Here is a 56,102-nt window from a genome sequence, read left to right on the forward strand (position 1 = left end):
TAACGGGACGACCCCCCGTACGCCGACGCCCCCTCATGACGCGCAAACCCGCCACGCTCCGCAAACCCGCCACGCTCCGGCACACCACCGCGCTCCGGCACACCACCGCGCTGAGCCGGCAGCGCCTCGCCGGCGATGATCCGCCCGAATCGCTGCGCCGCCGCCACCCCGACCGCCTCGGCCAGGGCGGCCTTGCTGGGGAAATGGAAGTGCAGCGCACCGTTGCTGACCCCCGCCCTGGCGCTGATCGTCGACAGCGAGACCACTTCGTAGCCGTGCCGGGCGAAGAGCGCGGCGGCGGACTCGATCAAGGCGTTGCGCGTGCGGATCGCGCGTTCCTGTCTGACCTGCTTGACCATCGGGCGCTCCGTTGCTGATGGGGGTCCAGCAACTTTAACAAACCGCTTGTGCGGTTTTCTCGCGCATCAGTGCGGCCGCAGGACGACCGGCAGGGAGCCGTACCCGTTGACGATGAAGGACCGTACGGGCTCGAGCTCTTCCGTCGGCTGAACGGACGTCAGGTCCGGGAAGCGCGTGAAGAGCGCCGACAGCGCGGTGGTCGCCTCCAGGCGTGCCAGCGGAGCGCCCAGGCAGCGGTGCACCCCGTATCCGAAGGCCAGGTCGTCGCGGCGGCCGGGCCGCAGTACGTCGAAGACGGCCGCGTCCGCCCCGTACGGCTCGGGGTCCGCCGCGGCGGCGGCGAAGGAGACCAGGATCGGATCGCCCTTCTTGATGTGCACGCCGTCCAGCTCGATGTCGTCGATGGCGAACCGCATCGGCGAGTACGCGGCGGGACCGTGCGTGCGCAGGGTCTCGCCGACCACGTCCGCCCAGTCGGCGCGCCCCTCCCGCACGTGCGAGAGCTGGTCGGGGTGGGCGCACAGGGCGGCGACGGCGTTGGTGATGAGCGTGCAGGTGGTCTCCTGGCCCGCGGCGATCATCAGATAGAGGGTGCCGAGGAGTTCCTGCTCGGTCAGGCGGCTGTCGTCGCCGTCCCTGGCCTCGATCAGCGCGGAGGTCAGATCGCCGCCGGGGCGCTCCCGCTTCTCGGCGACCAGTTCCGCCAGCATCCCGAAGACCTTCACCTGGGCCGCGGCCATCTCGTCGGCCGGGACCGCCGTACCGAACACCAGCTCCAGTGCCGTGCACAGAGGTTCACGGTTCGCCTCGGCGATGCCGAACAGCTCGCAGATGACGCGCATGGGCAGCAGCTTGGCGAACTCGGCGCGCAGGTCGACCTGTTCACCGGCGGGTCGGTCCGCCAGCCCGTCGAGCAGGGCGGCGGTGATCTCCTCGACGCGGGGGCGCAGGGCTTCGGTGCGGCGGGCGGTGAAGGCGGCCGCGTTCAGCCGGCGCAGCCGGGCGTGCCGGTCCCCGTGGGCGAAGAGCATGTTCTCGTTCGCCACCCAGGGATACAGCGGCCACGCCTCGTCTATCTGCCCCGAGACGAACGCGGGCCAGTGCTGTCGCGCGTCCTTCGACACCCGTGCGTCCATGAGGAGTTGCTTCACGTACTTCTGCCGTACGACGGCCCAGGCGGCCACACCGCCCGGCAGCTCCACCTCCACGGCGGGCCCCCGCGTCCGCAGCTGCGCGGTCTCGCCCGCCAGATCGCGCCCGGTCACGTCCAGGGCGTAGGGGCACTGGTTCATCCCGGTGACGCCGGCTGCTCCGACTCCCTCTGCCACCCTGTTGGTTCCGTTCGTCTCGGGCGCCTCGGCCGTCTCCGCTGTCCTGGGCGCCTCGGCCGTCCCGGACACCTCAGCGGTCTCGGGCGCCTCGGCCGTCCCGGGCGCCTCAGCCGTCCCGGGCGCCTCGGCCGTCCCGGGCGCCTCGGCCGTCTCCGCCATGTCGGTCATGTCCATCCGTGCGCTCCGTTCGGTCGGTGGTTCCGTTCGGGTCCGGCTGGCCGGGGCGGCGGGACGCGCACGCCGGACAGTCACTCCAACGTCCGTGCCGCGTCCGTCGTACTCGCTGCCGCCGACTCCCGCTGCTTCATGGCGGCTTCGTACACCCGCGAGCCCCGCTCCGGGGAGAAGTCCAGGCGGACCAGGATCCCCGGCATGGCGAAGGACGGCATCAGATGGCGGTAGAGGTCGGCCACCCGCTCCGCCAGGTCCGCGCGCCCGGTCATGATCCTCGAGAGGACCTGCACGCCGGTGAACGCGCCCACGAACAGCTTGGCGAGCGCTTCCACATCGGCGTGGGGCAGGATCTCGCCCTTGGCCCTGGCCTCTTCGAAGAGGGACTGCGTGTGCTCGGTCCAGGCCTGCATCGGGACCCGCCGGTTGAGATGGTCCCTGGGCGAGCCCTGGTCCACGGTCAGCCGCACACTGCCCTGGACGATCGGATCGCCGGTGCCTTCCCTGAGCAGATGGGCGAGCAGCAGCGCCTCGTCCAGCGACTGCTGGAGCTTCAGCTCCTGCTCGGGGACGCGCGGAAGGGAGGCGACCTGCTCGGCCAGCACGGCCTGGGCCAGCTCCTGCTTCGACGTGAAGTGGAAGTAGAGGGCCCCCTTGGTGACCCCCGAGCGCTTCAGCACGTCGGAGATGGTTGCCGCCTCGTATCCCACCTCGTCGAACACCTCGGCCGCGGCGACCAGAATCGTCTGCCGCGTCCGAATGGCTCGCTCCTGCCGCGCCACACGCACCCTCCGCACCAGCCCGACCAGCGGGACACCGTCCCGACCAGTGGGACACCGTCCGGATCGCGGGACACCGTCCCGACCAGCGGGAAAAGACCAAGCGGTTCGCACCCTAACAGCGACGATCCTCCACTCCACCGCCGAAGACAGGCCCGGTCCTGACCGGGACGATAAAACCAGCTGAACGGTTTTTCAATGCTCCCCTCGCCCTCTCACAAACCACTCAAAAACACATATCTCACCCCCAACTCCCTTGTAAGGGATGACCCTTGACCGCAAGAGGGACTTGAAGACAAAACCGTCTAGTACGTATCTTTGACCTCCAGCTCTTCCGCAGCTCTTCCGCAGCTCCTCCGCAGCTCTTCCGCAGCTCTCCAGCCCTTCCTCAGCCCTTCTCGGGTCCCGTGGTTCACGTCAGCCCGTCCCAAGCCAGGGAGAAGCTCGATGATCGCTACGACGTTCGAGGCCGGCCCGGTCGCCACGGGACACCCGGTCGCCGACCACCTGGCACACCTGCTCTTCGAGGGGACCGGCCGCGAGCGGACGCACGGCACCTGGCGCAGGCTGATCTCCGGCCGGGAGTTCTCGTACCGGCCCGGCCTGGCCCCCGCCGAGCGCACCGCACTCTCGTACGACCGGCTGCGGCTGCTCAACGACACCGTCGACGACCCGGTGCGGCTCGCCGCCGACCCGCACCGGCTGGCCGCGCTGCACGAGTGGATCGGGCCGGTCGACGGGGGCCTGACCACGTTGGCGAGCATCCACTACAACCTGTTCCTCGGCAGCCTCGTGGACCACGACGACAACGGGCGCGACCTGTCCGCCTTCACCACCCTCCAGCAGGTCGGAACGTTTCTCTGCACCGAACTGGAGCACGGCAACGACGTGGCGGCCATGGAGACCGTGGCGGTCTTCGACCGCGCGAGCGGCGGCTTCCATCTGCACACACCGACGCCGGGCGCGCAGAAGTTCATGCCCAACACGAGCACGACGGGCGGCCCCAAGAGCGCGGTGGTCGCCGCCCGGCTCGTCGTCGACGGCCGGGACGAGGGCGTCTTCCTCTTCCTGACCCCGCTCGGCGACCGGTCCGGCCTCCTGCCGGGCGTACGGGTCCGCCCGCTGCCGGAGCGCACGGGCACCCCGGTGGACCACGCCCTCACCGCCTTCGACCACAAGTGGCTGCCGCGCGAGGCGCTTCTGGAGGCCGCCCACGGACGACTCGCCCCCGACGGCACCCTGACCAGCACCCTCGGCAACAGGCGCAAACGCCTCCTGCGCTCCATCAACCGCGTCACCATGGGAAAGCTGTGCATGAGCGCCGGCACCCTGGGCATGGCGCGCGCCGCGCTGACCATCGCGGTCCGCTACGCCCACAGCCGCCTCGTGACGGGCCCGCGGGCCGGGGAGCGGATACCGGTCGCCGCCCACCGCAGCCACCATGGCCGGCTGCTCGACGCGCTGGCGACGGCGTACGCGATGACCTTCCTGCACCGCACGGTGGTGGACCGTTTCGCGGCACGCACCGAGGAGGACCGGGAGGAGGTCGAGCGGCTGACGGCGGTCGCCAAGGGGTGGATCACCTGGCAGGCGCGGGCGATCACCACCGAGTGCCGCGAACGCTGCGGCGCCCAGGGCCTGTTCCCGGCCAACGGCATCTCCGACCTGGCGTCGAACATCGAGGGCGGCATCACCGCCGAGGGCGACAACCTGGTGATCTGGGTGAAGGCGGCGGCGGAGATGGTCTTCGGCCACGACACGACGGCCCGCACCCGGGCCGGGGCCCCCGCCGCACCCAACAGCTCCGCCGCACTCTCCGCGCCCAACCGCCCCGCCGCGCCCGCCACTCCCTCCGCACCCGGCGCACCCGCCACTCCCGGCGCTCCCGGCGCTCCCGGCGCTCCCGGCGCTCCCGGCGCTCCCGGCGCTCCCGGCGCTCCCGGCGCTCCCGGCGCCACGCTCGCCGACCCGGCCTTCCTGCGCGGTCTGCTCGCCGAGGCGGAGGCGATCTGGCAGGCACGGGCCCGCGCCGACCTGCGTGACGGCCCGGCGGGCGATCCGGTCGGCCGGTGGAACGGCACGTCGACCGCCGCCCTCGAAATGGTCTCCGCGCACGCCCGTCTCCAGGCCGCCGACGCGCTCATCGCCGCGGCCGAGCGGGCGACGGACCCCACGGCGCGCTTCCTGCTGCGCTCCCTGTGCCGGCTGTTCCTGCTCCGCCGGCTCCGCGACCACACCGGTGACCTGCTCGCCGAGGGCCATCTGACGGCGGACCACGTACGGGCGCTGCCGAGGGCCCTCGACAGCGTGTACGACGACCTGGCCCCGCACCTGATGACGCTGGTCGACGCGTTCGACTTCCCGGCCGAGATGCTCTCCGCGATCCCCATCGCCAGCGGCGGCACGATCGTCCGCACGCTGGAGCAGTCGGCGGAGGAATGGCCACTGGTCTCGCCGGCCTCCCCCTGAGCTGCGACCCCGGGCACGCGCCCGCAGCGGCCGAAGCGAACAGGAGCCTGAAGCAGCCCACCCGACAGCCCGCCCGCCCCCGAGCCATGCCCGCCGCTCACTCTTCGTGCCGTTCGGTGTGGCGGTGCCGTGACCTGCACGGCAGGCTTGTGGGGGGCGTGACACGCCCCGGAACACCACTCCCCGGCTGACCGCTGCCTGCCACGCGGCGAGCCCGTTCAGCAGGCTGGGCGGCGCGTGACGGTGCGTGCCGGTGCGTGCCCCCTTGGGCGCGGGCGCACCCGCGCGGGATCCGCCCGGCCCGGAGCAGCAGCGCCGGCACCAGCCCGCCGGGCAACACCAAGCCCGCTCCCGCTGAGGCTGCCGGCCGACGAGAGGCGGAGAGGAAGAGCGCATGCGCACCACGCCGGGCCGGAAAGGGCCGCCCGAGGTCGGCGTCGTCGGCCTGGGGACGCAGGGGCATGGCGCCCTGCCCGCGCCGGAGGGGGGCCGCTGCTGAAGCACCGAGGCAGTGCAGCACAGACACACCCGCCACTCCGTATCAGCAACAGCGATCGGAAGAACCTCATGCGAGCAACACTGATTTACGGTGCCGGGGACGTGCGCGTGGAAGACGTGCCGGACCCGAAGATCCAGCAGCCCACCGACGCCGTCGTACGCGTACTGCGTTCCTGCATCTGCGGCAGCGACCTGTGGCCCTACAAGTCGCGGCCGGCCACCGAGCAGGGCGAGCGCATCGGCCACGAGTTCCTCGGCGTCGTCGAGGACGTCGGCTCTGACGTGTCCGGACTGAAGAACGGGGACCTGGTGGTCGCGCCGTTCGTCTGGTCGGACAACACCTGCGACTTCTGCGCCGAGGGCCTGCACACCAGCTGCCGGCACGGTGGCTGGTGGGCCGCCGACGGTGTGGACGGCGGCCAGGGCGAGGCCGTACGGGTCCCGCAGGCGCAGGGCACGCTGGTCAAGTTGCCCGTCGCCGAGGACTCCGCCCTGCTGCCCTCATTGCTCACCCTGTCGGACGTGTTCTGCACCGGCCACCACAGCGCCGTGACGGCCGGAGTCGACCCCCGCACCACCGTGACGGTGGTCGGTGACGGCGCGGTCGGCCTGTCGGCGGTACTGGCCGCCAGACGGCTCGGCGCCGAGCGGATCATCCTCATGGGCCGGCACAAGGACCGCACCGACCTGGGCCGGGACTTCGGTGCCACCGATGTCGTACCGGAACGCGGCGAAGAAGGCATCGAGCGCGTCCGCGAACTGACCGGCGGCGACGGCACCCACACCGTGCTGGAGTGCGTCGGCACGCTGCCCGCCCTTCAGATGTCGCTCGGCGTGGTCCGCGCGGGCGGCACGGTCAGCCGGGTCGGCGCACCGCAGTACGACGACGTTCCGCTGGGCTTCCAGGAGTTCATGAACAACATCACCCTCACGGGCGGCGTGGCACCGGCCCGCGCCTACATCGACGAACTCCTGCCCGACGTCCTCGAGGGAAAGGTCGAGCCGGGCCGGGTCTTCGACCGCACCGTCGGCCTCGACGACGTCCCGGCCGGCTACCGCGCCATGGACGACCGCGAGGCACTCAAGGTACTCATCCGCCCCTGAGGCAACCGCAGCACCCCCAACCCCCTGCCCGCCCCCTGGGCAGGGGCTTCCCTCGCCACCTACGCGACCGGATACGCGCCACTCACCGCGCCACCCCCGTCCCATGAACCATGAACCACGGACAACGGACAACGGACAACGGGCCAAGATCGACCGACGTTCTGGCACATCACCGAAGATCTCGATACCTGACCGTACGGACGCCCCCGCGGTCTCGCCGCTGTGAACGAAGCCCGCCCCACCACGACCCACCGCTCGTGCCATCGATTTCGGGTCAGCCGTGGCTCCGGCACGACAGACGCCCGAGCGCCACCCGCTACACTGTCGGCGGTGGCACAGCCGTACGCCGACCGCGCCACCACACCACTGCCGGGACCCACCTGGACCAATCCCAGAAACGGTTTCGACAGATCCCCGCCTTCGTAGCTCAGGGGATAGAGCACCGCTCTCCTAAAGCGGGTGTCGCAGGTTCGAATCCTGCCGGGGGCACCAGGCCAAAGGCCCCGGACCGATCATGGTCCGGGGCCTTTTGACGGCACTCTTTGACGGCAGTCGTCTCAGTCTCAGTCTCCGCCCGGAGCACATCCGGATCCTCTGTAGCGCGCACTACCAATCGCTCGTACGCGGTCGCCTCCGCTCAGGTCACGCGATCGCTTACGCCAGCCGCCGAAGCACTTCCCTACGCTTGGCAGCGGACACGCCTGGCATCCATACCACGCGTCACAAGCGCTCAAGCGACAGGAAGCCCTAGTTTTTGCGAGTGGTGAGTAACCTCGCAAATCGCCGGTTCCGTTGGCAATTTCAGGCACCCGCTCGCCAAGATTCAGCTATCTCGAACAGAGAGCCCGCCGGGCTTCCTACGGCATCCGGCGGGCTCTTCTCGGGCCACGAGTCAGTTCTCAGAGACGGGACCCTTCCATGCACCGTACACAGCAAGCGATTGATCGCGGGCTGGTTCACCGGGCGATGCACCTCACACTGCTCGCCCTCGGCGCTGTTATCGCCGGGCTTGTCACCGGGATCTTTGCTGCGCGTGCGGGCGACTTCACCTTCTATGGCGCGACCGGCGCCGGAGCAGCGGCGGCCGTAGTCGTCTTCACGCTCGGGATCAAGGCCCTGGAGTATCTCCTCCGGGAGTGATCAGGGCGAACGCTCCCGGGATTTGAGCCCCCGCCGGTGTCCGAGGCGGGGGCTTTTCCGTTAAGGAAACTCTATTGATCCAGCTCCGCCGCTCAGGCTGGTGGGCAGACGACGCTTGAGCAACCGGTCCATGTGACTGATCGCCTCCCGCTGGGTGTCATGCACGACGTGCGTGTACACGTCCATCGTGATGCTGATCTGGCTGTGCCCGAGGATTTCCATGATGACCCGCGGCGCGACGCCGGCCGCGGTCAGTAGCGTGGCGCAGCCGTGCCGCGCGTCGTGCAGCCGGACCACCCTCAGCCCTGCGTCAGCCGCGACCCGCGTGAAAGACCGGTACACGTTCCGCGGCTCGACCGGCCGGCCGTTCCGCGTGGCGAAGACGTAGCCGGCCTCGCACCAGGCAACGCCCGTGCGCGCGAACGTCTCCCGCTGTCGCAGCCGGTGCCACCGCAGCGGTGCGATGCACAGCGCGGGCATCGGCACGACGCGGATGCGGCGGCTCTTGGGATCGTCGTCGTACAGCGTTCCCCTGCGACGCTGCGTCTGTTGACGGACGTGCACGACGCGGTTGTCCAGGTCCACATCCGACCAGCGCAGGCCCCCCAGCTCGCCGCGCCGAAGCCCCATGGCAATGGCCAGCACGAATGCCGCGTACAGCGGATCGCTCCGCGCGGCTTCAAGGAAGCTCAGCGTCTCCTCCAGCGACCAGGGGCGGATCTCCCGCTGCTTGACGCGCGGCGGCTCGACCAGCGACGCAACGTTCCGCGTGATCAGTTCCTCGCGCACAGCCGCCGTGAGCGCCGTACGCAGCACTCGATGCGACTCCTTCGCGGTCGCGGCCGTGTGTGCGTTCTGCACGCGGGTGATGAAGCGGCGCACGTCTGCCACGCTCAACGACTCCAGCCGCCTCGTGCCCAGCAGGGGCACCAGGTAGAGCCGGACCTGCACCTCATACTTGTCGTACGTGCTGAGCTTGCGGCGCGGTTCGACGTAGTGCTTCAGCCAATACGGAAGCCACTCGGAGAGCTTGGCGGACCTTGTGGGCGTCGGAATGCCCTGGCGATCGCGCAGGACCAGTTCCTGGCGCTTGGTGTCGCACTCTTCCCACGTGGTGCCGTAGACAGTCTTGCGCTTGCGGGTGCCGTCAGGCTGGGGGACGTAGACGCGCGCCTCGTAACGCCCGTCCTTGCGCTGCCAGATGCTGCCGGAGCCGTTGGGGTTTCTCTTGCGGGGGGCCATCAGGCTGCGTTCTCCTCAAGTCGGTCCTGCATGTAGTGGCGTACGGCGTCGACCGGGACGCGGCGGGCACGGCCGGAGGTGTAGCTCGGGAGCTGCTTGGAGCGGATCAGGTCGTAGACCTTGCTGCGGCTAAGCCTCAGAGCGGTCATGACCTCCGGAACGGTGAGGGCTTGGGGTTCGCTCGTGACGACGGTCAGCACGTTGGGATCTCCCGGAGAGGGCGGAGCCTGCGAGTGGAGTCGGATTCAGGGGCTTCTCAGGAGCCCGCATGTGTCCGAGGTGCGGATTTCTGCGTCATTGCGTCATCAGCGTCATTCAGGCTTCTGAGCTGCGGTTTTGTGTGACGCAGCGGCTCGGAGGTGCGTCATCGGCACGTCACCCGCGACGCATCCCATGACGCAGATGACGCAGATGACGCAGACTCCGCCGTCTGCGTCATGGACGTTTTCGCAGTTCAGGTGCCGTTTTCCGGCCTCCATGACGCAGATGACGCAGCGTCTTCCCTCTTAGGACAAAAGAGGGGGTGTCTGTTGTGGTGCGGTGCGGGTCAGAGCATGAGGAAGGAGCCGCTGCGCGGCGCGCCCCTTGGGCGTCGCGTGCGCCGAACAGCAAGAGGAGCACGCCCGGCCGGTGGTGCTCCTCTTGCTTGTCCGGGCGAAACGGGCGCGGGTCAGTGCATCCGCTGCTGCTGATGTGGGGGTACGGGGGCCGTCCGGGTCATTTCGAGGTAGCGGCCCTCGCTGGTGCGGCCCGTGTCGATGAGGACGCCCCGGGCGGCCAGGGTCGGTTGGAGGCGTTTGAGACGGTCGGAGAGGACCTTGCCCGTCGTCGGCCACCCCTTGGGCAAGGCACGAAGATCTTCGCCGCTGTAGAGGCGACTGAGACAGTGCAGCCACTCCGTGGACGTCATCCGCTGCGCCCCGCCCGGCTCGATGGTGTCGGCATGCCGAAGAACGGTCTGTGCGAGGAGATCTCCCTCGATCACGTCGTCGTTCAGGTCGTCCAGACTGGCCCGGTACGCGGCGAGCGCTCCCAGGCCGGTTGCCGCATCGAACTGCGCGCACAGGTGCGCGAAATCCGCCATCCGCAGATCGGTCGGGGTCTCCGCTGCGACCGCGCGGACCTTCACGGTGAGATCCAGCAGCGAGCCGAGGACGACGGGCAGAACTTCCGCATACTCCGACCACAGTTCGGCCTCGGTGCGCCGGACGCGGGGCCGCTCCAACCGCAGCGGCAGGAGCCTTTCAGCAAGGTCGGGCCGGATGACGCCCACGTCGATACCGGTCAGGAGCAGGGGCCGGCGGTAACCGACGCGGAACACGTCCCCGTCGGTGAACAGCGCACGCTTGACGCTCTCGGCGCCAGTCACGATGCAGCACATGGCGTCAGACAGATCCGGCGTCATGTGGGAGAGGTTGTCCAGCGCGGTGACCCACCCTGCGGCGACCGCTGCGATCAGGTTCTCCTCGTCCTTCGGAGCCCGGCGCAGGTCACCGCTCATCCCCTCAACGATCCGCACGAGCATCCGCCCACCGGTCGACTTGCCCGCACCCTGCGGGCCGGTGAGGAACGGCGCGGGCACGGGCACCGATGGCCCGAGACAGCCGATCAGCCACACAATGGCCAGGCACTCGGTCTCAGCGTTGGCGAAGTTGCACAACCGCATCAAGAGGTCGATGCCCTTGCCGCCCGTGTCCTTGGCCGGCAGGGGCAGTTCCCCGGTGAGTTGCGTGCGCCGCCAGCAGACTTCTCGCGGGTCGGGGGTGAGGATGTCCCAGCCGGTAGGGTGGATGCGGACGGATTGCCCATCGTCGCGGCCCAGGTCCAGCCACGTCGCCCCGTCGAATCCAGGGGCGACACGGATGTGGACGGGTTGGACGTCCTCGTACAGGGCCAGTGCTTCGATCAGGTCCAACGCCTCCTTGAGGGCGGATCCGTTGAACACGCCGCGCCCGTCCCTGAACAGGCCGACCATGAGTTCCTGCCGGTGGCTGCCCGTGGTGCCCTGGGAGCGGATCGGGCGGGCCACGGGGTGGCCGTTCCGCTGCGCGTACACGGTGCCGTCAGCGGTGCGGAAGTACCGGAAGTGCGCTTGCGCGTAGTCGGTGATGACCTTGCGGGCGGGGTTCGTCTCGTCGTCGGCCATGCTCACAGTCCCAACCTGGTACGGGCGTTGGTCCATGCGTCGGTGCAATGCCGGGCCGATTCGCCCTTTGCCTGAGCGGCGGCGAACAGCCGCGCCATGTGGGTGTCGGTGAGGCAGCCGCATCGACCGTGCGTGGACAGCACGGCGAGGAACGTCCGGTAGACGGTGGCGTGCACCGCACTGGAAGCCGCGGTGATGCGCTGCTCTGCCATGGCGATGCCACGCTCGAGGTAGGTGGGCGTGCGGTGCCGGCACTCCCCACCCCCGGCCAGGGCGGGCACGGTGATGGCCTGGGGCGCGGGCCGGGCCGTGGTGGGGTTCTTCACGGTCAGCGCGCGTACGGCGTCCGGCAGGGCCGCCATGCGGCCGGTGCCGGGGCCGAGGTAGCGGGCGTAGGCCATCGTGGATTTGATGTCGACGCCGGGCCGGACCGCGTTGGTGGACTGCATCGGCCCGAGGTAGATCCAGTGCTCACCGCGGGTGGTGGGCACGGTCTGTGTGGCTGGCAGGGTTTCGCGTGCCCACGTCACGGCCTCGGCGTTGTCGAGGTCCACGACTGTCAGCCAGGCTCCGCCGGGGTGGTAGGCGACCGCGCTCGCCCGCATCCATGCGCGCCGCCAGACGCCGGACTGGATGACGTCCGGGTCCGTGGTCGCGGCCGCCCATGCGTGGCAGGGGCCGGGGCAGGCGCACGGCCCGGCGTTCTTCATGTTGGGCCGGCCCCCGCATGCGTTGTCTGTGCAGCGGTGGCAGTTGCCGAAGGGCACCTTCCCTGCTCGCAGCGGCAGGACCGGGATGCCGGAGGCTGCCAGGGAGAGAGCAGTAGCCAGGTGCTCTGTCCGAATGTCGGTGGGTTGGGTCATGCTGGGTGTCTCCAGTCCTGTTGCAGGGTGCTGGTGAGGAGGGCGGCCCCGTGTTCTTGGTCGGATGGGGGGTCGCCCTTTTGCCTGCATCCCGGGAAATGGGGCGGCAGGGTGTCAGTGGGGGTGGTTAGGGTCGCGGCATGACGACGACCGTTGATCTTGTGCCGGGTTGGGTGACGACGCGCGATGTGATCGCTGCGACCTACGGCTGTGGGACGTTCCAGGGGATCGAGCCGGCCGATGCTGCGGGCAAGGTGTTCGTGTACTCCGACCCGTCCGCGGGTGAGGAGTACGGGTACACCTTCGATGGCCGTGCGGAAGACGACGAGTTCGGGCCGCTGTACCTGTACACGGGTGCCGGCGCCAACGGTGACCAGAAGCCTTCCGGCCGCAACGGCTCGCTGCTCAGCCACGTCGAAAAGGGCCGTGAGGTGCATCTGTTCGTCGCGCACGGCCGGCTGCCGGGCAGTGGAGCGATGCGGCAGCGCTACATCGGTCAGATGGTGTTGGACCCGGTGAAGCCGTACGACGTTCGGCGCGGGCCGGGCAAGGACGGCGTGATGCGCGATGTGCTGGTGTTCCGGTTCCGGCCGGCTGAGGGAACGACGCCGGCGTGGACGGAGGCGGACCGGATGCCGGCCGCCGCGCAGACTGCGTTCGAGATCGTTGATCCCGCGGTAGCGGTGGCGCAGCCGGTGGTGCTGCCGGAGCAGAGCGGCGCGAAGGTCAAGAAGACCGAGCAGCACAGCACTGTTGAGACGATGGCGGACATTCCTGCCGGGCAGCGCAAGGTGCTGCGCCGCGAGGGCGAGTTGGTGAAGGCGTTCGTGGCGCATCTGGCCGCGGCGGGCCACGAGACCCACAGTTTTCAGATCACCATCAAGGGCGAGCCCGGGGCGCTGACTCCCGACCTGTACGACGCGACGGATCACGCGCTGTATGAGGCGAAGGGGCAGACGACGCGGGCCAATGTGCGGATGGCGATCGGGCAGTTGGCTGACTACCGCCGGCACATCCCGGGCCGCAAGGACCTGCTTCGGGTGGTTGTTCTGCTGCCCAGCGAGCCCACCGAGGACGTGAAGGATCTTCTCGGTGAGGAGTACGTGGAGTTGGTCTGGCAGACCGAGGACGGCGGTTTCGCCGGCTGGCCGCTCGCCTACAACCAGCCCTAGCCGGCCGGAGGCGGGACTCGCGTGCCGCTAGCCGTGGAAGTGACTGCGCTTGATCACGGCCTTACGGATGTTGATCGTGGTTCCGCCCCGGCCGGTGTGCCGGGTGCCGCCGAGGATCTGTACGGCGATCCATCCGCCGAAGATGACCGCGGCGAGGGTGATGAGCTGGCTGATGAACGTGGTCAGGGCTGCGATGAACGTGGTGAGCAGGACCAGCCCGCCGCACACTGCGGCGAACCCGACGCCCCCGAGGGCGACGTTGACCGCTGTGCGCGAGACGGCCGGCCGCGCGTCGACGGGGGCCAGGGCGGGTGCGGGGGTGAGGGTGTAGCCGGTGACGACGCGGCCGTCGGGCAACACGATGCTCTGCACGGCCGGCGTCGGGCCCGGCTGGACGGTCACGAGGGGTGCGACGGTCGGGTGGACGGCGAGCGGCTGCGGGTGGTGCACCTCGAGGGCGGCCGGCCGGTGGGTGTGCGTCATGGAACGTGCCTCCCGTGATGAGCCGCGGGCTCGCGCCGTGGTGGCGCGAGCCCGCGGGGTTCGGGTGTCAGGTGTGGTGTCAGGGAGTGTCAGGCAGGGGTGTCACGGGTTTCTGACAGCGGGTTTGCCTAGGGGTTTGGGTGTCAGGGGCCCGTGACGGTGTCAGGTGTCAGGCGGCCGTCAGGACGGGGACGATGCGCCACCGGCCGGTGGTGTTCGTCGCCTCCAGACGGCCGTCCATGGCGGCCTCCTTCAACCGCTCGGAGACCCACGGGCGCGAGAGGTTGTGACGGTCGCACCAGTCCATGAAGTCCTTCGGCCCGACGACCATCTGCCCGGCCGCCTCGAAGTCGGCGAGCGCCTCGGCGAAGAACCGCCGTGCCTCCTCCGGGGACGGCTTACGCCCGGTCTCCTGCCCGAAGATCGGGGCGTCGTCGCCGTCCTCGGCCTCGGGGAGTTCGGCGTCCGCGTCGATGCCGGCGTCTTCGAGGTCGACCAGCAGCCCGCCGCCGTACTCGGTCATGTCATCCCCTTCCTGGACGGCCCGCAGCGCGGCTGGCTGCGCGGTCGGCGAGTCGCTCGAGCGGCCGGCGTATGCCTGCCCGGCCACGCCAGCGGCGGCGCCGGCGGTGATCGGGTCGGCGTGCGCGCCGTTGTGCTGCGCCCACGTGGCGAGCTGCTGCATGACAGGTACGGCGCGCAGCGTGAAGCGGCGGGTGCGGCCCGGGGAGGGGTAGCGGTCCTCGGGGATGCCCGGGGAGACGGTGTAGCAGTATCCGGGGCGCCGGTTTCCCCATGCTCCGGGGTGGGCGCCGGCGTCCAGCACGGTGTCGGGGAGGCAGAACCCTTCGTCGCGGGGGTCGCAGCCGAGGGCGATCACGGACGGCAGCGATGCCCGCGTGCTGGTGGACATCTGGTCGTAGGAGGGACGCTGAAGCGACACGATCAGCGAGATTCCTGCCGATCGGGCTTCCTGTGCGATGCCGGTGAACGCGTCGTCTCCGAGGGCGCGCAGGGTGTTGGCGGCCTCCTCGAACCAGGCGACCAGGAACGGCATCCCGGCGCAGCCGCACGCCCTAGCGCTCTGGCAGGAGTGGGCGGGGTCGTTCTGCTGCTGGGCTGCGGCCGGTACCCACTGGCGGTAGCCGTGGGCGCCCAGCCAGCGGGTGCGGGCGGGGATGACGGCCTTGACCGCCTCGACCATGACCTCGGTGTCGGTGCCGCCCTCGGCTGCCCAGTCCAGGCCGGGGCGGAGCGGGGCGAAGTCCTGGAAGGCTTTCGGGTCGGAGAACCACACGATCACGTCCCGCCGCGAGAGAACCTCGGTCAGCAGGTTCAAGGCGGCGTCGCCCTTGCCGGATCCGGTGCCGCCGGCGACCAGGACGTGGGTGGAGTTGCGTTCCGCGTCGGGGTCGCCCGGCAGCCACACGACGAGTGGGGCGCCGTCGTCGTAGCGGCCGATGACCAGCGGTTCGGCGATCGAACCCCCGAGGTTCGACGGCCCTTCCCACTCCACGACGTCGGCCAGCATGTCTTCGGGGACGATGACGAGTTCGCCGCGGCGGGAGGATCCGGCGTCGGGGGTGTAGCGGACGGCGGAGGTCGGCAGGTCCAGCGCGGAGGCGATCCGGGCCAGTGCCTTGGTGACGTCGTCGTTGGTCTGCTCACCGGCCACCACGGCGAGTGGCGCGGTGACCCGGTTCGGCTCCACCTTCGCCGCACCGATCTGCGCCCGGGCCAGGCCCACCTTCTCCAGCAGCCCGCCGTCAGAGCTCCCGTTCACGGCGCCCTCGGGGTTGTGGCGCAGCATCATGCGCACGTTCCACGACAGGGCCACGACCGGCCCGCCCATCAGGAACATGTCGTCGATAGAGCCGGCCGTGGGGCCGGCCAGGCAGGCGGCGGTGACCCATGCGGAGCCGGCGGCGACGGTGACGGCGGAGTGCAGCCGGCGCTGTTGGCTGGTCGACTTCCCCGCCCACCACGTTGCCCCGGTGAGGGCGACGGAGGCGAGGGTGAGGCCGACGCCGGCGCCGGCGCTGCCCTCCCACCGCCAGTTCCCCAGCGCGCCGGCGATACCGGTGCCGGCGAGGCCGATCCACGGGGGAAGGTGGGGCTTGGCCCGGTGCAGCAGGTACGCACCCACGCCCCCGCCCGACGAACCGTGCATGTCGGGGACGGTGTAGGTGGCCATGGTCCGCCCGTCGTCCAGATAATCGGTGACGTTGCGGCGATTGTTCCTGGTCATGTGGCTGCCTCTCCTACTGCTGGTGCCAGTTCATGACCGGCTGCTGCGGCTTGCGGGCACGGTGACGGACGCGGTTGATCTCCTCCTCGAACTCCTGCTGAAAGGTCGAGTAGCAGGCCGCGGCGTTCTTCGCCGCGTCACGCAGGGCGTCGGCGGAGCGCTGCATCTTGCGCGCCACCTTCGCGGCCCGGACACGGGAGCCGAAGGTGCGGCCCTGCGGGTCGGGAACCGCGGCCAGGACGCCTTTCATGATTTCGGCGCCCATGGCCACCTCGATCGAGAGCGTCACGGCGGCGGCGCGCAGGGTGTTGCAGTACTGCCGCACCTGCGCCGGCGAACCGAACTCCGGCGACGGCAGCAGCGACTCGGAGTGCGGCCGGCTGCCGCCCCCGGTGCGGGCGGTCTGCTTGCTGTTGTTGACGGTGACGTTGATCGGCGGGACGAACGAGCCACCGAGGGCGCCGACGAACCCGCCGGCGGCGGCGCCGGCGTTGGCGAACTTGTTGCCCTTGCCGTCACCGTTGGTGTTGCGCGGTCGGCTGGTGGTCTGTGCCCGCCGGTGGGCGGAAGCCTGGTCTGCCATGGGGCGATCTCCCTTGAGGTCAGTGCGAGCGGCGGACGAAGAGCCACGCGGTCTGAGCGGCGATCCACATCAGCAGCCAGACCAGATCCAGCGGGCCGGCGAGCGGCCCAAAGCCGGCTGCGAGCGCGGCCCATGCGGCGGTGAACGTGGCGAGCAGGGCCAGGCCGGCCCGCCACAGCACGACCGCGCCGCGGCCGGGCCGGCGTACCTGCATGACCGCCAGCCACACCAGCGGGCCCGCGGCCAGGGGCGCGAGGATCAGGGACGACCACCAGGCCATGACGTGCAGCAGGCCGGTCACGGCGAACGCGAGCAGGGCGAGCGCGGTCGGGGCGAGCGCGCGGCGGCCCTTCCACAGCGCGCGGCCGATGAAGCCGAGTGCCTCGCGAGTCAGCGAGGGCGACTCAGGGAAGACGATCACGAACGGCTGGGCCCGGCGGCGCCCGCGCTGACGCGGGATCGAAACTGTGTGGACGCCGGCAGCCCTCTTGGAGCCGCGGGCACGGGTACGACTTGACACAGCGAAACTCCCAGAATGGTGGAGGGGTTCAGGCGGCGCGCTGTTCGTCGGTGCTGGTGAAGGTGGCGAACTGGGCGTCGGTGATCAGGCCGGACTCACGCCATTCGGCGAGCAGGTCGGCTTGTCCCTCGATGCCGTCGCATTTGGTGCACAGCCGCCCGGCCGAGCGACGCGAGCGCGGGCCGGGCGGGCGCTGCCCCCACTTGCACGCGGGCAACCCAGCGGCTTCCGCCTCGCGCTCCAGCTCCCGGTGGGGCTTGGTGGCCTGGGGGTAGAAGTACTCGATCTCATCGAGTTCGCCGGGCCTGGCGAATGCTCCGCACAGGCACTCGCCGGACATGTGCAGGTGAACGGTGACCTCGTTCAGCGGCAGCGCATCCGGCGTGCACAGGTGGTGTTCGGCGTGCTCGTGCGGGAGGGTGCAGCGGTGCCGGGCCCGGTATTCGCGCATGTGCGCATCGGTCCAGTGCACGATGGGAGACACCCAGATCAGGGCGCCTTCCCGGTCGACTTCTTCGGCGTTGCGGAACCTGCGGTCGGTTTCTGCCCAGCGCATGCCGCCCAGGTAGACCACGTTGCGGGACCGCCCGCGCTTGCCGATGATCTGCCCGCGCAGGCGTTGCAGCGGTTCGTCTTTGAGGCGGCGGTACATCACGGAGTGGCCGGCCGGGCCGGGGAAGCCCTTCCAGACGGGTCGGCCGATGTTCTTGCCGCGGGTGGCGAGCACGTTGCCGAGCACGAGATCCCGGTAGGAGTGTCGGGGGTGCAGCTCATGCAGGCGCAGGCCCCATGCGGCGACCACGTCCCGCACGTGCTGAGTGGTCTCCGGGATTCCGGTCCCCGTGTTGACGTGCGCGATCGCGTCCACGCGGTGGCGGAAGAGGTGGTTGACGACCACGGAGTCGTTGCCACCGGAGAACAAACCGACCGTGGCCACCACCGGGAAGACGGCAAGCACGCGGTCATAGATGGCGAACGAGCGGGCGATGGCTTCATCCAGCGTCATCGCTTCCGGCTCGCTCTCGGCTTTCGGTGGGCGGCCGGTGATGCGGTCGGCCATGCCGGGGAACATGTCCCCGGCCGGCTGACGCCGCTTGCTCCGGGCGCTCACGCTTGGCTCACGATCGCGAGTTGCGCGCCACCGTCACCGGGGTCGCGGTACTCGGCGTAGCGGGCGGACACCCAGCCGACCGACCAGCCGCACAGATCGGCCGCGCGCCGCACCGATACGCCCTCGGCCACGGCAGCGGCGACGATCCGCCGCGCGTGGTCCTCGGGCAGCTTGCTGTTCACGGGCGGACCATCCAGCAGCGCGGCGTGTTCACGGCGGGCGGCTTCCGCACGCTCCCCGGCCTCCTTCGCTACCCGTTCGGCGGCCTCGCGTTCAGCGTGTTCACGATCGCGCTCGCGCTGTTCACGCTCGCGTTCACGGCGTTCACGCCCTTCGCGTTCGGCAGCCTCGCGGGCGGCGCGGTCCTCGCGCTCCTCCCGCCGCCGGCGTTCCTCGCGCTCCGCTGCTTCTGCGGCGAGGCGGGCTTCGTGTTCACGCTGTTCACGCGCCAGCATCGCGGCGTGCTCGCGCTCCTCGCGCGCCTCCCGCCGGGCGGCTTCCTGCCGCTCGCGGGCGGCCCGCTGGGCTGCTTCGCGTTCGGCCCGCTGCCGCGCCTCCAGCGCCGTGACGGCGGCGGTGATGGCGCGGCGGTAGGCAAGTCCGGTCTCCGCCGTGACGATCAGCAGCAGCGGCGCCACGGAATGGACCGCGACTCCGACCAGGTCTTTCTGTAAGGCGGAGTCGGCGGTGTTGAGGGCGAGGGTCATGGTGCCGGTCATCCACCGCAGCACGATGGGCCAGCGTCCGCCGTGCCCGCCCAGGCGGGCAAGGACGGAGTCGAGACGGACCACGATGACCACCGCGGCGTCCACGACGAGCGGCAGGATCGGCGCCGTCCACCCCCACTTGGCGGGGGTGTGAGCGGACATCAGGGGGGTGACCGTGAGGATCGAATACAGCATGGCGCCGCACACGATCAGCCACGTCCCCACGTTCAGCGCGCGCTCCGCTGAACGGATATGAACACCGTTCACGCCGCAGCCTCCTGCCGTGAACGCACCAGCACGGAGGCGAGCAGCCACACCGGCGAGGCGGGGTCGGCGGGATCCGTGCTGAACTCCGTCCACTCCCACTCAGCAGCCGGCGCCTGAACGAACCCCAGCGCCGTGAGCGCCCGCGCCCGCTCCGTGAACGTCAGCAACCGATCACCCGGGCCGAAGCAGTGCTCAAGCCACGGCTCGACCGAGCCGCGCACCACCACGTAGAGCCGCCAGCCGCCCCGACTCGCGGACAGCTGCGCCCGCAGCTCCCGCGCCATCACGCCACCGCACCCGAGACGGCGCGGTTGGCGAGCGTTGCCCGCTCCGACAGCACCCGGCGCCGGCCGCGGCGGGCGCGCCGCTCGTCCAGCTCTGTGGGCGCCTGGTCGAGCAGGGCGATCTGTACGTCCAGCGCCTCGACGTCCGCGAGGATCCGCGGCATCTCAGCTTCGATCGCGTCCAGCTCGCCGTCCGTCGGCTCCATCCAGTCCGCGAATGCGGTAACAGCTTCCTGAACAGTCACGATGTGTTCCATTGGGTCGTGTTCTCCCTGGTAGGTGGAACGGCCCGAACGCGGCTCCCGGGTTGCCCCCCGGGAGCCGCTCGCCGTTGTTGTTGGTCTGCTCGGCCGAGCAGCCACGGCCCATGACGCCCCGTAGAGAGGCGTCAAGGACCGTGAGCACTCGGGCTCACTTCGCGATCCATCGACCGCCCGTGAACAGGCGGCTGGATCAGCACTCTGTTGAGTTCTCAATCAATGCGCGCTCACTTCGTACTCACCCCCTGCGGTGCGGGGCTTCCCTCCGGGCACATCCTTAGGGTTCCCTAGGGTTCCCTGCGGTGTCAAGCGGTAAGGTAGGGAACCTCAGGGAAGTGACGACAGGGAGCAGGCGACATGGCAGGCCAGGCCGACAATCGGGCGCCGTACGCAAAGATTGCCGCCCACTACACAGAGCTGATTACGTCTGGTCAGCTACAGCCGGGATCGCTCCTGCCGAGCATCAAAAACCTCGCGGAAGAGTGGAACGTGAGTACCGCGACGGCCGAGAAGGCCCTGCGCAAACTGCGCAACGAGGGTCTGGTGCGAGGCATCCACGGCATTGGGACGGAGGTTCTAGACCAGCCGGCTCCGATGTCTTCGGGGGCCCAGCGCCAGGACCGAGGGCGCCGTACCGGGTCTAGTTGGGGTGCAGGTGAACGGTCCGACTCCCACAAGGCCGCCGTCGTGCCCGCACCCGCCGAAGTGGCCCATGCGCTGGACATCGAGCCCGGCTCCGATGTGATCCGCCGAAGCCGTGTCTACCGAGACCGGCACGGCATCGTGGCCCACAGCACCTCATGGATTCCCGCTCGGTTCGGGCGGCTGATTCCCCAACTGGCGGCGAGTGAGCGCCTCACAGGGGGAACATCCCTCCAGCTCATTGCCCAGGTGACTGGCCATCCCATCACTCATCGCGTCGACAGCGCCTCTGCCCGCTTGCTCACCCCGGAGTACACGCGGCTCTTGGAACTAGATCCCGAAAACCCTCCAGCGGAACCTGTGGTCGTGATGACAGCGAAGTTCGTCGACAGCGAGGGCACCGTCGTCGAGTACGGGGTGGACCTTGGAGGTCCTGGTCGTACGTGGCGCACCGAATCGGAAGTCACCCAGTGACGGCCGTGGGCAACACCCAGCCCTTCTGCGTCCTGATGGCAGGCCTCCCCGGCTCGGGTAAGACGACGTTGTCCAGCGCGCTTACAGCCCGTGGCTTCATCCGACTTTGCCCAGACGAAGAGATGTTTCGCCGACACGGTGTGTACGGGATTGACTTCCCCCGAGGTATTTTCCCGGCCCTTGAGCGTCCGGTCCTTGAAGAAATCTCCATCGAACTCGGAGAGCAACTTCGGTCCGGGCAAGACGTGGTGATCGACCATGGCTTCTGGACCCCGGACGACCGTGCTCGGTGGCGGGCGATCGCGACCGATGCCGGCGCAACCGTGGCGCTGGTCTACTTGGAGGCCAGTCACGAAGAACTGTGGTCGCGTGTGAGTAAACGGAATGCAAGGCATGAAGCTGACCCGAACTCTATCTACTTCTCCGAAAGCGACTTGCTCCGCTACCGGACTCGGTTTGTACCCCCCGGGGCGGACGAACCGCACCTTGTCTACGACGGTAACCCGGAATCCGTACTGAAATTCCTACAGCAGTAGAAGAGACGCCTACGGCCGGAACCGCTTGCAATCCTGCTGCGCTTGCGTGCGGTATTCACACCGTCACAGACGTCCGCTCTTCACGGCTTGTCTATTTCTGCTTGGCTGGCAGTTTGGCTACTTTATCGTGCGCGAACCAAAGTCTTTTTAGTGCCATCAGAATGGTGAGCATGAGATGCAGAACAAGGAAGGTGAGCACACCCGTCCAGATGGACCCAAGCGCCGAAGTGGTCGAGTGCGTCGCGGCAGCCAAAATCAACATGGTGATCAGGGTGCACCCAATTACGACAGCCCAGGAGACGTTGTAAAACAGTTCTCGAACTTGTTTGACAACTGCATGCTCCGGATCCAAACCCTCGTCTCGTCGTACGCGCAGGCTGAGAGTGAAGACGTTTGTGAGCAGTCCAAATAGCAGCCCGGTAAAGACCCCCATGCCGCCGATCAACTTAGACACATCTCGAACGTGGAAGTGGCCCATATGTGTCATCACCGCTGCGAAGATCGCGAGCACAACGGGGATGCCGATGAACGTCGCGTAGTCTGACGCCATGGGGCGATCTTTACTCGCGTCCCAGTACGTCTTGAAGTGGGCAACAGCGATCTTGGCGACACTCCACTTGACAGTCATGCACCCTCCGCCTGTGCAGCCTCAGGTCACGCCTGCCAATCGCCGCGGCTGACCCCCATGAGGTCAAGTGAAGCACCTACCTCTGACAGCACCTCTCGTTCGAAGGTGGCGTCATCGGGGCGAAGGCCGTCTGGTGTTTCGATCTGATACATGAATCGAGGAAAATGCCTACCCACAACGATGGTTCGACTCTTCCCGTCTCGCTCAATGCTTAGGTGAACTTCATCCGGTTCGGGAATTCCTGTTGCTGTGAATACAGCCGACGGGGGAAGGTCCCGAGAAAGTGCCCTCCGGAGCCAATCTTTACTAAGTCGGGTCCCGCGGCCACTTTTGGCCTTGAATTCTTGCGTACGAACTCCGACCGCACCATCCGAATCTCGTAGGCGCGTAAGGAAGCTAATCTCTTGGAGTTCCGATTCGTCAATGAACGCGTTCCATGCATCGGTGCTCTGCAGCGGTTCCCTGTCAACGACTAGACGATCCGAATCGTACTCCTCCTTGAACCAGTCGCTGAATGGTGTCCAGAGTGAGGTGATGGCAGTAGATTGCCCGATCACCTCTGTTGCCCAAATGGCGGATTCGCCGGACCGTGGCACGACAAAACATTGCCGCAGGGGGTAGGTGGGGGCGTCAGTTGCTCTGATATTAAATGCGTTGTCGCCCGTGTCGGTTGCGACAACAATTCCTGTATTACCGAACTTTCCAGTTTCAACGGTCGACCACAGGACTCGCGAGTTATCTTTAAGCTGCTTAAGTCGAATATAGTGCTCGCTCTTTTGCAGGGCGACTCCCTTGCTCCCCAGTTCGTCATTCATGAAGTGGTGAAGCCTGTCGAGCAAGTCGTGCCGTCGTGAATTGAACTCAGCAACTAGGCGTCGCGTATCCTTCTTCATGAACTGCCGCACCGACACCTCATACAGACAGAACTGGAACGACGGCATCAGGAACCTCCCAGGCGGAGAAGCCAGCCCTCACGCGGCTTTGCCATGTATGGTGCCGCATCTCGTGAACTTTGGCAGTAGTTGAAGGGAATCCAGTTGATCCGCACCGGCCCGGCCGGACCGGTGCGGGTGCCCCCGGCCACTCTCTGGCTGACTCCTAGTAGGACTCCGTCAGGTCTTTCGGTCGGGCCTGTTCCGGAGCATGTTGGGTGTGTGGACGCACACGAAGTGAACCGCGTACGGGCGACGTTGGCGTTATACGTGGCCGATGTGTTCGCCTCGGTGCCGCGGAAGGACCAGCGGGCCAAGGGCGACTGCTATCTGCGGGGTCTGATGCTGGACGGCCGCCGCAAGTCCATCCAGGCCATGGCCGCCCGGCTGCCGGACGGCAACGAGCAGAACCTGCAGCAGTTCGTGAACCAGTCCACCTGGGATCCGGTGCCGGTGCAGCGGCGGATCTGCGAACGCATGCTGCCCCTGATCGCCCCGGTGGCCTGGGTGATCGACGATGTGTCGGTGCCCAAGGACGGCCGGATGTCGGCCGGGGTGGCTCCGCAGTACTGCGGAGCGCTGGGCAAACGGGCCAACTGCCAGGTCGCGGTCAGCGTCCACGCCGCGAGTGATACCGCCTCCTGCCCGCTGCAATGGAGCCTGTTCCTGCCCGAAGAGTGGGCGTCCGACACCGACCGCCGGACCATCACCCGGATCCCACCCGAGGTCACGCACCGCGAGAAGTGGCGCCTCGCGCTGGACATGCTCGACACCCTCGCCGCCTGGGGCATGACGCCGCCAGTCATCGTGGCCGACGCCGCCTACGGCACCAACGCACACCTGCGGGCCGCACTGGCCGACCGCCACATCGCCTACATGCCGGCCGTCCGCTCGGATGTCACCGCCCACCCATTCGACGCGAAGCCCGTGGCGCCGGCCCGCAACGGGCCGGTCGGCTGCTGGCCCCAGCCCCGCTACCGGCACCCCGCGCCGTCGCTGTCAGCACTTGCTGCCGGCCTCCGGCAAGACGCATTCACCCTGCTCACCTGGCGGCAGGACTCGCGCGGGCAGTTACGCTCCTGCTTCGCCGCCGTGCGCATCCGGCCCGCCGGCAAGGCCGTCGAACGTCCGGTCAAAGCCGCCGCTTCGGCGGAACAGGGCTGGTGGGACGGCGTCCTGCCCGACTGCTGGCTGCTGATCGAATGGCCCTCCGATGCTGAGGCGCCCACCGATTACTGGCTGTCCAACCTGCCCTCGGACACCCCCATCATCGACCTGGTCCGCCTGGCCAAGGTCCGCTGGCGCATCGAGCACGACTACCGCGAACTCAAACACGGCCTGGGCCTGGACCACTTCGAAGGCCGTTCCTGGCCAGGCTGGCACCACCACGTCACCCTCGTGACCGCCGCCCACGCCTTCCTCACCGAACAGCGCCTGGCCCCAAAAGTCCCCGCGCCGGACTCACCCTCTACCAAGTCCTCGACACCCTCCAGGACATCCTGAGGTGCTGGACCGGCATCTGCACCACCTGCCAGCAACCCCTGCCCAGCGGGTCACACTCAAGGCCGAGATCGAGACAGACCTAACGGAGTCCTACTAGACGCCAAGCGATCGAAGGCAGGTTGACACCCAGTCGTCCGGGTGCGGGGGCCGAGGCGGAGCCCCTGTTTCCCCCAGGCGTCCCCCAGTAGCGGCCGGCGCGGGGAGAGCCACAGGTCGCAGATGGTAGAAGCAGCCCACTGTAAATCTGCTCAGTCGTGCTACCCCTGTGTGCCAATACGCAACTGCCATTCCCTGTAGCGCCAGCGCAGCGCTTCCGTGTGTGGGCGCCGAGGCAGCTCACGAAGGTGTGGCGTGAAGATGCCAAGCTCTTCGATGGTTGGGCCCTGGGGGCGCGTCACCACGCTGAGGGTCTCGGGCTCGATAGCGAACAGGTAGGCATCGTAGGCGCGGTGCAGTGCCGCGTTGAGGGGCAAGCCGTTGCGAGGATCGTCTGTGCCGTCCTCGGCGTCGGGCCTTAGGTGAGCTGCCTCAATCATCTCGGGCACTGCGATTCCCGAGAGGGGACAGCGAGGTCCGTAGCGCTGGAAGACTCGCAGTTTGAATCGACGCTGGCCGGGGCGCTCACGAACGTTGCGCCGGCTGCTCCGGCTGCGGTTGCCCGTCAGGGAAAAAGGCTGGTTGTCTGAGTGGTCCTCGGTCAGGAGGTGTTCAGGTCTGCTGTCTCCGAAGCTGATCAGGAAGATCCTGGAGCGCTCTTCCCACCCCTCCACCCACGCCAGGCGCACGATGCGGACACTGGATCGGGGAGTTGGCTTCGCGATGACGAAGATGGGGAGCTTCAGGGTTGCTGCTGCCTTGGTTGCAGCGACCTCCGACTCGTCGCGGCCCGGGCCCCGCCCGGTAGTTGGGTAGTGGTAGATCACGTCGTTGTCGCTGATCTCGTCTGGGTAGTGCGCACCGGTGTGAAGGACTCCCATAGTGATTCCGCCCTCGTGGACGGCGTCCGTCCTGGCTTTATCCATCCAGATGCCCTGGCCTCCGCCGTAGACACCGAATGCGCGCAGGACGCCCGGCGGAACCTGGCTAAGGTCTTCGGTGAGCTGTAGGTGCGACCACACTGCGAGACGCCAGGCACGCTCACCCTCGACCGTGGTGGGGCGTCCGTCGATCACGGTGAAGCCCAGGCGCTCCAACAGGCGGTTGCTGTGGTCCCGTCCACCGCTGATCACGCGCGAGCCAGGCTCCTGGTGTTCGTAGCGAAATGCCACGTTGACGATGGCCTTAGCGTCGTACAGCCGACCAGCCACCTGAAGGTAGTACTGATTGGCACGCTCGAACTTATGCGCCTCCAGGAAGGCGTCCCGTCCCCTGTCGTCGTACTCCTGGACAACCCTCCGAACAATGCTGACATCAGTCAACGCTGCAGTGGTCATGAGTCTCCTCCGTCACCGGTCCGCCGTTGATCCTATGAAGGGCCACTGACACTGAGCCGCTCGTTGTCCTGGCCTCTGTCCAGTGCACCGGTGGTCAGCGCCGTTCGGCGTCGTGCGGCCCCCCAACCTGGCCCAGCCTCCGAACCCGCATGAACGCCGTTGAACGGCCGGGCGGGCAGTTAAAAAGCGGGTGCGCAGTGGCTTCGCTTGGACGCATGGGTGATTGAATCGACGTCATCGTAGAAGCCCCCGTGAGCGCTGCGCTCACGGGGGCTTCTACGATGCGCGGTCAGCTGCTGCCTCGAGTGCCCACGCCCGCAGTCGAGCTACTTGGCTTTGGTCTTCTCTCCCGTGGAGAAGCCCGACACTGACGCCAGGAACTGCGATGACGTGAAGTAGGGATTGTTCGTGCCACCGAGCACCTCGATGAGGATCGCCTCCCCGTCGCACTCCATGACTCGGTACTGGTCACCTGCCCGGAGCACGAGGCCCTTGCCGTCCTCGCCGTCGGACACAACGTCGAAGACCTGGCCCTTCGTCGAGCACGGGGCGTTCCGTTTTTTGGCCGCAGCCTTGGCGGCCTTGAATATGTCCTTCCCGCCGGCTTCAGCACCCCGGCCGATGGCCCACCCGCTCACGGCAGTGACGACGGCCAGCGCCACGGGGCCGCCCACCTTCTTCGCCAGCGTCGTCATCATCTGGTACCCCCCCAGATTGCCCACCCATGCCTCCTCGTTGGCCGCGCCTCAGGCTCAATCCTATGGAAGGTGGCCATCGACACGTCGACCAGCTACCGGGCCGCCGTGCGCACCGGTCTGCCCCACGCCACGATCGTCGTCGATCACTTCCACGTCGTCCAGCTCGCGAACAAGATGTGGAACCGCTCCTCGAGATCGCCGGATCTAGTTCGACGGCCGTCCTTGCCAGAACGGCGTCATGCCGGCTCGGACCTCCTGGTCCGCGGGCGCACGCTCGAAGGCGCGGGGATGGGTGCGGTAGACGCAGTCGATGCCGTAGCGGTGGAGCAGGGCCAGCTCCTGGTCAGCCGGGCGTGTAGGGAACAAGGCCGTGAGACGTGTGGCTGGCTCGGGTGTGTGAGGGGCGTAGTCCAGGAGCTGTGCCAGGGCTTCTCGTACGAACCGGCGGGTGCTGGCGCGCTTGGCTTCTACGACTTCGCTACCGTCCGGCCGCGTCAAGTGCAAGTCGGTGATGCCAGCCGGCGTGCGGAGTCGCTGAGGCTGATCGATCCCGAGCGAGTCGGTGTACTCCTGGAGGAGGAGCGCCTCGGTGCGGTGGACGACGAGTTCGCGTTCTGTGAGCGTGTATCGCGTGGTCTGCGTGCGAAGGGCTTCGCCGTCCACGATGTCTGTGTGGGTGCGCAGCGCGCGTGCAACCGGCTCGTGTAGTTGCCTGCCAAGTTCGGCATCCACTTGTGCTTCGATGCCGAGGCCATCGAGGATGGTGGTGGCCTTCTCGGGATCCAGGATACGCAAGCCTATGAAGTTGTCGCCGACGTTGAAGCCGGGCAGGGCCCATATCTCCTCGTAGGGGATCTCGGTGGGGGCAAAGGAGAGCAGGCTGTAGACGTTGTGCCAGCTGCCTTTGGTGGGGTCTTCGGTCCACATGCTGTTGGCGAACTGGGCATTACGGAAGAGCGCACCGATCTCGCCAATGCCGCGTACGTGGTTTTTGCCGGTGAAGAGGACGATGTCTCCGGCGTGGAGGCGGTCCATCTTCGTGTCCTGCACGCTGGTCGCTCCCCAAAAGCGGGCGGCACCGCTGGGGTGAAACTCATTGAGTTGCTTGCGCTGGTCTGGGGTGAGGAGGCTGGCCCGGGGATGGGTGGTGAAGTCGACGTGGGCGTCGAGGGTGTCCCTCCAGTGGCGGCGGGCGGCAGGGTTGCCGTAGGAGGGCTGGATAACAACGAGCGGCACGAATCCCCCTGTATATGAACGTAAATCAAACATGACACCGAGCTTCGATAACTCCGCCTCTAACGTGGCCATTTGGCCGGTCTACGAGGGTGGCCGAAGCCCAGACACTGGCCTGGGCTTCGGCCACCTTCAAGGAGGAAGGGCGGGATTGGTTGGCTACTCCTCGTTGCGGAGTTCCTGCAGGTAGGACTGGGTGAACTGCCCCCAGTAGCTGCGCAGATCGTCGAACTGGCTGGGCTTGGGATGCATGTTCTCGGCCTTGGCGTAGGCGAGGAAGAGGGTGTCGAGAGCGGTCTGGGTCTTGCGGATGAGGGCGAGCAGCTCTTCGGGTTCGACGCCGTTGGCACCGTCGTCAGCGACGGCCTTGAGCCGGTCGTAGATGTCGCGGATGAAGGGGTGGCGGTGGTTCAGGTGGATGATCGCCTTGCCGTTGAGGTGGTCGATCTCGAACATTTCCTTGCCGCGCCACGCCCCGTCGACGAGGGTGAAGGGGTTCTGCTTGACCTGCTCGCGGACCTCCTCGGCCTTCTCCTGGTCGTCAGCGACTCCCAGATCCTCAAGGAGCTCCTGCAGGATCTCCTCGCTCTCCTGATCCGTGAGGTCCTTGCCTGCCTGTCCCATGGGCGCGGTCTTCTCCGCGCGGGCAGCGGCTGCCGTCGCTTCGGCGTGGGCCTGCGCGGCGGCGCGTTCCTGCGTCTCGATCTCGCCCCAGTGGCTACGGATGGCACGGCGAGCGGATCGCACCGGCCGGTCGAGCCACTGGCGCAGCTCCGAGCGGAGCTTGTCGACGGGGACAGCGCCGCGCTTGACGTTGCGGACCTGGAAGAAGGAGTCCAGTTCGGCAGGGAAGGTGACCTCGATGCCGATGTAGCGGTCGACCTTGTCGACGCCGGCGGGCAGCAGCTTGGGCACGATGTCGTAGTTGATCTCGCGGCCGTTGCGCACCATGCTGATCTTTCCGACGCCGTCCGCAATCTGGAACTCGCGGATATCCCGGCCGTCCCGGTCCCTGAGGCCACCCTCGCCTGACCTCCACCGGAAGATGGCGGGCACGATGGTGACGGTGACGTGGATGGAGTGGCCGTCAGCGATCGGGATGTCGTCCGCGTCGATCACCGTGCCGTGCATGTCCTCCTTGGGGTACCGCTTGAGGATCCGCGGGTTGTCGAGCAGGAACAGCGGGTCGAAGAGGGTGATCTTCGTGTCGTTGAGCTGGATGATCACCCCTTGGTCCAGGAACTTGCGGTAGGCCCGGGCGATGAAGTTGCGCAGGTCGGCGAGCTTCTCGTCGAGACTGGTGCCGTAGGGGCCGCCGCCGTCGAGCTTGTCGATCCTGCCGTAGATCACCAGGGTGCCGGAGTCGACGGGGGTCCCGTCCTGGTTGCGCATCAAGTGCTCGTAGGCGGCCGGCCATGCTGGCACCTCGCGGGCCTGGATGTGGGTCTGCTGCTTCTTGCTGATCTCCTGCAGGTCCAGGTAGGCGTGGCGGATCACGTCGTCGCCGGGCAGCTTGGTGTACACGTCGATGCGGCGGCCGAGGCTGAGGCCGGCGAGTTTGAGGCCGACGCCGAAGCGGCCCAGGCTGCCCCGTTGGCCGTAGCGTGTGCTGAAGCCCATGGACAGTGCGAGAGCAAGGATTTCGGTCTTGATGCCCCGGCCGTTGTCGGCGAAGGCGATCTCCTCGATAGATCGCTTCTGAGGGCCGAAGGTGGTCGCGATCTTTATGTGGGTTGCGCCGGCTTCGATGGAGTTGTCGATCGGCTCGCCGGCCGCGGCGGTGAGATCGAAGCCGGAGTCGCGCATGGACTCCAGGGCGGTGTCGATCTGGATGATGGCCGCCTGCGATGTGGGGCTGGCCTGCGGGTCACCGTCGTCAGGGCTCTGGAAGGTGGGATTCACGCTCATGGCTGTCCTTTGATGTGTTTCAGGCTAAAGGAGGGTTTTGCTCCGCAAGCGGCTCTTGAGTGTGTTCGTAAGGGCGTCCAGGCAGAACGGACACTTCGGACTCTGATGGTCGGGCCGGTCCGGGTGCAGGACGTTGGTGAGGTGGTGGCGGTGCGCGTGGAAGAGGCTGCATTCCATGGCGAACGCCAGTTCCGGGGTGGGGTGTACGTCATACGTGAAGTACTCGCCGCGAGCGGTAGCGCAGTGCGCCAGCAACCGTCTACGCAAGCACGTGTCGCTGCGCCCGATGTAGTGCTCCGTACCGTTCCGGAACAACACATACGTACCGATCAACTGGTCAGGAATCATGGCGCGTACCACCCAGGGGCGCAGGCGCAGCAGGCGAGGAGTCGTCATGCCCGCACCACCTCCGCGGCGTACGCGATCCGTGCACGACGGCGAGCCCGGGAAACCTGCTCGCGCATCCGCGCGACGCTCAGTCCGCGCTCCACGGCCAGATCAGAGGGATCCCGATCAGCGCTCAGCTGCTGCAGCAGACTGCGCTGCGATGCCGTCAGCGCCTCCGTAGTGTCGAGCCACGCACGGATGTCGGTGACCGCGAAGTGCTCGTCGAGGGCGCCGGGCTCGCGGTACGAGTCGGTCTCATCGAGGGAGATCGCGGGCGCGAGGACTCGCCGGTCGCGCAGAACCGTGCCGGCATGCGCCAAGGCGCTGCGGATCTGAAACGCGGCGGGGGCGTTCGCGTTGAGGCGGATGACCTCGTCGAGGGCGCGGTCGATGCGCTCGAGGTCGAAGGCGTCGCCCGTCTTGTCGGCGCGACGGTACAGCAGTTTCAGCGCATGCTGCGCCTGCTCAGTGAGCATGAGGAGTCTCCTGGAGTCTGACTGCGGCCCCCATGCGGTAGGACGCGGTCGTTTCGGAGTGTATGGAGTTGTGAGACCAACTTACCGCGCTGTGGCGCTTCCTGACGCGCATTCGGCTCGATCGCCTCACTCCTTAAGGGCGGCCTGCCGAGCCAACTGTTGTGCAGACTGCTGGCGTTGAAGATCCGAACCGCGGATCGGCGCAACGACGGACAGTCGAACGACAGCACCGCAGCACCCCGTTGCCACTCGGGCTGCAACCCCAACCTGTGGTCATGGCTTGCGCCTACGGCAGAAGTAGCCTGGAGACGATCCCCCGCGCAACGGCGATCTGTGCGGAGTCTGCGGACCACACGCCGGCTCCTGCATCGTGCGCGGTGCGCGCGAGTGAGTCTTGGAGAATTCCTGGAGATGATCTTCCGTCGGGATCCCTGAGGCGCCAACGGAGACCGATGCTCCCCAACGCTCTGAGCTGCACTTTTGGTCTAGAGCACAGATAGGCGATCTTCCAGGGCCTAATTCGGGACGAAGAGGTCGCGGTCTCAATTGCGGTCTCAATCGCCACTTATTCTCGAGTCATACGCTGACGTCCGTCGTAGTCCGGCAGGCCTTGTGACCAGGCAGGCGCGGCGTACGGTGGACGTCGGCGAACGGCCCCGGACCATGATCGGATAACTCGTAATGCGCGGGTCTGACGGCAACGACTGACGGCAACGTGCGTGCACATAGCCGTACTCGGAGAAACAGTTCGGCACCGGGCTAGTCGCCATGGCCGGGCATGGTCCTAGCCCAGGGAGTCGGCGGCCGGAACTCCTAAAGCGGGTGTCGCAGGTTCGAATCCTGCCGGGGGCACAGCATGAAGGGCCAGCTCAGGAGGGGTTTCCTCCCAGGCTGGCCCTTTGCCATTTCTGGTGCCGTGCCACTCGCGTGCCACTACGACCGAGTAGAGCCTGCGCCAGCGTCCTTGCCCGAGGAAGATCAGCATGCCCGCCTCAGAGGGCAGCCCGACCTGCGCCACCAGGTCGCAGCGCTGGCGACGAGCACGGAATCAGACGCACTCGCCTGGAGAGCTCTACACATACCTCCATATTCTTCACATTTCTCTAATTAGTGGATTAAACACCAATCGGCCTACACGGAGGCGATCAGGGCGGCATCCTGGAGTCCGATACATCCCGTTTTATGTTGATTCACTGCTAGCGATTAGAGGGAAAAGTTGAAAATCAACATTCGAGCTGAATCTGAAAACGCAGAACTTTCCTTCGCGGCAAAGAAGTTCGCAGGCGGCAGCATGATGCGATTGCTCGCGGCTTTGGCTATTACCGCGTCCTTGGCAATGACCGCTCGGTGCGGCAATGAGGTGCCGCAGCCGCCGGAACCGGGTGTCGCTACATCCAGCCCGCAGCCCCCTGAGACGCCGGACACCACGCGCCGCTGACCGTTCCGCATAGAGCTCCCAGCAGGATCTCCGGTTTGGGTTCTGGCACGCACATAGGGGAAAGGGCCAGCTCAGGAAGATGTTTCCTCCTGAGCTGGCCCTACACTGCCTTCCACGCTGCGCAACAGAGCTCGTGTGGGGATTCAGTCGCCCGCGGCCGTCAGATCGCCCTCGCCGTTCCGGATCATGGCCCCAAGGCGGTCCGCGATCGTCCGATCACGGTCACTTGTCATGTGCTGATAGATCAACGCCGCGCGCGAGCTGCTGTGGCCCATGCGCGTCATCAGCTCCCGAGTGCTGGCGCCGGCGGTCGAAGCCAACGTGTTGCCCGTATGCCTCAGGTCGTGAAAGTGCAGCTTGGGCGAGACGCCCGCTGCCTTCCTGGCCTTGATCCAGTCATCCCGGAAGTTGCTCCGCCGAAGCTGCCCACCCTGTGGACCAACGAACAGGTGGCCCTCCTGACCATCGGCGGCGTAGTGCTTCAGGTGGTGGCTGATCTCGTCGACCAGCTCAGCGGGGAAGGAAACGGTTCGAAGGCCCGCGGCCGACTTGGGCGCCTTGTCGAAGAGCCGCCCGTTCTGCAACTCGGCCTGTGCCCGGCGGACCACAACCAAGCGACCGTTCAGATCGATGTCCTTGCGACGCAGCGCGGCCAGCTCGCCGAAGCGGAGAGTCGTGAACGCAGCCAGGAGGACGAGCAGCCGGTAGCGCGGTGCAATGGCATAGGCGACGCCAAAGACTTCCGCCACCGACAAAACAGGCCGCTCAGGCACGTCGTAACTGTCCGCGCCTTTGATCCGGCACGGGTTGCGGCGGATCAGCTCGTCATCTACCGCGGTGTTCATCAGGGCCCGCAGCAGTTGGTACGCCTTGACCACCGTGGGCTCCCCCACCCCAGCAGCGAGCAGCTTGCCGCGCCAGCTTCGCACCCGAGCGGTCGTGACGTCAGCGATGGAGCCCGCACCGAAAACGGGAACGACATGCAGCCGCATCACCGACTCATTCCGCTCACGAGTCCGGTCGGCCAGTTTCCGATCCCTCAGCCACGCCGTGGCGTAGTCGGCGAAGTTCACATCCCCAGCATCGGGGTCCGCCCACTGCCCACGGGTGATGTCCGCCTCAATGTGAGTCAGCGCGACCTGCGCATCGGTCTTGGTCTCGTACGTCTTCTCAGCCGGGCGCAGGAGGCCAGTCTGCGGATCGCGGTAGCGCACCTGCCACCGGCCGGAGGCGAGCTGACGGCAGGACCCGAAGCTTCTGCGCCTCCCCTTCTTGTTGGCCATCAGGCAGCCCTCCGCAGGGCGCCACCACTCCGGCGTATCGGCTGAATGGTGTGAGCCTCGATGAAGGTCCCCAACGCGCTCTCGGGGATGCGCACATGTCGGCCAACCTTGACGAACACAATGCGTCGCTCCGCAATGAGGCGGCGCGGGAAGCGCTCCGTCGTCCCGAGAAGTTCAGCGACCTGCGCCACGGTCAGATAGCGGTCAGCCACGGATCGGTTCTCCTTCTGTTCCGGGGGCGGGTTCGAGGGATGCGGCAAGCCAGGCTTCGGCGGAGGACAGACCGGTTCCGGCGAAGACCCAGTGCGAGACGACGAGGGTCGTGCCGGTGTCGCCTTCGGTGGCTGCTGCGGCTTGGGCGCGGCGCCATTCGGCGCGGGCGGCGCGAAGGGCGCCGAGGGTGGTGGAGTAGCGGCGGGACTTGGTGGAGAAGTGGCCGCGGAAGCCGAGCATGTGGGCCCAGGCCCGGAGGCGGAGGTCTTCTAACTCCTTGCGCGCGCCGAGGGCCCAGGCCGTTCGGATCAGCCGGCGGGCGTGGTCGCTGATGTCGAGTTGGGCGAGTTCGGCGAGGAATTTCAACGGGCGGTCCAGAGCTCCGGTCGCGGTCTCGGCGCCCTTGGTGGCGTACTTGGCGATGTAGGAGGCGACAGCCCGCTCGGTCAGTTCCTGGCCGCTGTCGAAGTCGGCGGAGCGGATCGTGCGGACGTCGAGCTGACGGCCGAAGGTGAAGGTGGGCGCGCGTCCGTCGATGACCGGGCCGTCCACGCGGACGTGAGCAGCAGCGGCGCCGATGGCGTCGGTGAGCAGTTCAGCGGTGGCCCAGGCCGGAGGCGGGGTGTCGCCGCCCTCGGGGCCGTCGATGCGGATGACGGCGTGGAAGTGGACGGCGCCGCGCTTCTGGTACTCGGCGACCTTGGCGAAGGAGACCCGGGCGTACTGGCGGAACGCGCGCTGTGAGAATCCGGCGCGCTTGGCGACCTCGCGGCGCAGGTAGGTGGAGAAGCGTCGCCAGAGCGGGCCGGCGTGCGCGTTCCAGAGGACGGCCGCTTCGTAGTCGTACGTTTCTGGGTCGAGCGGGGTGCCGAGCGCAGCGTCGTCCTGGTCGTGGTGGACGCCGCAGCGGCAACGGCGGACCGAACCGGCCGGACCGGAGGGGCGGTTGTGAACGGGACCGAAGCTGGGGGCGGTGAAGGTGGCGAAGACGCGGGGGTGGGCGGCGACGCGTTCCGGGATGCCCTTGCCGCCCCGCAGTCCGGAGGTGATCAGGTGGAAGGTGTCGCGGCGATAGACCTCCGCGCAGGCCGCACAGCGGGTGGTGCGGCGGTTGTTGCAGCGGACCAGGAGGTGACCGGCCGGGAGGCTGGAGGAGTCGAGGCGGTGGAGGACGTTGCCGATCTCGCCGGTGCGGGTGTCGACGTCGTACTCGGTGCGGTGGCCGTCGAGGCGGATCGGGTTGGTGCAGCCGCCGAGTCCGGAGAGCTGGCGGAGGATACCGGGCAGGGTGCCGTGCTGGGCCAGCTTGGCGAGTTCGGGCAGTGGGGGCGGGTTGGTGCGGGTGAAGATGGCGTTCTCCTTCTGGCTGGCTTGCTGCGCTGGTCAGGAGGGATGAGCCCCGGGGCGGTGGATGCTTGGCCGTGTCGAACCGCCCCGGGGCATCAGATGCCGTTCAGCGCCGGTGGTGGTCGCGGAGCATCGAGCGCAGGACCACGGCGGCGATGGCCACGGAGATGGCCGTGACGGCGACGGCGGCCAGGAGCGCGGTCAGGACGACTCCGCCGACGAGGACGGCCGCGACTGCTCCGGGGCTGATGGAGATCTGCAGGAGCGTGCGTCGTACGGGTGCCGGGTCGGCCGGGGTGTGGGTGTGTGCGGGCGGCGGGGTCGAGTTGTCGGGGTACTTGGGCAGGAACACAGCGGAGTCTCCTTATCTACTCGTCTAGTCATGTGAGCCGTTGACAATGCCCACGCCGGAACGCGTGCCGGAGTCGATGGCGGGAGCCATGAAGGTGTGCGAGAGGAGGAAGCCGAACAGGGCGATCACGACGACGATCCAGGTACGGACGCCGAGGAACTTGACCGCTCCCCAGGCGATGAAGCCGAGGACGACGACGAGCGGGAGGCTGACGGTCACGGGGGTGCAGGTCCTTTCAGCGGACGGGGCAGCGGTGGGTACGGGCAGCGAGTTCGGCGGCGGCGCGGCTGTCGTAGTCGGCGGAGAAGCCGCAGCGCGGGGCGGTGCAGGCGGCGGTGTGCTTCTCGTGGCCCCGGTCGTCGTAGGACGTGCCGACCTGAACGGGGCCTATGCGGGTGACGGACCGGAAGCGGCGGTTGGCGGTCACGCGGATCTCCTTTCAGAGGTGGGCGGCGATGGCGTCGGCCATGGGCGCGGGGACGCCGAGCCGGGCGCGGAGGGTCGGGGTGTCGATGGCCGTTCCGGTACGGGTGTGGTGTTCGGCGGCGACCTTGCGGGCGTGCTCGACCAGGGCGGCCGGGACGGCTACGGCAGGCGGAGCGGGGGTCGGTTCGGGAGCCGGTTGCGTGGGGAGCTCCGGGGCGGGATCGGGCGCGTCCTCCTGGTCCTGCTCGTCCTCGGTGTCCTCGTGCGGGACCGGACCCGGGGCCGAGTGGGCGAGGAGGGTCCCGCCGAGGAAGGCGACCGCGGGCCAGCCTGCGACGAGGATGCGGAGCCATGCCGGCACCTGGTCCAGGTCGAGGAGCCCGGCGGTGGCAACGTTGGCTCCGAGGGACGCGGTGAGCGCGATGACGAACCAGCACCACCCAGCCGCTTTCGCGTCGCCGGTCCGCAACCGGCGCCAGGCGGCGACGAGCAGCAGGTCGACGGAGATGGGATACGCCCAGGCCTTCCATCCGTCCTGACCGGCGGCCGAGGCGACGTCGTGCAGGTGGGCGAAGGACAGTGCTGCGGCGATGAGCGCTTGTACGAGTACCGCGTCGATACGGGCCAGTTGGGCGCGCATGCTGCGGCTCCTTCCGGATTCAGGCATGGCAGGGGTAGGGAGTTGGCGCGAGACGGTCACGCCGACCGGAGTGGGGAGGGAGCGAGTGTCAGTCGGTCACGGGGCGCGGCTGGAGTACCGGGGCCCTCGTCGTGTCGACGGGCCGTACGGGCACGTCGGACCGGAAGCGCTTGAGCGCGGGGAGGTCGGGCACCAGGTGGGCCGCCTGGCGGCAGATCTCGGCGGCGTCGCCGAGGGAGAGGTACGGGGTGCGGATGCGGGACCAGCCGCCGGAGGTGTCACCGGCCACGGCCAGGCCGGGCCGTTCGGGAGCGATGGCGCACGCGGCGGAGACGGCTTCGGGGGCGATGTCTCCGAGCGCCATCTTGGCGGAGGCTTCGTCGTTGACGCGGTGGCAGACACGGCCGGTCAACTGGGCCCGGAGCATGGTCGCTCCCTTGCCCAGTTCGGCGCCGAAGCGCTGCCCGCAGACCTCCAGGTAGATACCGGCGGCGCGGCCGAGCTGGGCGAGGCGGATGAGTTGCGTGACCATTTCGTCGCGTCGGTCCTCGTCCTTGCGGGTAGCGACGAGGAAGAGTTCGGCTACCTCGTCCACGAACAGGACGATGGGGACGGGGCGTTCGTGCTCGGACAGGCCCCAGATGTCGGAGGTGATCTCCTCGTCGGGGGCGTCCGGGGCGATCCCCTGCCGGGCCTTGATCAGGTCGTATCGGTCCTCCATTTCCTTGACGAGCACCGGCAGCAGCTCGGCCGCCTGTTCGGGGTCGGTGGCCAGTGCCGAGAGCCGGGCGGCGAACGGCGCCAGCTCCACACCGCGCTTGCAGTCGATGCCGACCAGGGCGACGGGTTGCGGGGCGAGTCCGGCGACGAGATGCCGCAGGTACATGGACTTGCCGGACAGGGTTGCGCCGAGGGTCAGTTGGTGAGGCACGGTGCGGTAGTCCCGTACGAAGGGAGTCGCGTCCTCCCGCAGCGCCACAGGCACCTTGAGGAACCCGCCATCGACCTTGCGCGGCATCCGTACCCGCCGCAAGACATCGAAGCCGACGAGCCGCAGTTCGACCACACCGGGCTTGACGGTCGTGACGTACACGGCGTGAACGCCCCAGGCATGCCGAAGCCGTTCGGCCGAGGCGGCGACGTCGGCGGGTTCCTGCCCGGGAGCGAGCCGCAGACGAAGCCGTAACCCGGTCGAAGTGGGCCGGATGATTCCCCGACGCGGCGGTACGGGGCGTATCTCCCGTCGGGTGGTGGCCTTGACCGCCAGGACCCGCAGCCGGGAGGGAGCGACGGTCAGGCCGCAGGCCTCCATGACGGAGCTGTAGGAGCTGAGCAGCCGGGCCGTGGATATCAGGAGACCGACCGTGGACCAGTAGACGCCGGGGTGCTTGGCCCGGGTGTAGGCAGCCCCGCCGCCGAGCGCGGCGACGGGACCACCCACCTCCAGAAGCGTTGCCAGATCGGTCATCAGGCCGTGGCCCCCATGGCGGCCGGGAACGCGGCCGGAGTGACGGCGGCGGAGCGGTAGGCGATGCCGTGCCGCTGCTGGCCGTTGAACACGCTTTCCCACGGCCGGGCCACGAGCCCCGGCAGCGAGACCGGAGCGCCGAGCGCGAGCCCCTCGGAGACACCGCTCTCAGGAACGGTGACCTTGATGAGGGAGGACTCTCCTTCCTCGATGTAGACGACGCCGATCGTCATCAGTGCCTCACCGCTGTTGATGTCCTTGGCGATCTCGCCGGTCTGCCGGTCGCGGACCTTGGGCTCGGGCGCCTCGGTCAGCAGGATCGTCGCGGCCGAGGTCTCCACACGGATGGTGCGCAAGAGTTCTTCCCATCTACTCGTCTATACAAGATGCAGCCTTCGAACCCGATCTCCGGGAACGACGACCACCCTGCCACACAACTTGCCCACTCGTCTATACGAGTATGCCTGTTGGCGTGTACGAGTTCCGGGAAGCGGCCCCGCGCACCACCGCGGATCACCCGCTCCTCACACCGATCACGTCGCCGGGAGCTGGTAGGACAGGACGTACGCGTCCGCTGCCATGACCGTGTCGCAGACCTCCACGGCCCGCCCCTCGGTGTCGTACGCGGTGCGGATCAGGTGGATCACGGGCACGCCGGAGGCCAGCCGGAGCGTCTTGACCTCGGACGGCGAGGGCATCCGGGCCCGGATCTCCTCCTCGAAGTGGTCGAGCCGGTGGCCCAGTTCCTCAAGACGGGCGTAGATGCCGCCGGGACCGGGATTGGGCTCGGCGATCGGGGTGTCCCGGGCGATGTCGAGCGGAAGGTACGAGGTGGCGAACTCGACCGGACGCCCGTCGAGCAGATACCGGCGCCGGCGGGCGAGCACGCGCCGTACGGAGCCGAGCCGGGTGGAGATGTCCTGGCTGGCCTTCTCCTCCTTCACCTCCAGGCTGTCCACCTGCGGGTGACTTCCGGCGGCGTCGGCCTCGACGATGAACGCGGACTTCCCTTGTTCGCGGTGGCGCCGGGCGAACCGGTCGGAGGCTAGTCGCCGCACGGGTGGCCGTGGTCGTACGAAGACGCCTTTTCCGTGCTCGGCATGGACGAGCCCCTCGCCCTGGAGGATGGAGAAGGAGTTCCGGACGGTCATCCGGGACACTCCGTAGTGCTCGACGAGCTCAGCTTCCGAGGGGAGCTTTTCGCCCTCCTTGAATCGCCCACGGTCGATGGCCTCGCGCAGCTGGTCGGCGATCTGCCGGAACACCGCACGATCGCTCGTGGGGTCCAGGTCGCCAAGCAGACTGGTCGGGAGTGAGGTCACGAGTACTCCTTTAGGTATCTAGACGAGTGGGCGAGTGTTGTTGCTACGGTGGAGAGCCTAGCCATCCGAGAAGGCCGAGGAACGTGACCACTGACCGCCCGCACTCCGTGAGCGTTGCCGGAGTCATTGTCGACGACCAGGGCCGAGCCCTGCTGATCAAGCGTCGCGACAACGGTCACTGGGAACCTCCGGGTGGCATCGTCGAGCGGGAGGAAACCCTCCCCGAGGCCCTTCAGCGCGAAGTCCTCGAAGAAACCGGCATCAAGATCGCGCTCCCCGCGACCCTCACAGGCGTCTACAAGAACATGACGGGCCTGATCGTCTCGCTGGTCTTCCGATGCGAAGCCGCCGACGGCACACCCACCACCGGGGACGAGACCTACGCACTGCGCTGGGCCACCCGCGAAGAAGTCACCGAACTCGCCGACGAGGCGTACGCGATCCGCGTCCTTGACGCACTCGACGCGGCATCCCCGCCGGCCATCCGCGCCCACGACGGCGTGAAACTCGTCTAGCCCGAACCCGCTGCACATGGCGGCCTACCAGCACGAAGGAACTTGTATGCACGAGTATACGAGCACTGCGCGGGTCTGGGGACTCACTTGCCCAGGTTTCCCAGAAGAGGTCAGCAGGGCCCGCCGCTGGACGCGGGACATCCTGCGCGGCTCACCGTTAGCCGAGGACGCCGAACTGATCGTGAGCGAACTAAGCGCGAACGCGATCCTCCACACCGCCAGCGGACAGCAGTCAGGCAGCTTCCATCTGGCCCTCGCGGTCTCCTCCCAGGTCGTCGCCCTGTCAGTCACAGACGACGGCGGCACCGGGACGGCACCGAAGACCGAGCACGCCGACCAGAACGCCACACACGGGCGAGGCCTCGGCATGGTCAGCGCGATCGCCCACCGAGTCGTGATCCACGACAGCCAGGCCGGCCACACAGTCACCGCAGAACTCTTCACGAGCGCCCGCCCGGGAGGCCACCCGTGCTGACCTCGACCACTCCCGAGGACTTAGCCGCGGCGGGGCAGGACGGCACGTACCGCTGCTGGGCCACGGCCTACCCGCTGCACGAGACCAGCTCCATCCCCCTGGGAGCTCACGATGCGACGAGCCCCCGCCTGGCACTGCGGTGGCTCCGCGAACGCACGAGGAACGTCACGGACCAACTCGACATGGCATACGCCCAGCCGGGCCGCTACTGGCTGAGGGACGAGACGGAACACGAACGAGCCCTCGCCTACCTGACCACAAGCACGGCCTACCAACTCACCCTGCACGACGAGAACACGCGCTACGTCCTCGTGGCCTACCCGCCCGGGGTGACCTCGTGAACGGATACACCCGCGGCTTCTGGTGCGAATGCTGGACCGAAGACCTCACCAAGGCAGACAGTCCGGCCTTTCACAGCTCCTTCGACGCCCACTCCGCCGGACAGGCAGACCGCTGGATAGCGATCGCACTGCGCACCATCACGCCAGCACTGGACTCCAGAGCCTCCGACGAAGCCTGGGAGTGGCTGTACGAGGGCCGCATCGAGACGAGGAGAGCTCTCCTGTGCTCGGAGCCCTGCACTGTCACGATCAACCAGGGCGGCACACGCATCACTTGGACTGCCCGACCAGCGCTCTTCCTACCCCTGGCCCACCGGCGAGGCCTTGAACTTCCGTGCTGCGCATATGACTTCAAGCCCCACGTGACCGTGTCGAGTCTCAGTTGATGGTTGACGGGTTGGCGTCGGGTGATGCTTGACGTCTGCCCTAGACGATCTTCCGGCGGTTGTGTTCGCCGGACTTGCGGACGACCACCTCCTTCCTGGTCACGCGCGGGACGGTGGTGATCAGCTCGGGGCCGTGGAAGACGCGGATGACGTCCTCGGCCAGGTGGGCGGTGACGACCTGGTGGGCATAGCCGCGACCGAGCTGGATGCGCTGTCCGGCGACCATGAAGCCGCCGACGCTGCTGACGGTCCGCTCGGCGATCTGCTCGGCGGGCGGCGGCAGCAGGGGAGGCGGTCCGGCCGGACGGCTTCCTTGCAGGCGCCCGCAGGCCGAGGCCGGCAGCGGGCTGGGCAGGGTGGCCTTGAGGACGCGCTGCTCGTCGAGGACCTGCAGGACCCGTCCGTCCAGCCGCAGGGTGACCCGTTGTCCGGCGAACGGCCAGCCGATCAGGACCTTGTCGCCGCCCAGGCCGACGTAGCCGACCGCGTTCACGGTGCGGTCCACCTCCACCGTCCCCTTCGTGTCCCTGGCCGGTCCGGGCTCCTCGGCCCAGGGTCCGGCGGGCCGGGCGTCTCCGCCGGCCAGCAGGGCTTTGAGGTCACGGCCGGACAGCTTCGAGGGCAGCGTCTTGTGCCGGCCGCCGCCGATCAGGACGTGCAGCCGGTTCACGTCGATCCGCAGGGTCACCGTGGTGCCGGCCAGGGCCGGGCCGAACCAGATCTGCTGCCCGCGCAGGCTCAGGTTCCCCGACGCGGGAACCACCCGGTCCACCTCGATCGCGCCGACCTCGCCTTCGGTCATCGGCCAGGCCCGCGGCACCGTCGCTGGTTCCGGCTCCGCCGATGCCGGCGCGGGGACCGGGTCGAGGCGGGCGGGCAGCCTCACCGGCAGGGCATCCTGCTCGGCCCGCGGCCGGGGGACGAAGCGGCTGGCCGGGACGGCCATGTCCAGTCCCTGATGAGGCCGCATCCGGTTGTACTCCTCCAGCCAGGCATCCACGGTCGCCTGCGCGGTGGCCAGGTCGGTGAACGGGTCCTGCTGGTCGAGGAGTTCACGCCGCAGGGTCTGGTGGAAGCGTTCGATCTTCCCGGTGGTGGTCGGGGACCGCGGCTTCGTGAGCCGATGGGTGATGCCGTTCTCCCGGCAGATCCGGTCGAACATCGCCTCTCCCGGCTTGCCGGGAGAGAAGCGGGCGGTGAACTGCTTGCCGTTGTCGGTCAGTACCTCCTCGGGCACTCCGAACCGCACCAGCGCTTCCCCGAAGGCCGAACAGACCGCGCGGGCCGTGGCCCGCTGGACCACCTTCGCGATCACCATGAACCGGGAGTGATCGTCGATCCCGGTGACCATCTTGCATTCGCCGCCATCTGCCAGCAGCAGTCCGCCGACGATGTCCATCTGCCACAGTTCCATCGCCGCCGACCGCTCCCACCTGCGGTAATCCGACCGGCGACGCCTGCGGACCCCCGGCTCGATCAGACTGTTGCGGATCAGAACCCGATAGACCGTCGCCCTGGAGGGCACCGGTGCGAGGCCCCTGCGCTCCAACTCGTGCACCAGCCTGCGCGGACCCCAGGTGGGATGCCGGCGCCGCAGTTCACAGACCACCGCCTCCACCTCCGACGCGATCCGGTGCGGACACGAGGCCGGCCGGTGCGACCGGTCCGTCAGTCCCGCAAGACCCGACTGCTCGTACTTGCGCACCCAGGAGTGCACCGACTGCCTCGACACCCCATACCGGGCCGCGACTTGAGTGACCGGAACTCCCGCAGCAACCTCCATCACCGCGTGATACCGCTGCTCGACCACGCTCAACTCCACCAGCACGGCCCCGGCCCTCCCTGCACGCGGATCAGACGCGCACAGCCAAGCCGAGGCAAGCGGTGTCAAGCATCAGGTGAAGCCACAACGTCAAGCATCAACCGAGACAAGACAAAGCCCCACGTGACCGACTGAGTTACAACTTTCTCTACTGGTTCAAGGCGGCTCGCTCCGCTCCCCGCGCGCGGCCCGGCCCCCGGCCGGGCCTGCGCTCCTGTCTCCGCCCCGCTCCAGCCCAGCCGCCGCCCGCGCCGCGCTCTCAGCAGTCAGCCGCTGATGCCAGAGAAAGGGGTACGTCGTGGCTTGGGCGGTCGGCTCCACGGCTTTACGAGGCACCGCCATCAGCATGGAGCAAAGCACTTACAGCCTCATAAAGGTCGCCATTATCCTGCTCGTCCCTCCAACGCGAAAACTCCACCTTGATGCCCCGCCTACGAGCATCGGATAACAGTTCGGCGGCCGGGCGTGTCAGCGCTCTATTACTTACGAGCAAATGACCTTCCACGCTAATGCTAGCCATTCCGAGCAACTGTCTTACATATTGCGCTGAAACAAAGCTTTTCTGGGTCAGATACTTCATTTCAATAGAAACTGACCTCTGGTCTGGCGTAACAACCCTCAAGTCTGCGCCGAGGTCTACGCCCTGCTCTAGGACACCATACTCAGGAAAGAGTCGAGTGAGTTCGGCCACGATCAGACGCTCGTAAACCAGCGCAGAGGTCCGCATAAAGTTGACATCGCTGCCTGCACCAGGATCCACCGTCCTTAGGACATCAAGCGCTCGGCGAGCCTCCTGAGGAGATGCCTCGCGAGCCTCTTCAATAGCTCGTTCACGTCTCCGCTTGGTCGCGAATTTCATTTGGGTATCGCCGTGCCCGAAGCTAAGAAGCGGATTGCCGCTTACTAGCATGAGTAGGAACACGATCCCACCCAGAATGAGCGCGACGGAGCCCGCCTGATTATTTGTCATAAAGACGGCTGCTGCACCAACGCTAGATAAAGCTAGTCCCGTAAATCCGGCCGCGAACCGGCTCCAGCCAGATAGAGGATCCCCCTCGGATTCGTTGTCCATTTCACTTTCGTCGTTCGGATCAGAAACATCAGACATAGCGCCACCACTTTCCGCCTTTATGAAGCTGTCCAAGCTTGGCGATCTAGTAGCGTGGCCGACATTGCCAACCAGCATAAATGTTGCCTGGCGTTCCGGGCCCCTCCGGCAGGACCCATTAAGCACCAGTCAGGTTGACGAATCACCGAGGTGAGACGAGCAAGCAAAATCAGAACAACGGGTGCTGTTCTGAGCTTGGGGAACCAGCGTTCCCCTCAACGATCTCCATGGGAATAAGTTCGATTTGCTCTGGGGCGTAGAGCCAGTAATAGCGCCCCTCGATCTCTTGTCGACCAGTGATCTTAAGCGCCATGTTATCTCGGTGCGCATCCATAGCGAGGTCGTAATCTTCGGCATTTAGCCTAACCCTCATCTTCCGCGCTGCAGTTCCCGCCAGAACATCAAGCCTAATCAGACCTGGCCTGCCCGGATTAGGTCGCTCCAAAAGGGTGACGGAACCCAATACTGTCACTCGCTGAGGCCTTGACGTGGCTGCCAGCACATTGCCAGCTCTTTCGAGAATCGGGTAATCAGCAGGCGAAAATTCCAGGCTGTGAGACTCAGTGTGCACTTCTTCGAATAGATCAGCCGCTACTGTCATCTCAACGCGAACCTCACCACCGCGTGAATCTCTAACCAGATCCCGCACGGCATGAGTAATCTCGTAGCAGAACCCACGACCCACGCTTTCAATAAAGCCCGACGTGGATCCAGTATCTGCAAAATGGTCCACGACCTCACGGGTAGTCTCAAGCACGTGCACCAATCCACGCGTGATGTCCCGGCCGGTGTGGGTGCCCGTCAACGGTCTTGTGTCGCCTGGTTTGAGCTTCTTCTCGGTAAAAACTTCGTCTGGTGGCGCATAGGCAGTAACAACGTAACTTCCGACTTCCGTCTGCCCCATTAAAACGGAATCCAGAAACGAGCGAGCGAGATGAGAATTCGAATTCCCGAAATATGCAAGTTTCGATTTGCGCGATTTTGCCGCCACCACCATTGACTTACGGGCGGCAGAATACAGGTCCTCCCCTGCCAGCCACTGAATGGTTCCGTGGTGCGTTTGCGCTTCCTTCTGGAATCTAATCTCGTCACCTAGGGTACTGGTGACAACAGCCTTTTCAAGAAGAGATCGAACCCGATCATCTCCAAGCTTCCACGCTTGAGCTACCGCCTGGGCGAGTAGTTCCGCATAGTCTGCAACTCCCGAGTCTTGCGGTAGTAGCAGTCCACCGACGCCCCTCTCACCACTCGGACGCCAGCGACTGTATAGGCTCTCCTGCCCTCCGAATCTTTCCCAACCACTGCGCTCCAAAATTAACGCCAGCTGAGAATCTGAGATGCTAGACGCGATCTCCTTGTAGCTCGGGGAATTCATGGCATTCCCCCTTTTCCGATCCTTTCCATTATGCCGCAGAGCGCGACATCATCGAAAATATTCGACGTAGTTACCCGGACCGCAGTGTGTTCTCTTCCGCTTGGCACTTCGCCGGATAAGCTCCGCCAGTACGCGCAATGACGAAGCGCGAAGTAATCATGACTCGCCTCCACCCAGCGTGCGATGTCCTTTGGCACAATCATGGCGACTAGGATTCTGTGCACCATTACCGGTGTTCGTGCCATCATCTCAAGTCGATCATTACTAAGATTCACGGACACGAACCCGCTAGACGGAGAAGCGGGAGAGGTCCAGGTGCTCTTTAATTGTATTTTGAGGTCAATTTGGCAGTCGACTTCATGTGAGTCTGAAGAGTGAGTGAGTTGCCAGTCAATGCCATCATCCGGCTCCGGCTTCGCCATGGTGCAACCTGAAGCTGCCGCTACGGCCCGCAGATAGCCCTCCTGAAGCATCTCCATGCGGTCCTTCTCTCGCAGGTCGCCTCTCAGCGGCTCTGCTGGCACCTCCGCACTTGTGCTCAACATGTGTTGCCCTCCCCCTGAAGCTAGGTGCACACGCTACGAGGATCTTTCACCAACCGATAGATCGTCTACCCTCGCTGTAACGAGAACGTAGCTCTCCGGGTTCGGGATGATCAGTACGTAGGCCCAAGCGCAGCCCATGCAGTCCTCTCGATGTGATCAAATTGGACGCCAGCCACAGCGCGGGCCCTGGTGTGCTCAACGGAGTACAGCGTCTGGCACACGGCAGTCACCCGCGAATTCCACGGTGGCCTGGTGGCCAGCCCACCGGGCACCAACGGCCTCAGCAGTGGTTCAGACGATGAGGTCAGTACCAGACCCGTGCCGGATCGTGCGGGGAGCCACGTGGAACACCGGGGAACCAGTCGACGAATCGCCAGGGGCCGAATCCACTCCGCCGCAGGTCAGCAGTGCTCCCGCGCCTAGAGCACCTAAGCTTCCCAAGCTAAGAGTCAGCACTAGGGGTCACGCACCTCCCCGCAGTCGGACTCTCATAACTCGGTTACGCCATCGCGTATGCGTCGAGGAAGCCCCTTCCAGTCCTCCATCGCGCCCTGTATCAGTCGCTGTAGACGTTCCTTGCCTTCGACCTTGAGCACGTCTCGCAGGCAGGCGCAGTCGGCTAGGTCTCTGTTGCCAACGATGCAGATGTAGATACCCGCGATCTGCAAGCCCCGCGCAGCTGCCGAGAGTTTCGCATCAACCGGCAGTGGGATCCTCCGGGCCAGCTCTTGCGCAAAGACCCGCTCGATCCTGGGGCGACCCAGCAAGCCGAAGAGGCCGCCTGCTGCGCGGCCAACGGCCTCATGCAACCGATCCTTGCCTTTGAGGATGCTGCGCGCCAACTGGGCGAGGTCATCACAGCCTCTCCGGCGATGGCGCTTCACGAGCGTTTTCCACGTCTCGTCCGAGACGTAGGCAGACGCGCGCTCAGCGATGACCGCGGTGCCACCGTGTTCGACGACGTCCAGGCATAGTCGCGCGGCCTCCTCCGCTCTCTGACGCTCTCGGGTGGCTTGTGTTGGAGGCTGGGGGCGTCGTTGGGGTCGAGTGGCGGCCCTGGGCGTGGCCGACTGCCGCGGTGCTCGAAGCGGGGGTTGGGCACGCTTCGCAGGTCGTTTACGGGGCGTGGGGACGCGTCCGGCCGGCCGACCGCGATGGTGGTGACATCGCACGTCTGGGCCGGTCACTCGGTTCTTGCATAATGTCCCGTCGTCGGTCTGCGCACGGCACCGATACACCATGCCGGAAGTGTGAGGACGCGCCAAGAAGCCGGACAAGTATGCCTATTTGGCCAGCAAGACCTCCGCGACCTCCTCTCGGGCCAACCAAGGCAGCAAGAAGGACTGGAGAACGCACGGCCGTCTCATTTTCCGTCTCATTCAGCCCCGTTCACCGTCGTTCAGGCGAGATTCGGAGCCGTCCCCGCACCGGCGGCCAGCCGCCCATGAACCAAGGTGAACGCACCTGGACGCAGCCCCTCACCCCACCAACACAGTTGGAAAGCGTGCGCTTGGTTGAAGGAGTAACGCGTGGTCAGTACTGGCAGGTCATCCCCTGGCCATCGACAGAGCCCGAGCGTGGTCTGGATCCCAGAGGAGTCTCCGCACCGCTCCAGACAGGCCAGGGATGGACCTGCCAGTCGCGCCAAACCCGTGCCCCAGAGACACACATCGGAGGATTTCACGCTTTCACTGCAATCGAGATTCAACATGGGCGAGAGTGATGGAGAGCCAAGACGGGAATCGCCCCTCCTCCCAGGCATAAAAATGAACATCGTCCGACTTTGCTCGATTATGAATCTCGCAAAGCCAGAGACCATTCTCTACGACGCTGCGCCCACCTAGGCTGTAGGGCCAAAAGTGATCAATCTGATGGCCTACGCGAACCTGTGGGCATTCATACCCCCATACGACGCGAGAAGCGCAATGAGTGCTTCTTGGACGAACGATATTGAAGGAACGAGGTCCAACACACCTAGTCCAATCGTCTCGCGAGATAGGCGCAACAATCGGATTGATTAGAGCAAGAGCTTCCGGAAGGGATCGCAGAGCACGTGCATCCATGTGTCGAATTTTCCAAGTGTCGACGGAGATGCCCTCAAGCTCATTCACCAACTGGAGATAACTGAAGGCGCCACTGAAGCGCTGGCGCATTACATCTACGTCAATCACCAGTTGATCTGTAGCTCCGACTGGCTAGACAGATCGCCATAGTGCTTCATTACGACCACGATTTCCAGGGGATTCGAATATTCTCCATTCAAGCACAAACCCCTCCCCTCAATTTCTTTGTACCGCAACGGGCGCCCCACCGTTTTCGCGTCCAGAATCTCAAAGTCGCCGACGTTGGATGTTTGCTCAGTTGCTTTTACGTGTGTCGTCGTTCCCGCATTATGGCTGCCAGTTGCGCCCCGCAACATCTTGTACTGCTCTTTCCCTTGCTTAGCCGGGCGGCCGGCTGGCGTTAGTCGGCTAAACGTAAGAACGACCGCGGCCCCGTTTCCTTTAAGATGATCGGCCAGGTTTCCGCTAGCCTCGGGGAGCGCACCCCTAACCAGTGCATCTTCGAGAACATTCCGAGCGATTCTTTTGCTGACCGTGTTAGCCGGTCCGCTAAGGGCGCGAACCCACGAAAAGTCCCAGTTAGTATTTTGGAACTTAAGTTCTTGCAGTAGAGATCTGTAATCCGCCGTCGACCCATAGGTCAAAGCTCGTGCAAGAACACCAACAAGAAAGGCCTCCTGCATGATGGTCTGCTGACTTTGGGCTTTCCCAAAGAAGACCGACGAGGCATGGTTCCCGACCGTTTGATGAAGCGCAATGTAGGCGTGGCTCAACTCGGCCGCCAGCTCCGACGGGTTCAGATGAACCCGATGCTGAACGGGCAGATTATAGTAGTGACGACTTACGAGGTCGCCGAGCGCATTACACTTAAAGGAAAACCCACCGAAAGTCGGACTAGCTGGCCGGTGCTCATTGAACTGCACGTTATTAAAGAATGGGTTCGCCTCACCGCGGAATGCAGGTGTACGACACAGCTCTACGACAGTTTCGAAGGCCCGCTTCGCGGCATCGCTAGCATTTCTGCTCGTCGCATACTTTCCCAGGTTAAAGGCGTATGTGAGCCATTCATTATGTAGCTCGTCCAGCTTGGTAGCCGCCGTTGTCACTTGGGCGAATAGGTTGGCCAGCAGCGGGCTGCTATAAGCATTGCTGCCATCGTCGAGTAGCAGTACAACGGGAACAGGGTCCCCGGATTGCGCAGATCTACTCAGCCCAGTAATTCGGTGCTGACCGTCGAGAATCCAAAGTGGCTTCTGAGAAGGATCTTTGACATCCTCCGGAACATCAACAATGAAAGTGCCTGTACTGTACGAAGTGGAGTCGATACGCTTGGGTCGGATGCTAATGCCCGACGTGAAGGCGTTCTTTGCAAGCAGCACCGGATTAGGCATTAGGGCGCCAGAGTTATTGAAAACCTCAGCGATCTGATCCACACGGTCATAGTTGATGGGCCGTTGCCAATCCCGAACGGGCTGAGCAGTGATGTTTGCTGCAATCTGTTGATGGTCGGTCTGCCGAGTGAAGGCTGGAGCAATCGCGATGTTAGAGATGTCGGCAGCGGAAGCAAATCCTATGTAAATTGGGAAGACCTTACCCCCGCTGGAGATGCTCGAACGTAGACACTCAATTCGCATCCGCTACTCCCTGCCATTTTGTGGCTACAATAAGCGATCATGCTAGCACTGGCCGATCTCTTGAGGTACTGGTTACCGCAGAGATCCCGGTGGTGCTGCGTCCACTGCCGACCAGGAGCCGGGCGCCCTGCCCTCCCGCCACGTCGGCAGCATGTGAGGCGGCTGCGGTTCATGGACGGACGTACGTGACTGCACGACGCGATGAGGCTTCCGATCGGCTGGTTAGCTGTGCGCCCCAGGGGCCTCCAGTTCCCTGGACTATTCGTGGACAGGCCATCTGCAACGGGCCTATGTCGGCGCGCTGGCCAGGAAGAACACCACAAGGCGGAACGGCCTCCGGAGCCGCGTGCGATCGAAGCCGCCCCATCGTGGCAGCCAGATCGGCATACTCGATGCCTGGACCGCGAGTGCAGGGGGTGGCGATGTACGGCCGAAGCGACGAGGCATGGGAGCAGTTGACCGATGCCGGATTGAAGTTCCTCGTTGAACGGGCACAGCTCCACAAGGTCACGACCTATACGGAGATGAACTCTGTGCTGGCCCGGCGGACAGGGCTTCCCGGCTTCGACTTCGAGCAGGCGGACGAACGTGCCGCCATGGGCTACCTGCTTGGCCTGATAGTGGAACAGGACTACCCAAAGAGCGGGCTCATGATCTCTGCACTGGTTCACTACCTCGGTGCGAACGACGCCGGGCCGGGGTTCTACACGCTCGCGCAGCGGCTCGACCTGCTCCCCAAGGACTCCTCCGCAACGGCGAGACTCGAGTTCTGGATTGGGCAGGTCAACTCGCTCCACCAACTTCACTCGGCCCCTGGCCGATAAACGTTCGGAACCCCTCCTGCCGAATACGTGTCGAGGACGCCGAACTCTTGCGCTCAGTCACCCGGAAACGCCAGGTCAGGAGTTATGCGGCAGCGATTGCCCCCAGCGCCTTCTTAGCCCCTGGCTGCTCGCTGCTCAGGCCGCCCTCACTGTCCTCGGCATCACGCCCCTACAGGAGCGGCCGAGCCTGCACCTGTGTTGTTACCTCGGCTGACCCCGTCCCACCCTCGTAGCACCACCGAAGGAGCACGATGGCTGACACAGGCATTGACGACCTGTCCAAGTACGAGTCCGGGACCGACCCGTTCACCGCGTCCGAGCTGGAGGCGATTGCCCGCTTCCGCGAAAACCTGTCCGGCATCCCCGACATTGCCTTCAAGGGCTTCGACGCCGACGAGATCCGCCACCTCGCGTCCGAACACGGCATGGGCGAAGCCCGCAAGATGCTGCACTCATTCGCTACCGACCTCCTCAACGGCCGGTGGCTGGCGATCCTCTCGTTGAAGAACGACCTGCCGACCGGCACCGACGAGCCTCCCCGGTACAGCACGCCCGCCGCCCGGTACGTCGCCCACCTCACCGCCCAGCACCTCAACGCCTGCGCGAAGTTCGAACACGCCGTCACCATGTGGTTCCTGGACCTGGACACGCACCTCTCCTCCCCGCTGTACCTGAACAGGGATGGGGAGGAGTGAGCCACACGGAGGGGGCGACGAGGAAGTCATCGACTGACCGGTATAGAGCTACGGATCAGATGTTCCCCGTGCCACAGCCGTGCCAGAACGAGCGGGGAGCCACGGGGAACAGCAGCTACGAAGTCGGACGCGCCGGAGGGGCGTCAGGGCGCTCCCTCGCAGGTGAGGCGTCCAGCGTCCCCTGGATCACCCGAGCTTCCCAAGCTGAGGTCGCTACCTGGCAACAGATCGTTGCACAAGCCGAGTCCGGAGGTGGCGGCTCAGCCAGACATACGCAGCCATGGCCAACGAGCCGCGCGCCATGAAGTCGGCCCACAAAGGAAGGATTTGGGCGGCGCTGCCAGCCCCCAGGGCTCCCCACAGAAGAACGGTCGTGAGCACACTCGCCACCACCAGGACGAGCACGTAACTGACGCTGGCCGTACGGTTCCGACCAAGCCAAGTACCCAGCAGTCCCGAGGGGATCTGCACCACCATGTGGAAGCTCACGCAGCCGAACACGACAGCCAGGAAGATCATGAAAGGCGGCACGTCCGCCGAAGGATCATTGGCCGGGGCTGCCCCGTAGGCGTCCAGAACCCAGACCGGTGGCACAAGGAAGGTGAGCAGCAGCAGCGCTCCGCTCAGATGCATAGCGGCGAGGTGTACTGCCGCTCGGCGGAGCACCGTCTTCGTACGCCTCGTTGTAGACGTTGACTCGCGATCTCCTGCCCTCACGATCCCCCCTCGACATCTCGTGCACTCTGCCTTACCACGACACCGCGACACAGTACGTCGTACCACTCCTGCCACACCCACCCGTCTCACTTTCCGTCTCATTCAGCGCCGTGCAAGGCCGTTCAGACGGGACCGAAGCCGGTAGCCACTCCCACGACCGACCGCCCATGAACCAAGGTGAACGCACCTGGACGCAGCCCCTCACCCCACCAACACAGTTGGAAAGCGTGTTGGTGGCAACCCCTCACGAGTTCGAATTTCGTATCCTCCGCAGCCGCCCACCTGGGCAAACGAAGGCTCCGACCGGATCACAGTCGGAGCCTTCGTCGTTCCGTGGTTGCAGTTTTGGTTGCAGTTCCCATGATCGGCGCACCATCCGCACGAGATCATGTTGCGGAGCCGGCCGCCTGCGAGGCCGCGCCGCCCCATGGACAGAGGAGAAACGGTGCCCAGTGACGGAGTCATCCTGCACGGCCCCATCGGGGACTTCGCGCGTCAGCTGAGCCCATCAGACGACCTGCAGGCCGAAGAGATGTATGCGGCAGCCATCTCAGTGTGGTCGACCGCGATCGCGCCCACCGTGAAGGTTCGCTCGTACCTGCCGGGAGTGCGTCCGACGCTAGTGTGGACTGCGTTTGTCGGAGACAGCTCGAATCCGTCCGATGGGCTGGCACAGAGCGTGGTACGTGCACTGCGCGTGCGGGACTACTTCACATCGCTGGCGGGGCGCCACCCAGTCACCAGCGAGGCCCACCTCCTCAGCGCAGTGGAATCAGCCCGCCGCTACCCCTCCCTGCACACTCCCGCACCGCGGAGCACGTTGCTTGAAAGTTCTCCGTTTCAACGGACCCCGGCCGGTAGGCAGCGACTCCAGGGGGAGCTCAACTACGCGTTGCGTCAGGCGTGGGATGGAAGCAACTTTTTGTGGATCGGCGCAAAGAAGCGGACCCCTGCCCAGCAGGAGCTGGACCGTATACCGCCCACGGTGGGAGTCCTCTGGGGACTCTCGGATATGAGCTGGGAGCAGCGCCCGTACGGGCCTGGCGATGACGCCTTCTACTCCCGCTTCCTGCCGTTCAAGCTCCGCGGTCAGCCCAGCCACGGCCGCACTGTGCAGACCGGGCCCTCTCCCGAGCTGGTCGCCGCGTATGAATGGGCGATCGGAAGTCAGCGGGAAGTGAAGCTGAGTCGAGCCGCAGCAGAGATGTGGGGCGAGATCAGAAGTCTGGAAGACTCGACACTGCTGAACAGCCCGGCCCCAAGGGATGCCGCCTTCACGATCAGGGTGGGGGAGCACACCCTTCGGGTGGCAGCGGCACTCGCCGCCGCAGAGATGTCACCAGCCATCGAGCCGAACGTGATCGAGGCAGCTTGGTCCCTGGTGTGGCGCTCCATTCGCGATGTCGCTGACCTGGCTAATGGGGCTAGCGTCCTGCTCGAGAACCCCCTCGCCAAGACCAGCTCGGCCGTGCCCACCGAAGCAGATCCGGCCGGCATTTGCGTGGAACCTTCGTGGCCCGCAGAGAGCGCCACCCTGGACTTCCCCGATACACCCGTCCGGCGCAGAGCTGCAATAGTGCAGGCCCAGGACCGGGATTCCCAGGTCAGACGCCAGGTCAAGGTGTGGTACGACAACACCTGCCAGTTCTGCAGGACCAAGATCGAATTTCCGGCACAGCCCTTCTCATACAGCGAAGGTGCGCACATACAAGCGCTCGGAGCGCCCCATAACGGTCCCGACCGAGTTGAAAACATGCTCTGTCTCTGCCCGAATTGTCACATCCGCTTTGACATGGGTGGCCGATTCCTCACGGACGAACTGCGCATCATTGACTCGGCCACAGGCGAAGATCTCGGACCTCTGAAGGTTCATGCGCAGCACCGGATCCGCCTTGCGTACGTCCGACAGCACCGCTCCCGCTGGGCTAATACGTAGCGCTCATGGCGCACCGAGCTATACCGCTCAGGCAAAGACGCAACTTCTGCCGACTGCGCTTCCCAAGCTGAGGGCCCGGTCGTTGTCACGGGCCGGCCGTAGCCGCTTGCTCTGGTCGACGACAAACCCCGATAGCGTGGCTGAGGCCGGTTGAGGTGCAGCGAGGCATACGCGTGCGTGATCGGTCGACGCACCCGCCGTCGTGGCTGACTGTCGTCGGCTGAGGTTCGTGCCACAACCGTGCCAGATCCAGGGGTCACCCAGGGTCAACGGCGGTGGCGTGCGGTCGAGTTGTCAGCCACCGCATCAGGTATCGAAGCCGCAGGTCAGTAGCCGGACACCCCACCCTCTCTCCTAAAGCGGGTGTCGCAGGTTCGAATCCTGCCGGGGGCACAAGGGCAAAGGCCCCGGACCGATCACGGTCCGGGGCCTTTGACATCCACTTCAGATATCAACGAGAGCGGTCACTCACCACCGGCCGCCTCTTGAGCAGCCGATACCTGTCGTGGTCCACGCCAGCCAGGGCGGGGCTACTGGTGCGAGTGCTGGAGACCTCGTCAAGAGGACTTGGCCGGCACTCCGGGCGTCCTTCGACGCGTATTCGGTACCGCAGGCCGACCGATGCGTTGCGGTCGCGCTCCGCACCATCTCTCCGGCACTCGATCCCGAGGAGGCATGGTCCTGGCTGTACGAAGGGCGCATCCTGACCCGCCGAGCCCTCTTACGCGCGGAGCCCTGCACGGTCTCCGTCACCCACGCCAGCACTCGCATCACATGGACGATCCGACCAGTGCTGTTCTTGCCGCTCGCCTACCGCCAAGGCTTCGAACTCCCTGCCTGCGCATATGGCTTCAAGCCCCACGACAGCCATCCCCAGTAACGGCAGGTCCTCACTAGGGTGCCCGTATGACGGAGACAGCAAAGGCCAGACGAGCGCCAAGGCAGCTGGGCGAGCTGCACGACGTGTACGCCTTCCTGGAGGAAGTGCGACTGCGCCCTGGCATGTGGGTGCGCGGCAGCTCCTTGCAGCATTTGCACTCCATGCTGCTCGGCTATCGGGTTGCCCTGGGCGTCCACGGCATCGAGGAGCCCTTTGACTTCTGGTCCCCCGGAAACCAGTGCTCATTCTCCGAGTGGCTATGGGGCCGGCCAGGTATGCCCAACGCCAGCTCCTTGGGCTGGGCGACAGAGATTGAGCGCGCGGCCGAGAAGGCCGACAGGTCCGCCATGGAGATGTTCTTCGAGCTGTTGGACCAGTTCCGCACCACACACCACGATGTTCAACCGCCACATCGAGCAGCACCTGAGACCCAACAGCCCACCGTCACCGCCTGAGTTGCAACTTTCTCTACTGGTTCAAGTGCCCACGCGAGCGCGGGCTGGGGTGAGTGGTGGGTAGGCGCGAGTGAGATCATCACGCATGACGCTGATTAAGTACATGACAAACGCCAAGGATGAGCGATGGTGGATACAGGGTCTCGGGCTCATGGCCGGAGCGGTCTGGGCCGGCGCCCGCGCGTTGGGTAACGGACGGCCGCCCCTACTGCGGGTGGGCTTCGGCGTAGCGGCGATCTGTTTCCTGGCTGCAATTGCGGGACTCTTCATCGACCGAATTCGGGCAGCCAGGCGAGGCCGCAGAGGTTCCGCGGATGACACTGCCGCGGGCGAGCAGCAAGAGCCTTGATCGATGCCGGATCGAGGGAGCCGCGGAGCGTGTCACTTCCGTGCCGGAACGGGCGGGGACTCACGGGGAATCGAGGTGCGCCGGGATGTGTACTTCCCCACCTCGCCCATGGCAGGGATTCCCAGGTCAGACCTGTGATCCCCCAACCTCGCCCCTAAAGCGGTGATCACTCATCGGGTGTGCCGGGCACGGGACGGGGAGCCTCAAGGCGTAGCACGAGTGCACGTAGGGCCCGGAGTTCGGTGTCCAGGGCCTGCGCACCTTCACGGGTGAGGGATACCCATGTTCGGGGGCGTCGACCGGCGTAGCCCTTCTCCACGGTGATCATTCCGGACTCCTCCAGCACCTTCAGGTGCCGGGAGAGATTTCCGTCGGTGACGGCCAGTTGCTTCTTCAGGAAGCTGAACTCGACCCGGTCGGCTTCACGGGCAACGGTGAGGACGCCGAGCCGCACGCGCTGGTGGACGGTGTCGTCCAGCGCCTGGGTGGGATGCAGTTCCTCTTGGTTGTCCTGCGTAGCGGCCGAGTCTTCGACGCTCATGGGACGACCGTACCCGCAACCGCGACACCGGGCGCGCCCCGGCGGCGGACCGCTGTCCGCTCGCCCAGACCGGCGAGGAGCAGGATGGCAGCGAGCAGAAAGGCCTTGAACTGCGGTCCGTCGGCCCAGCCGGGATGGGCGGGGTGCTGCCAGGGAAGCCATCCACTGCCCCAGGAGGCTCCCAGGTACCCCGTGAGCAGCAGGGCGTGAGCGGTGCCTGCCGCCGCGGCGATCCAGCTGCGTTCGGCGATTCCGAGGGCGAGAAGTCCGATGCCGGCCAGGTACCACGGGGAGGCGTAGCTGTTCTCCAGCAGCACGGCCTCCCAGGACTGGTTCCTGCCGAACAGCAGCGCCACCAGAGCTG

The 56,102-nt window shown here is 66.3% G+C and carries 58 protein-coding genes, 1 tRNA gene and 1 pseudogene (2 of these 60 cut by a window edge); 18 read left to right on the forward strand and 42 right to left on the reverse strand.

What is annotated here, in order from left to right; translation table 11 throughout:
* The 3 genes from GTY58_RS41665 to GTY58_RS19330 all read right to left on the reverse strand — a co-directional run.
* On the reverse strand, positions 1-359 hold the start of the coding sequence (locus GTY58_RS41665) for a helix-turn-helix domain-containing protein (protein ID WP_010985134.1). 505 nt of this gene lie to the left of the window's left edge; 359 of the gene's 864 nt are visible here — the first part of the coding sequence; the start codon lies at positions 357-359; its stop codon lies off the left edge, out of view.
* Positions 360-425: 66 nt separating this feature from the next.
* Positions 426-1,652, reverse strand: coding sequence for a cytochrome P450 (locus tag GTY58_RS19325; RefSeq protein ID WP_037645123.1), 1,227 nt, complete (start codon positions 1,650-1,652; stop codon positions 426-428).
* 287 nt (positions 1,653-1,939) lie between these two features.
* Complete coding sequence (locus tag GTY58_RS19330) at positions 1,940-2,644, reverse strand: ScbR family autoregulator-binding transcription factor (RefSeq protein WP_010985136.1); 705 nt, start codon at positions 2,642-2,644, stop codon at positions 1,940-1,942.
* A 444-nt stretch (positions 2,645-3,088) separates the two neighbouring features.
* Here GTY58_RS19330 and GTY58_RS19335 point away from each other — a divergent pair, with 444 nt between their 5' ends.
* From GTY58_RS19335 to GTY58_RS19350, 4 genes are all read left to right on the forward strand, one after another.
* Positions 3,089-5,110, forward strand: a complete 2,022-nt coding sequence (locus GTY58_RS19335; RefSeq protein ID WP_010985137.1) for an acyl-CoA dehydrogenase — start codon at positions 3,089-3,091, stop codon at positions 5,108-5,110.
* 567 nt (positions 5,111-5,677) lie between these two features.
* Complete coding sequence (locus GTY58_RS19340) at positions 5,678-6,712, forward strand: zinc-dependent alcohol dehydrogenase family protein (protein ID WP_010985138.1); 1,035 nt, start codon at positions 5,678-5,680, stop codon at positions 6,710-6,712.
* A 416-nt stretch (positions 6,713-7,128) separates the two neighbouring features.
* Positions 7,129-7,204 (forward strand) — tRNA-Arg (locus GTY58_RS19345).
* A 426-nt stretch (positions 7,205-7,630) separates the two neighbouring features.
* Positions 7,631-7,852 carry a hypothetical protein gene (locus GTY58_RS19350; protein ID WP_037644772.1) on the forward strand — a complete coding sequence of 74 codons (222 nt, stop codon included), beginning with the start codon at positions 7,631-7,633 and terminating at the stop codon, positions 7,850-7,852.
* A 60-nt stretch (positions 7,853-7,912) separates the two neighbouring features.
* Here GTY58_RS19350 and GTY58_RS19355 read toward each other — a convergent pair whose 3' ends face one another.
* The 4 genes from GTY58_RS19355 to GTY58_RS19370 form a co-directional block, all read right to left on the reverse strand.
* Positions 7,913-9,097 (reverse strand): site-specific integrase, encoded by a 1,185-nt coding sequence (locus GTY58_RS19355; RefSeq protein ID WP_107083268.1) that lies wholly within the window; start codon positions 9,095-9,097, stop codon positions 7,913-7,915.
* Positions 9,094-9,294 (reverse strand): helix-turn-helix domain-containing protein, encoded by a 201-nt coding sequence (locus tag GTY58_RS19360; protein ID WP_010985140.1) that lies wholly within the window; start codon positions 9,292-9,294, stop codon positions 9,094-9,096. Before GTY58_RS19360 ends, GTY58_RS19355 begins: the two co-directional genes overlap by 4 nt.
* 470 nt (positions 9,295-9,764) lie before the next feature.
* Positions 9,765-11,240, reverse strand: a complete 1,476-nt coding sequence (locus GTY58_RS19365; RefSeq protein WP_010985142.1) for a hypothetical protein — start codon at positions 11,238-11,240, stop codon at positions 9,765-9,767.
* A 2-nt stretch (positions 11,241-11,242) separates the two neighbouring features.
* The gene (locus tag GTY58_RS19370) at positions 11,243-12,103 is read right to left on the reverse strand and encodes a bifunctional DNA primase/polymerase (protein WP_010985143.1); all 861 of its coding nucleotides are present in this window, start codon (positions 12,101-12,103) and stop codon (positions 11,243-11,245) included.
* A 140-nt stretch (positions 12,104-12,243) separates the two neighbouring features.
* On the opposite strand from GTY58_RS19370, the gene GTY58_RS19375 reads away from it, so the two are divergent.
* Positions 12,244-13,275, forward strand: a complete 1,032-nt coding sequence (locus GTY58_RS19375) for a hypothetical protein (RefSeq protein ID WP_010985144.1) — start codon at positions 12,244-12,246, stop codon at positions 13,273-13,275.
* A 27-nt stretch (positions 13,276-13,302) separates the two neighbouring features.
* On the opposite strand, the gene GTY58_RS19380 is transcribed toward GTY58_RS19375, so the two are convergent.
* The 8 genes from GTY58_RS19380 to GTY58_RS19415 all read right to left on the reverse strand — a co-directional run bounded on the left by GTY58_RS19380 (position 13,303) and on the right by GTY58_RS19415 (position 19,735).
* Positions 13,303-13,758: a hypothetical protein gene (locus GTY58_RS19380; protein WP_010985145.1), complete on the reverse strand. Its 456-nt coding sequence runs from the start codon at positions 13,756-13,758 to the stop codon at positions 13,303-13,305.
* Positions 13,759-13,927: 169 nt separating this feature from the next.
* Complete coding sequence (gene traB / locus GTY58_RS19385; RefSeq protein WP_037645114.1) at positions 13,928-15,952, reverse strand: plasmid transfer protein TraB; 2,025 nt, start codon at positions 15,950-15,952, stop codon at positions 13,928-13,930.
* Between the two features lie 67 nt (positions 15,953-16,019).
* Positions 16,020-16,589 carry a plasmid transfer protein TraA gene (gene traA / locus GTY58_RS19390; RefSeq protein ID WP_010985147.1) on the reverse strand — a complete coding sequence of 190 codons (570 nt, stop codon included), beginning with the start codon at positions 16,587-16,589 and terminating at the stop codon, positions 16,020-16,022.
* Between the two features lie 19 nt (positions 16,590-16,608).
* The gene (locus tag GTY58_RS19395) at positions 16,609-17,109 is read right to left on the reverse strand and encodes a hypothetical protein (RefSeq protein WP_010985148.1); all 501 of its coding nucleotides are present in this window, start codon (positions 17,107-17,109) and stop codon (positions 16,609-16,611) included.
* 28 nt (positions 17,110-17,137) lie between these two features.
* Complete coding sequence (locus GTY58_RS19400) at positions 17,138-18,169, reverse strand: phosphoadenosine phosphosulfate reductase family protein (RefSeq protein ID WP_159028998.1); 1,032 nt, start codon at positions 18,167-18,169, stop codon at positions 17,138-17,140.
* Between the two features lie 47 nt (positions 18,170-18,216).
* Positions 18,217-19,194, reverse strand: a complete 978-nt coding sequence (locus tag GTY58_RS19405) for a hypothetical protein (RefSeq protein WP_010985150.1) — start codon at positions 19,192-19,194, stop codon at positions 18,217-18,219.
* Positions 19,191-19,478, reverse strand: coding sequence for a DUF6303 family protein (locus GTY58_RS19410; RefSeq protein WP_037644767.1), 288 nt, complete (start codon positions 19,476-19,478; stop codon positions 19,191-19,193). Before GTY58_RS19410 ends, GTY58_RS19405 begins: the two co-directional genes overlap by 4 nt.
* The gene (locus GTY58_RS19415; protein WP_037644764.1) at positions 19,478-19,735 is read right to left on the reverse strand and encodes a DUF6284 family protein; all 258 of its coding nucleotides are present in this window, start codon (positions 19,733-19,735) and stop codon (positions 19,478-19,480) included. Before GTY58_RS19415 ends, GTY58_RS19410 begins: the two co-directional genes overlap by 1 nt.
* A gap of 360 nt (positions 19,736-20,095) precedes the next feature.
* Between GTY58_RS19415 and GTY58_RS19420 the strand changes: the two genes are divergently transcribed.
* Positions 20,096-20,854, forward strand: a complete 759-nt coding sequence (locus GTY58_RS19420) for a GntR family transcriptional regulator (RefSeq protein ID WP_010985152.1) — start codon at positions 20,096-20,098, stop codon at positions 20,852-20,854.
* A 5-nt stretch (positions 20,855-20,859) separates the two neighbouring features.
* On the forward strand, positions 20,860-21,390 hold the full coding sequence (locus GTY58_RS19425; protein WP_306292869.1) for an ATP-binding protein: 531 nt from the start codon (positions 20,860-20,862) through the stop codon (positions 21,388-21,390).
* Positions 21,391-21,481: 91 nt separating this feature from the next.
* Here the strand turns inward: GTY58_RS19425 and GTY58_RS19430 are convergent, their stop codons facing one another.
* Both GTY58_RS19430 and GTY58_RS19435 read right to left on the reverse strand, forming a co-directional pair.
* Positions 21,482-22,018 carry a hypothetical protein gene (locus tag GTY58_RS19430; protein ID WP_037644762.1) on the reverse strand — a complete coding sequence of 179 codons (537 nt, stop codon included), beginning with the start codon at positions 22,016-22,018 and terminating at the stop codon, positions 21,482-21,484.
* Between the two features lie 26 nt (positions 22,019-22,044).
* A complete protein-coding gene (locus tag GTY58_RS19435) occupies positions 22,045-22,959 on the reverse strand; it encodes a hypothetical protein (protein ID WP_078234410.1) in 915 nt (304 codons plus the stop codon).
* A 213-nt stretch (positions 22,960-23,172) separates the two neighbouring features.
* On the opposite strand from GTY58_RS19435, the gene GTY58_RS19440 reads away from it, so the two are divergent.
* The gene (locus tag GTY58_RS19440) at positions 23,173-24,453 is read left to right on the forward strand and encodes an IS701 family transposase (RefSeq protein ID WP_078234409.1); all 1,281 of its coding nucleotides are present in this window, start codon (positions 23,173-23,175) and stop codon (positions 24,451-24,453) included.
* Positions 24,454-24,710: 257 nt separating this feature from the next.
* Here GTY58_RS19440 and GTY58_RS19445 read toward each other — a convergent pair whose 3' ends face one another.
* Together GTY58_RS19445 and GTY58_RS19450 are read right to left on the reverse strand one after the other, a co-directional pair.
* A complete protein-coding gene (locus GTY58_RS19445; protein ID WP_237528824.1) occupies positions 24,711-25,886 on the reverse strand; it encodes an HNH endonuclease signature motif containing protein in 1,176 nt (391 codons plus the stop codon).
* A gap of 326 nt (positions 25,887-26,212) precedes the next feature.
* Positions 26,213-26,584 (reverse strand): hypothetical protein, encoded by a 372-nt coding sequence (locus GTY58_RS19450; RefSeq protein ID WP_202497459.1) that lies wholly within the window; start codon positions 26,582-26,584, stop codon positions 26,213-26,215.
* A gap of 69 nt (positions 26,585-26,653) precedes the next feature.
* Between GTY58_RS19450 and GTY58_RS40770 the strand changes: the two are divergent.
* Positions 26,654-26,761: pseudogene (locus tag GTY58_RS40770) on the forward strand (transposase); the annotation flags it as partial.
* 27 nt (positions 26,762-26,788) lie between these two features.
* On the opposite strand, the gene GTY58_RS40775 reads toward GTY58_RS40770, so the two are convergent.
* From GTY58_RS40775 to GTY58_RS19475, 4 genes are all read right to left on the reverse strand, one after another.
* Complete coding sequence (locus GTY58_RS40775) at positions 26,789-27,892, reverse strand: hypothetical protein (protein ID WP_010985156.1); 1,104 nt, start codon at positions 27,890-27,892, stop codon at positions 26,789-26,791.
* 84 nt (positions 27,893-27,976) lie between these two features.
* Complete coding sequence (locus tag GTY58_RS19465) at positions 27,977-29,725, reverse strand: ATP-binding protein (RefSeq protein WP_010985157.1); 1,749 nt, start codon at positions 29,723-29,725, stop codon at positions 27,977-27,979.
* 24 nt (positions 29,726-29,749) lie between these two features.
* Positions 29,750-30,121 carry a hypothetical protein gene (locus GTY58_RS19470; RefSeq protein ID WP_037644758.1) on the reverse strand — a complete coding sequence of 124 codons (372 nt, stop codon included), beginning with the start codon at positions 30,119-30,121 and terminating at the stop codon, positions 29,750-29,752.
* Positions 30,118-30,588 (reverse strand): hypothetical protein, encoded by a 471-nt coding sequence (locus GTY58_RS19475; protein ID WP_010985158.1) that lies wholly within the window; start codon positions 30,586-30,588, stop codon positions 30,118-30,120. Before GTY58_RS19475 ends, GTY58_RS19470 begins: the two co-directional genes overlap by 4 nt.
* Before the next feature lie 1,216 nt (positions 30,589-31,804).
* Here GTY58_RS19475 and GTY58_RS19480 point away from each other — a divergent pair.
* Positions 31,805-32,026 carry a hypothetical protein gene (locus tag GTY58_RS19480; RefSeq protein ID WP_137865212.1) on the forward strand — a complete coding sequence of 74 codons (222 nt, stop codon included), beginning with the start codon at positions 31,805-31,807 and terminating at the stop codon, positions 32,024-32,026.
* 143 nt (positions 32,027-32,169) lie between these two features.
* Here GTY58_RS19480 and GTY58_RS19485 read toward each other — a convergent pair whose 3' ends face one another.
* From GTY58_RS19485 to GTY58_RS19530, 10 genes are all read right to left on the reverse strand, one after another.
* A complete protein-coding gene (locus GTY58_RS19485) occupies positions 32,170-33,309 on the reverse strand; it encodes a site-specific integrase (protein WP_010985159.1) in 1,140 nt (379 codons plus the stop codon).
* Positions 33,309-33,521 carry an excisionase family DNA-binding protein gene (locus GTY58_RS19490; protein WP_037644757.1) on the reverse strand — a complete coding sequence of 71 codons (213 nt, stop codon included), beginning with the start codon at positions 33,519-33,521 and terminating at the stop codon, positions 33,309-33,311. The genes GTY58_RS19485 and GTY58_RS19490 overlap by 1 nt, the downstream gene beginning before the upstream one ends.
* A complete protein-coding gene (locus GTY58_RS19495; RefSeq protein WP_078234408.1) occupies positions 33,514-34,809 on the reverse strand; it encodes a replication initiator in 1,296 nt (431 codons plus the stop codon). Before GTY58_RS19495 ends, GTY58_RS19490 begins: the two co-directional genes overlap by 8 nt.
* A gap of 166 nt (positions 34,810-34,975) precedes the next feature.
* Entirely contained in the window at positions 34,976-35,221 is a 246-nt protein-coding gene (locus tag GTY58_RS19500; protein ID WP_010985161.1) for a hypothetical protein, read from the reverse strand.
* Between the two features lie 24 nt (positions 35,222-35,245).
* The gene (locus GTY58_RS19505; protein ID WP_010985162.1) at positions 35,246-35,440 is read right to left on the reverse strand and encodes a hypothetical protein; all 195 of its coding nucleotides are present in this window, start codon (positions 35,438-35,440) and stop codon (positions 35,246-35,248) included.
* Positions 35,441-35,456: 16 nt separating this feature from the next.
* A complete protein-coding gene (locus GTY58_RS19510; protein ID WP_010985163.1) occupies positions 35,457-35,648 on the reverse strand; it encodes a mobile element transfer protein in 192 nt (63 codons plus the stop codon).
* Positions 35,649-35,660: 12 nt separating this feature from the next.
* On the reverse strand, positions 35,661-36,287 hold the full coding sequence (locus GTY58_RS19515; RefSeq protein ID WP_010985164.1) for a DUF2637 domain-containing protein: 627 nt from the start codon (positions 36,285-36,287) through the stop codon (positions 35,661-35,663).
* Positions 36,288-36,375: 88 nt separating this feature from the next.
* On the reverse strand, positions 36,376-37,755 hold the full coding sequence (locus GTY58_RS19520; RefSeq protein ID WP_010985165.1) for an FtsK/SpoIIIE domain-containing protein: 1,380 nt from the start codon (positions 37,753-37,755) through the stop codon (positions 36,376-36,378).
* The gene (locus GTY58_RS19525) at positions 37,755-38,111 is read right to left on the reverse strand and encodes a hypothetical protein (RefSeq protein WP_010985166.1); all 357 of its coding nucleotides are present in this window, start codon (positions 38,109-38,111) and stop codon (positions 37,755-37,757) included. Before GTY58_RS19525 ends, GTY58_RS19520 begins: the two co-directional genes overlap by 1 nt.
* Before the next feature lie 177 nt (positions 38,112-38,288).
* Positions 38,289-39,077: a GntR family transcriptional regulator gene (locus tag GTY58_RS19530; protein ID WP_010985167.1), complete on the reverse strand. Its 789-nt coding sequence runs from the start codon at positions 39,075-39,077 to the stop codon at positions 38,289-38,291.
* Positions 39,078-39,184: 107 nt separating this feature from the next.
* Between GTY58_RS19530 and GTY58_RS19535 the strand changes: the two genes are divergently transcribed.
* Genes GTY58_RS19535 through GTY58_RS40780 form a run of 4 tightly spaced genes read left to right on the forward strand, consistent with a single transcriptional unit; the run spans position 39,185 to position 40,794 of the window.
* Positions 39,185-39,592 (forward strand): NUDIX domain-containing protein, encoded by a 408-nt coding sequence (locus GTY58_RS19535; RefSeq protein ID WP_037644753.1) that lies wholly within the window; start codon positions 39,185-39,187, stop codon positions 39,590-39,592.
* Positions 39,593-39,638: 46 nt separating this feature from the next.
* A complete protein-coding gene (locus GTY58_RS19540; protein WP_010985169.1) occupies positions 39,639-40,067 on the forward strand; it encodes an ATP-binding protein in 429 nt (142 codons plus the stop codon).
* Positions 40,061-40,408: a hypothetical protein gene (locus GTY58_RS19545; RefSeq protein WP_010985170.1), complete on the forward strand. Its 348-nt coding sequence runs from the start codon at positions 40,061-40,063 to the stop codon at positions 40,406-40,408. Before GTY58_RS19540 ends, GTY58_RS19545 begins: the two co-directional genes overlap by 7 nt.
* A complete protein-coding gene (locus GTY58_RS40780; RefSeq protein ID WP_010985171.1) occupies positions 40,405-40,794 on the forward strand; it encodes a hypothetical protein in 390 nt (129 codons plus the stop codon). The genes GTY58_RS19545 and GTY58_RS40780 overlap by 4 nt, the downstream gene beginning before the upstream one ends.
* A 40-nt stretch (positions 40,795-40,834) precedes the next feature.
* Here GTY58_RS40780 and GTY58_RS19550 read toward each other — a convergent pair whose 3' ends face one another.
* From GTY58_RS19550 to GTY58_RS19575, 6 genes are all read right to left on the reverse strand, one after another.
* The gene (locus tag GTY58_RS19550) at positions 40,835-42,610 is read right to left on the reverse strand and encodes an IS481-like element ISSav5 family transposase (protein ID WP_078234480.1); all 1,776 of its coding nucleotides are present in this window, start codon (positions 42,608-42,610) and stop codon (positions 40,835-40,837) included.
* Positions 42,611-42,941: 331 nt separating this feature from the next.
* A complete protein-coding gene (locus tag GTY58_RS19555) occupies positions 42,942-43,760 on the reverse strand; it encodes a hypothetical protein (protein WP_137865211.1) in 819 nt (272 codons plus the stop codon).
* A gap of 133 nt (positions 43,761-43,893) precedes the next feature.
* Positions 43,894-45,099, reverse strand: a complete 1,206-nt coding sequence (locus GTY58_RS19560) for a hypothetical protein (RefSeq protein WP_010985173.1) — start codon at positions 45,097-45,099, stop codon at positions 43,894-43,896.
* Positions 45,096-45,578 carry a DUF4365 domain-containing protein gene (locus GTY58_RS19565; protein WP_159028997.1) on the reverse strand — a complete coding sequence of 161 codons (483 nt, stop codon included), beginning with the start codon at positions 45,576-45,578 and terminating at the stop codon, positions 45,096-45,098. The genes GTY58_RS19560 and GTY58_RS19565 overlap by 4 nt, the downstream gene beginning before the upstream one ends.
* Before the next feature lie 554 nt (positions 45,579-46,132).
* Positions 46,133-46,486, reverse strand: a complete 354-nt coding sequence (locus tag GTY58_RS19570) for a hypothetical protein (RefSeq protein ID WP_137951340.1) — start codon at positions 46,484-46,486, stop codon at positions 46,133-46,135.
* 1,325 nt (positions 46,487-47,811) lie between these two features.
* Complete coding sequence (locus tag GTY58_RS19575) at positions 47,812-49,341, reverse strand: hypothetical protein (RefSeq protein ID WP_010985174.1); 1,530 nt, start codon at positions 49,339-49,341, stop codon at positions 47,812-47,814.
* A gap of 422 nt (positions 49,342-49,763) precedes the next feature.
* Between GTY58_RS19575 and GTY58_RS19580 the strand changes: the two genes are divergently transcribed.
* Together GTY58_RS19580 and GTY58_RS19585 are read left to right on the forward strand one after the other, a co-directional pair.
* Positions 49,764-50,165, forward strand: a complete 402-nt coding sequence (locus GTY58_RS19580) for a hypothetical protein (protein ID WP_010985175.1) — start codon at positions 49,764-49,766, stop codon at positions 50,163-50,165.
* 251 nt (positions 50,166-50,416) lie between these two features.
* On the forward strand, positions 50,417-50,860 hold the full coding sequence (locus tag GTY58_RS19585) for a hypothetical protein (protein ID WP_010985176.1): 444 nt from the start codon (positions 50,417-50,419) through the stop codon (positions 50,858-50,860).
* Between the two features lie 213 nt (positions 50,861-51,073).
* On the opposite strand, the gene GTY58_RS40785 is transcribed toward GTY58_RS19585, so the two are convergent.
* A complete protein-coding gene (locus GTY58_RS40785; protein ID WP_237528826.1) occupies positions 51,074-51,493 on the reverse strand; it encodes a hypothetical protein in 420 nt (139 codons plus the stop codon).
* 529 nt (positions 51,494-52,022) lie between these two features.
* On the opposite strand from GTY58_RS40785, the gene GTY58_RS19595 reads away from it, so the two are divergent.
* Entirely contained in the window at positions 52,023-53,513 is a 1,491-nt protein-coding gene (locus tag GTY58_RS19595) for an HNH endonuclease (RefSeq protein WP_107277516.1), read from the forward strand.
* A 906-nt stretch (positions 53,514-54,419) separates the two neighbouring features.
* The gene (locus tag GTY58_RS19600) at positions 54,420-54,848 is read left to right on the forward strand and encodes a hypothetical protein (RefSeq protein ID WP_010985178.1); all 429 of its coding nucleotides are present in this window, start codon (positions 54,420-54,422) and stop codon (positions 54,846-54,848) included.
* 515 nt (positions 54,849-55,363) lie between these two features.
* Here the strand turns inward: GTY58_RS19600 and GTY58_RS19605 are convergent.
* Both GTY58_RS19605 and GTY58_RS19610 read right to left on the reverse strand, forming a co-directional pair.
* Positions 55,364-55,738, reverse strand: a complete 375-nt coding sequence (locus GTY58_RS19605) for a transcriptional regulator (RefSeq protein ID WP_042493285.1) — start codon at positions 55,736-55,738, stop codon at positions 55,364-55,366.
* On the reverse strand, positions 55,735-56,102 hold the 3' portion of the coding sequence (locus GTY58_RS19610) for a hypothetical protein (RefSeq protein ID WP_237528828.1). Its footprint extends 226 nt past the window's final position; 368 of the gene's 594 nt are visible here — the last part of the coding sequence; its start codon lies off the right edge, out of view; it ends in the stop codon at positions 55,735-55,737. Before GTY58_RS19610 ends, GTY58_RS19605 begins: the two co-directional genes overlap by 4 nt.

The organism is Streptomyces sp. SID5469, assembly GCF_009862865.1.
GTDB classification, from domain to species: Bacteria; Actinomycetota; Actinomycetes; order Streptomycetales; family Streptomycetaceae; genus Streptomyces; species Streptomyces avermitilis.

Coding starts and splice junctions, on each gene's coding strand:
- GTY58_RS19430 (WP_037644762.1), bottom strand. CDS start 22,018: ATGACTGTCAAGTGGAGTGTCGCCAAGATCGCTGTTGCCCACTTCAAG.
- GTY58_RS19400 (WP_159028998.1), bottom strand. CDS start 18,169: ATGGCCGACCGCATCACCGGCCGCCCACCGAAAGCCGAGAGCGAGCCG.
- GTY58_RS19435 (WP_078234410.1), bottom strand. CDS start 22,959: ATGCCGTCGTTCCAGTTCTGTCTGTATGAGGTGTCGGTGCGGCAGTTC.
- GTY58_RS19470 (WP_037644758.1), bottom strand. CDS start 30,121: ATGACGACTCCTCGCCTGCTGCGCCTGCGCCCCTGGGTGGTACGCGCC.
- GTY58_RS19540 (WP_010985169.1), top strand. CDS start 39,639: ATGCACGAGTATACGAGCACTGCGCGGGTCTGGGGACTCACTTGCCCA.
- GTY58_RS19475 (WP_010985158.1), bottom strand. CDS start 30,588: ATGCTCACTGAGCAGGCGCAGCATGCGCTGAAACTGCTGTACCGTCGC.
- traA (WP_010985147.1), bottom strand. CDS start 16,589: ATGGCAGACCAGGCTTCCGCCCACCGGCGGGCACAGACCACCAGCCGA.
- GTY58_RS19585 (WP_010985176.1), top strand. CDS start 50,417: ATGGCTGACACAGGCATTGACGACCTGTCCAAGTACGAGTCCGGGACC.
- GTY58_RS19560 (WP_010985173.1), bottom strand. CDS start 45,099: ATGAATTCCCCGAGCTACAAGGAGATCGCGTCTAGCATCTCAGATTCT.
- traB (WP_037645114.1), bottom strand. CDS start 15,952: ATGGCCACCTACACCGTCCCCGACATGCACGGTTCGTCGGGCGGGGGC.
- GTY58_RS19520 (WP_010985165.1), bottom strand. CDS start 37,755: ATGACCGATCTGGCAACGCTTCTGGAGGTGGGTGGTCCCGTCGCCGCG.
- GTY58_RS19375 (WP_010985144.1), top strand. CDS start 12,244: ATGACGACGACCGTTGATCTTGTGCCGGGTTGGGTGACGACGCGCGAT.
- GTY58_RS19370 (WP_010985143.1), bottom strand. CDS start 12,103: ATGACCCAACCCACCGACATTCGGACAGAGCACCTGGCTACTGCTCTC.
- GTY58_RS19515 (WP_010985164.1), bottom strand. CDS start 36,287: ATGCGCGCCCAACTGGCCCGTATCGACGCGGTACTCGTACAAGCGCTC.
- GTY58_RS19600 (WP_010985178.1), top strand. CDS start 54,420: ATGACGGAGACAGCAAAGGCCAGACGAGCGCCAAGGCAGCTGGGCGAG.
- GTY58_RS19565 (WP_159028997.1), bottom strand. CDS start 45,578: ATGGAGATGCTTCAGGAGGGCTATCTGCGGGCCGTAGCGGCAGCTTCA.
- GTY58_RS19325 (WP_037645123.1), bottom strand. CDS start 1,652: ATGAACCAGTGCCCCTACGCCCTGGACGTGACCGGGCGCGATCTGGCG.
- GTY58_RS19445 (WP_237528824.1), bottom strand. CDS start 25,886: ATGACCACTGCAGCGTTGACTGATGTCAGCATTGTTCGGAGGGTTGTC.
- GTY58_RS19575 (WP_010985174.1), bottom strand. CDS start 49,341: ATGCGAATTGAGTGTCTACGTTCGAGCATCTCCAGCGGGGGTAAGGTC.
- GTY58_RS40775 (WP_010985156.1), bottom strand. CDS start 27,892: ATGGCCACGTTAGAGGCGGAGTTATCGAAGCTCGGTGTCATGTTTGAT.
- GTY58_RS19485 (WP_010985159.1), bottom strand. CDS start 33,309: ATGGCCAACAAGAAGGGGAGGCGCAGAAGCTTCGGGTCCTGCCGTCAG.
- GTY58_RS19365 (WP_010985142.1), bottom strand. CDS start 11,240: ATGGCCGACGACGAGACGAACCCCGCCCGCAAGGTCATCACCGACTAC.
- GTY58_RS19380 (WP_010985145.1), bottom strand. CDS start 13,758: ATGACGCACACCCACCGGCCGGCCGCCCTCGAGGTGCACCACCCGCAG.
- GTY58_RS19415 (WP_037644764.1), bottom strand. CDS start 19,735: ATGGAACACATCGTGACTGTTCAGGAAGCTGTTACCGCATTCGCGGAC.
- GTY58_RS19420 (WP_010985152.1), top strand. CDS start 20,096: ATGGCAGGCCAGGCCGACAATCGGGCGCCGTACGCAAAGATTGCCGCC.
- GTY58_RS19335 (WP_010985137.1), top strand. CDS start 3,089: ATGATCGCTACGACGTTCGAGGCCGGCCCGGTCGCCACGGGACACCCG.
- GTY58_RS19605 (WP_042493285.1), bottom strand. CDS start 55,738: ATGAGCGTCGAAGACTCGGCCGCTACGCAGGACAACCAAGAGGAACTG.
- GTY58_RS19350 (WP_037644772.1), top strand. CDS start 7,631: ATGCACCGTACACAGCAAGCGATTGATCGCGGGCTGGTTCACCGGGCG.
- GTY58_RS19580 (WP_010985175.1), top strand. CDS start 49,764: ATGTACGGCCGAAGCGACGAGGCATGGGAGCAGTTGACCGATGCCGGA.
- GTY58_RS40785 (WP_237528826.1), bottom strand. CDS start 51,493: ATGCATCTGAGCGGAGCGCTGCTGCTGCTCACCTTCCTTGTGCCACCG.
- GTY58_RS19465 (WP_010985157.1), bottom strand. CDS start 29,725: ATGAGCGTGAATCCCACCTTCCAGAGCCCTGACGACGGTGACCCGCAG.
- GTY58_RS19410 (WP_037644767.1), bottom strand. CDS start 19,478: ATGGCGCGGGAGCTGCGGGCGCAGCTGTCCGCGAGTCGGGGCGGCTGG.
- GTY58_RS19450 (WP_202497459.1), bottom strand. CDS start 26,584: ATGATGACGACGCTGGCGAAGAAGGTGGGCGGCCCCGTGGCGCTGGCC.
- GTY58_RS19340 (WP_010985138.1), top strand. CDS start 5,678: ATGCGAGCAACACTGATTTACGGTGCCGGGGACGTGCGCGTGGAAGAC.